This window comes from Gilliamella apis, assembly GCF_002142155.1.
Lineage (GTDB): Bacteria > Pseudomonadota > Gammaproteobacteria > Enterobacterales > Orbaceae > Gilliamella > Gilliamella apis.
The window spans coordinates 1-57,671 of record NZ_NASD01000017.1 but is presented as its reverse complement, the minus strand read 5'-3'; the positions used below and the strand labels follow the sequence as shown (position 1 = coordinate 57,671).

The window sequence follows — 57,671 nt, the reverse complement described above, 5'->3', positions numbered from 1 at the left end:
TTTAGCTGTTGAATCAATAAAGTCTAATATTTTAAAAATATAGTTATTTGCCTCAACTTTATTTTGTTCGGGATTATCTGAACACGTCAATGCCATTGCATTTATTGAGATAAATGATAAACATGAAGCGGTTAAAAAACGGAATATATTTTTTTGCATAATGAACCTGTTAACTCGTTTACTAAACTAAATATTTAATAGTGGCTTATAGCTAAGCCACAAAGTTGTACATTTATTTTTTTCGCATTAATAATGCGTCTTCCCAATTAACCTTTTGTTCTTGTTTATGCTCTTGCTGAGCTTGTTGTTTTTCATCAGACTGTTCATCTTTTTCTACATTTTCAGATGATTCTGCTTTTTGAGTTTTTTCGATAATATCCGCATGAATTAACGTTTTAGTCGCTTTTCTCGGTGGTTTATCTAAAAATGATAGTAAAACTTTGGTGTACTCAGATTCCGGCGTATAAAACACTTTTTCTCGTGAACCTTGTTCAACAATTTTACCGTCTTTCATAACTACAATCTGATGACATATTGAATAGACTAAGGCAAGATCATGGCTAATAAACAGATAGCTAAGATGATGTTTCTCTTGCAATGATTTAAGTAAATTAATTATCTGCTTTTGAATTGTATGATCTAAAGATGACGTTGGCTCATCTAAAATTAATAGTTCCGGTTGCAATATTAAAGCTCTAGCAATCGCTATTCTTTGCCGTTGTCCACCAGAAAACTCATTTGGATAACGAAAACGCATTTCAGGGTCCAAACCAACCTCTAGCATAATATCAATTACCGCTTGTTCTCGCTCAGCTTTAGTCAATTTTTTATGTGTCATTAGACCTTCACTGATAATTTGCTCAACATTAAAGCGCGGATTAAGTGATGAAAAGGGATCTTGAAATACAACCTGAATTCGGCTACGGAATGGTAATAACTTCTTACCAGATAAATTCTGGATAGGATGGCTATCAAATAGGATATCACCTTTTGATTTGATTAAACGTAAAATAGCCAGTGCGGTGGTACTTTTACCTGAGCCTGACTCCCCAACAATACCAACTGTCTCACCTTGGTGTACCGCAAAACCTATATTATCAACAATTTTTTTCTTTTTGCTGCTAAATAATCGTTTTTGAGTGACGACCTCAACATTAAGATGATTCACATTCAGCAATATACCGGGAGTATCAGGTAAAGGAACCGGTTCACCACTAGGCTGAGAATTTAATAATGTTTGAGTATATTCATGCTGTGGACGCAAAAAGATACGTTGTTTATTATTGAATTCAACAATTTGGCCATCCTGCATTACCGCTACTTTATCTGCCAATTTTTTTACTATGCCCAAATTATGTGAAATAAATAACATGCTCATATTAAGCTCTTTTTTGAGCTCTTTGAGTAGTTCAATAATTTGTCCTTGAACAGAAACATCTAAAGCAGTAGTTGGTTCATCAGCAATTAATAATTTTGGATGAGTTAAAATAGCCATGGCAATCATTACACGTTGCCTTTCACCACCAGATAACTGATGAGGATAAGAAGCCAGTTTGCTTTTAGGATCTTTAATGCCAACCCGATCGAGATATTGTAAGATTTCACTTCGAGCCTCATTACGTCGCATACCTCTATGTAAAGATAAGACTTCATAAAGTTGTTTTTCAACGGTATGCAATGGATTAAGTGATACCATTGGCTCTTGAAATATCATACTAATTTCATTACCGCGAATTTTACGCAATTCTTTTTCAGAGGCATGTAATAATGATTTATCTTCGAAAATAATATCTCCTGAAGGATAAATCACTCGCTCTTTTGATAACAGCCTTAATATTGACAGTGCTGTTACACTTTTACCAGAGCCTGACTCACCGACTAATGCCACTGTTTCTTGTTCATTAATATCAAAACTAATAGCGTCAACAACTTGATTTTGTGAATGCTGGCCAGTTTTAAAGGCAATACTTAAATCAATGATAGATAATAAAGGAGAACTCATTTATATACTCCTTTGTTTGGATCGAATGCATCTCTAATTGCTTCACCAATAAATATTAACAGTGACAATAAGATGGAAATAACTAAAAAAGAACTAATTCCTAACCAAGGCGCTTGCAAATTATTTTTGCCTTGGAGTAATAATCGCCCTAAAGATGGTGAATCAATTGGTAAACCAAAGCCAAGAAAATCAAGTGCCGTTAGTGTTGAAATTGAACCACAAAGAATAAATGGTAAAAATGTTAATGTTGCCACCATCGCATTTGGTAGCATATGACGTAACATAATTTTACTATCGCTTACTCCCATAGCTTTAGCAGCTCGAATATAATCGAAGTTACGGGTTCGGAAGAATTCTGCTCGAACAACACCGACCAATGCCATCCAGCCAAATAACACCGTAATACCTAATAACCACCAAAAATTAAGCGGTAAGATACTGGCAAGCAGAATTATCACAAATAGTTCAGGTAAACCACTCCAAATCTCAATAAATCGTTGTCCTAATAGATCAACTTTTCCGCCATAATAACCTTGAATTGCGCCAATTAGCACGCCGATAATGGAGGTGAAAAAGGTAAGAAACAAGGCAAAAAACATTGAAACTCTAAAACCATAGGCAATGTTTGCTAAAACATCAAATCCAGCGTCGGTGGTGCCAAGCAGATGGTTTTTTGATGGTGGTGTAGGAAACGTGCTGGTTGTGTCATGAATCACAGTATTATGAGTATAACGAAATGGAGGCCAAAGTATCCAACCATCAGACTCGATCTTATTTTGTACCGCTGGATCTAAATAATTAGTTTGTGTTTTAAATTGCCCACCAAATTCGGTTTCCGGATAAAAATGGAATATGGGCGAATAATAGTTATTTTGATACTTGATAAATATCGGTCGATCATTAAATATAAAATCAGAAAATAGGCTGATTATAAATAATATTGAAAATAACCATAATGAATAATACCCACGTCGATTGCGTTTAAATCGTTGCCAACGTAGCTGATTAATTGAATAGTGCGTAGTCATCAGTTGCGAGCCTCAAAGTCAATACGTGGATCGATTATCATATAAGATAAATCTGATAAGAGTTTGGTAATAAGCCCAATCAATGTAAATATATACAATGAACCAAAAATAACCGGGTAATCGCGCTGAATAATTGCTTCATAACCGAGAAGACCCAATCCATTAAGCGAAAAAATAGCTTCAATCAATACGGAACCGGTAAATAAAATGCCAACAAATGCCGCAGGAAAACCCGATACAATAAGCAAGGTTGCATTACGAAAAACATGCTTATACAGAATTTGCCTTTCACTTAACCCTTTCGCTCTGGCAGTAACAACATATTGTTTACGAATCTCATCTAAGAATGAGTTTTTGGTTAACATGGTTAGTGTGGCAAAACCACTTACTACCATAGCAATAGTCGGTAAGCAAATATGCCACGCATAATCTTTTACTTTGCCCCAAAAATCTAATTGTTCAAAATTATTAGAAATCAATCCGCGTAGCGGGAAAATATCCCAATAACTGCCACCTGCGAACAAAACAATTAATAATACGGCTAATAAAAAAGCGGGTATTGCATAACCAATGATAATTAACGTACTTGACCAAAAATCAAATCTTGAACCATCTTTAACCGCTTTACGAATTCCTAATGGGATTGAGATTAAATAAATGATTAATGTACTCCATAATCCCAATGAAATAGAAACAGGTAAACTTTTGGCAATTAAACTTAATACTGATTCACTTTTAAAAAAACTGTTACCAAAATCAAATTGAATATATTGTCGCAACGTATTGATATAGCGTTCCCAAATCGGTTTATCAAAACCATACTGTTTTTCAATCATTGCCACAATTTCTGGATCTAAACCACGAGCACCACGATAATTTGATTTATTTTTTGGTTCGGTCAACTTAGCAGGGCTATTTTCACTGCCAGGCAGCAATACTTGCCCTGCTTGAGGGCCATTCTCTATCATAGCTAAAGCTTGATCGACGGGGCCACCCGGTGCAATTTGCACAATAAAAAAGTTGATAGTCAAAATGATTAATAAGGTTGGTATAATTAGCAATAATCGACGGATAAAATAATTCAACATATTAGTGTACTCTATTCTTTGTCAAACTAGCTGCTTTGTCTGCATCATACCACCAGCTACCAATACCTATTCCATAAGCTGGCTGTATGGCTGGTTGCCCAAACTTGTTCCAATATGCATAATAAGTTTTGCTGTTATACCACATTGGAATCATCGGATATTCTTGAGTTAAAATACGATCAAGCGCTCGCCCCAGTGAAATTAACTCACTTTGATTACCTACATTTTTAATTATTTCAGCAATAATCGAATCAATTGCCTGATTATGTAAGCCGGAACCATTATATGTAGAGTTTAAATATTCACTTCCCCAAAAAAGTACTAAACCTGAAGATGGATAGTCTATTGCACTATAATTACGTGGCATCATGTCATAATCACGTTCACGCATTCTGCGCGTCAATTGGGCATAATCTAATGAAGTTATTTTCATTGTAATCCCTAAACGGACTAAATTTTGCTGAAATGGAATTGCATATTTGACGTCCGCACCCGTATAAGTTAATAGCTCGAATTCAAAAGGTTGCTCAGTTTTAGCATTAATTAACTTACCATCTTTAATAATCCAACCCGCGTCTTCTAACAATTTAGCGGCGGTTAATAAGTTATTGCGGTTAAAACCGTGTCCATCACTTTTCGCAATAGTATAGGCATCATCAAAGGCTTGCTCGGGAATAATATCCTTATATGGTGTTAACCATTTAAGTTCTTGTTCACTAGGTTTACCTTTTGCAGCATAAATGGTATTTTCAAAAAAGCTAAACGGTCTTTTATAACTATCATAATAAAAGGCGTGATTAAGCCATTCAAAATCAAAAGCTAAAGTTATTGCTTGGCGAACTTTAACATCTTTAAAAAGATCTTTCTGCAAATTAAACGCTAACCATCTAGTATCTACTGCAGTTTCGACGTTTTTTTCTTGCTTTATGATATCTTTTGAATCAAAGTATTTTCCTTGATATTGAGTAAACCAGTTTTTGGGTTGCCCTTCACCTCGAAAATCGTATTCCCCAGCTTTAAATGCCTCTAGAGCAATACTATCATCTATATAATAATCAATACGCTTTTCATCAAAATTATCTAAACCTTTATTAACAGGTAAATCTTTTGCCCAATAGTCAGGATTACGCTTATAAACCACGTACTGTCCCATTTTATAATCACTAATATAATAAGGACCGCTGCCAACAGGAGGGGTGCTTAACGGTTCAGAAAAATTACGATCTTGCCAAAAATGTTTAGGTAAAACATGCATACTACCAACAAAAGAAAGTAATTTTTCACGATCGCTTTCTGGTAATTCAACACGGACTCGATAATCATCTATAACTTTAACATTTACCCCTTTGTTATAAACTCGATATTGTGAAACACCTTCGGTCATAAATTTATGAAAAGTAAATTCCACGTCATATGCGGTTATTGGCTTACCATCCTGAAAACGTGCATTAGGATTAATCGAGACTTCTGCCCAACGATAACTATCAGAATAAGTAATTGAAGTTGCTATCAGTGGATAAAAGCTGGAAATATCATCGGCTGTTGAGGTAAACAGAGAATCGTATAACTCACCAGAATAATGTTCAGGTGCGCCACGACTAGCATAACGGTTAAAATTATCAAAGTTACCTATTTCATGTAGTTTGATAATCCCACCTTTAGGGGCATTGGGATTCACATATTCTAGATGGTCAAAATTTTCAGGATATTTAGGATCACCCAATAACGAAAAAATGGTTTTATGGTAAATATGCTCGGTTGGTTGATTCGGTTCAATGCTGTCAATCGGCTGGGATTCAATGGTCTCAGTTGATGGGTTAGCTTCTACCGGTGTATCTGACAGCAAAGTGACATTTGGTTCTTCTTCGGCATAGACAGTCATTGAACAAAATAATAATCCACTCAAACAACTTGAGATGAATAACTTTTTGATATTTTTTTTTCTTTGACTAATCATCCTAATTTAGTTCCTGTTTTATCAACAATTTATCAAAATAAGATTTTACCCTATTGAGTATTAAAAATTTCAAACGATTTAGAATACGCTAAATAACATAGTAAGTTAACTATTTTGCCAAACTTCCAGCGAATGAGCAAAACCTTATTAATAAACTTAATAATGAACAGCGATTATAACATTAATTGTTATCAATATTTGTTTAAGATTTATTCTTTTATAGAAAACAAATTTTAACTAGATAAGAATAAATCGTCATGATTCATAATAAAAAAATTTTGAGGAACGGGGTTTTTTAGTATAAAAATTTAGCAATTTAATCGATATTCTTTTATTATTTTAGAATCATTAAAGATATTTAGCTAAATATTCCAACCAGTTAATCATCTAAAATAAGGATATCCGTTTTAATGCTTGAATCATTCTATCAATATTGGGGAAAATGCCAACAAGGCGATCAATCAGATAATTATCACCTTTTAGCCTACCACAATTTAGATGTTGCGGCTTGTGGATATCATATAGTAAAAAACGATTATTTTAATTCTGCAGAGCTATTTGAACAGATTGGTTTTTCATCAGATGAGACTGAAACAGCAGCCCTTTGGTTCGCCTATTTTCTAGCTTGGCATGATATTGGCAAATTCGCTAATGGATTTCAGCAATTATTCAAACACAATAATCCCAATCTCGTCGCCCCAGATCCTGCCAAAAGTTATTTAACTCGACATGATTCTCTTGGACACTGGTTATGGAAGAATTATTTAATGCAAGAATCAGAAATCCAATTAGAACATTACAATTATAATATTGACCAAATATATAATATCTGGTTATTAATCATGACCGGCCACCATGGCAAGCCGCCAATCTTAGATGCCAAAGGCAACTTAGCATTTAATTCACAAGATAAACATGCATCTTTAGATTATATTAAAGCAATTAATAAGTTGTTTATTGTAGATAATCGGTTAGCTGGCTACCACACTAGTTTTTTTGATAAAAAATTTCGCAAAATTCTCAGCAAACTGAGCTGGTTAATCGCAGCCATAACAGTTATTAGCGATTGGTTAGGTTCCAATGAGCAATTTTTCCCTTTTTGTTCAAAATCAATGGAGTTATCAGAGTATTGGGCAAACTATGCACTCGCCAATGCTGAAAAAGCCGTAGCAACTTTACCTAAAAGGTCCTCGATTACTCCTTTTAATGGTATTAAAAACCTGTTTCCATTTATAGCAAAGCCGACACCACTACAGCAACAAGCACTATCCTGCCAATTAACCAATATTGGACCTGAATTATTTATTATGGAGGATGTCACCGGTGCCGGTAAAACCGAAGCATCCATGATTTTGGCACATCGATTAATGGCTGCCGGGAAAGCACAAGGTATTTATATCGGCTTACCCACTCAAGCAACGGCTAATGCTATCTACCAACGAACATCAATGGTATATGGCCAATTATATAAATCGGATAGTCATCCATCACTTGTTCTAGCTCATGGCGCTAGTTATATGAATCCAAATTTTACTCAAACAATAATTAATTTAGATAATATTAGTCAGCAAAAATATCTTAACAATGATAATTCAGCCAGTAGCGAGTGCAATGAGTGGTTTGTCGATACTCGTAAAAAGTCATTACTGGCGGAAGTTGGGGTTGGTACGTTGGATCAAGCTTTGATGGCTGTAATGCCGTTTAAACATCAATCGTTGCGATTATTAGGGTTGCGTCATAAATTACTTATTTTAGACGAAGTTCATGCTTATGATAGTTATATGGTAAAACTATTAGAATCATTATTGCATTATCATGCATCGCAAGGTGGCAGTGCAATTATTCTTACTGCGACTTTACCATTTTTTCTGCGCGAAAAATTGCTTAACGCCTTCTATAGTGGATTAACATCAACACCATCATCTTTAACACTTAATACAGATTTACCTTTTCCTTTATTTACTCAACTAAATCAAAAAAACTTAGTCGAACAAGCAATAGAAACAAGAGATGAAGTAAAGCGACAAGTTAAGATCGACTGGATTGATAATATCAATTCCGGTATCGAAAAAATAAAGAGTGCAATTGAGCAAGGAAAAATTATTTGTTGGATAAAAAATAGTGTAGCTGATGCTATTAGTTTATATCAACAAATAAAACAAAATTTGCATCTTGATAGTAAGCAAATTTTGCTATTTCATAGTCGTTTTGCTTATTGTGATCGTTTGGCTATCGAGCAAAAAACTATCGAATGGGCGGGAAAAACTTCAAATAACACCATTCGCTCGGCAAAAATCATAATTGCGACTCAAGTCATTGAGCAATCATTAGATCTTGATTTTGACGAAATGATTAGTGACATTGCACCTATTGATCTATTGATTCAACGTGCAGGGCGTTTACAACGACATGTGCGAGATAAACACGGAAATATCAAATCAGCCACTCACCAGAATCAACCACGTGATGAGCGAAATCCACCTATATTGACCGTATTTGCGCCAACATGGCAGGATGATCCAAGCGAAGATTGGCTAGATAATCCAGAATTTCGCAATACTAAATATGTTTACGCTAATCATGCCTATTTATGGTTTACCCAACGAATCTTACGTGAAAGAGGTGTAATAACAATGCCTGAAGAGGCGAGACTACTTATAGAAGCTGTTTATCGCCATGATCTTGAACCACCAAAAGGTTTACAAGAGGCTTTTTATAAAGCATTAGGAGAACAATTAGGACAAAGTTCACAAGCTAAAAGTATTATATTGAATTTTAATAAATGCTATAGCCGTGAACAGTTCAATGGTGAATGGGATAAGGAAATTGAAGTTTCAACCCGTTTATCAAAAGATAATATTGATCTTTATTTAGCATATCAACAAGATGGAAAAGTTATTCCTTACTGTAGTAGTAACGAATACGCATGGGAACAAAGCCATGTTACAATTAGTGCATCTAAATGGGCTAGAGTTAAAAAAGCCGTCCCACAACTTGACGAACAGCCTCTAGAAAAATTGAGACAACAAATACATAGACCAAATGCCATTATTGTGTTAATTGAGCCAGAAAAAGAGCCTTCTTTTTATTCTAAGGAATTAGGCTTTTATCTAAATTAATTTAAAGTTAAATATTAATAATTTTAACTTGCAATAAGTTGAGTGAATTTCATACAGAAAAAATCGGTAAAAAATTACTCCCTTATATTTCAATTATAAAACAAATGGTTATAATTAGGGTGTTCCCTATACACATAGGGATAAACCGCTTCTTTTTCTAATTTTAATCCATCAATTCAAGTGTTCCCTATACACATAGGGATAAACCGGGTGAATTCGTTTTTACAAAAGAAGCAACCAAGTGTTCCCTATACACATAGGGATAAACCGCCATTTGATTGGGTGCTAGGTATTAGCTGGAAGTGTTCCCTATACACATAGGGATAAACCGCGCATACAAGATGCCCCGTTTTGTCTAATTCGGTGTTCCCTATACACATAGGGATAAACCGGAAAACGGTAAACGTTTCTAATAATACTATGAGTGTTCCCTATACACATAGGGATAAACCGTTAGCCGAGGGGTATAACCATTTGGCTAAAAAGTGTTCCCTATACACATAGGGATAAACCGCCGGTTATCGAACTGCACGAAAATATATGGGGGTGTTCCCTATACACATAGGGATAAACCTTATTACTGGCTAATTCGTTAAAACTGCCTGGCTAGATTTGGGTGAGGATGGAATACTTTGATCATCTGCAAAAATCAGTAGTTCGCCGTCGCTATATCTAACGTTTTATGATTGATGGTGAGGTTAAGCCAATGTTAGCTGTATTAGAGTATTTAAATGAACATAAAATAAAACCCAACCGCCGACACGTTGGGTAGGCTGCGCGTGGGATTGGAGGTCCTGTCGGAGACTGCCCGCGAATACCTTTTAAATAGTATAGGTAAAAAAATGACTGGCGTAAATATTGAATTCAATGTACAAGACGCACTAATCAACATAGAATTTGCTTTGCTCGATACACATGGTTTATTTAATCATATAAGTAAAACATTACTTGATATTCATGAAGCACGCTTTAATACACAGGAATCACCTGATGGTATACACCATGGCAAGCATTATCACCATGGTATCAAGAAAGTAAGCCAAAACAAAAAGATAAAGCTTAAGGCTCGATGGCACACTGCGCAGATTGTTCCTTATATACATAGGGATAAGCATAGATTTAGTAATTAGCTAGAATAAAATATTAATTAGCTTTGATTAACCCAAGCCAAAATATTTTGGATGGCTGTTTTAGCTTGATGGCTATTTTTCCAACATGATGATCCAGTTAGTAAAGCACCTTTATTTAATATTTCATCTAAATTGCTATTACGTAGTTTTTCGAAGGAATCTAATTCCATCTGTTGTAATCTTTCAATAATTTTATCGCCAACATATTTAAGTTGTAGCAATTGTTCTTTTTCTAATTCTGAAAAGGCCATTTTTTCTATCCATTTAAAAAATTGTTATGATGTTACTAATGTGAATTTAGTTTTTTCCATTTCCTGATTTTAGTTCTAAAAGATTTAAATGGCGCAACTGAATTAATATGAATAAATCGTGCCACAGGCCATGCTGAAGGATAAGGTTTTGTCCAATTGCGAGCATCTTTAGTAAAAAGCGTATTATCATCTAATGACTCAATCCAACTATTCCAAGTAGTCAGTTTCTGCTTAAATAATTGAATCAGCTCTTGTAATGAATAATCTTGATATATTTTATAAAAATGTTGGTATAATTCACCTAACTGATTCCATTTATATCCTTCCGCTGGCAATACAGGGGTTTGCTCAGCAAGTTCAGCATCATCCCAAGATTTAACAAGATCTAACCATCCAAGTTGATAAGCAATCATTTGTGCTGGCGTTCGATCAACACCTTCAATTAATTTATCTTTTTCGGCTTCGCTTAATTCACTGAATTCATCAATAAATAGCTTAGCTGTTTTGTTAATTTCATCTAATAGTTGTTGTTTATTGGCGTAATTCATTTTATTTACCATTATTATTAAAATACTTTAATTCTTCATCAATAAAATATCTAACTAAGTTAGCATACAATTCTTTAATTACATCGCCATTGAGACCTAACTCATCAGCCCAAAGTTTACGTTGCTCAAGCATGCTATTAAAACGTTCTTTAGCTTGCACATCGGTAGTATTTTTTTTGAATTGGCTTGCTGTTTTAACATAGTCAAAACGAGTTGCGAGTAATTGAATTACCAGATGATCTATATTATCAATTTCCGCTCGAATATCATTCATATCACGACATTCATTTGCTAAGATTTTTGGATTGTATTGAATCATATTTAATGACTAATAATTGCTAGTTTTGCTATCTTAGCACTGTATAAATATTTCTAAAAGGATTTGAATTGCAGAATTTAGAATTGGTGGAGCCAAGGGGGATCGAACCCCTGACCTCAACGCTGCCAGCGTTGCGCTCTCCCAGCTGAGCTATGGCCCCTAAAGGGATGAAAAACTGTGGCTAATAATATGCAACTAGTTAAAGGGTGTCAAATAAATTAATATTATTTGCTCAAAAAAAAGCTAACAAAGCTCTGTCAGGCTATGACAGAGCTTGAATGATTAACGTAAAATTGCGTTTTGATCCGCGCCTTCTGCTTCAACTTTTGGTGGCATAAAGTGTTCACGTTTCACACCTAATTTAAGCGACATATATGCTGCTACATAAATTGATGAAATTGTACCTAACACAATACCAACCCCTAATGTTTCAGAGAAACCTTTTAACATTGAACCACCGAAAATATATAAGATAATAACAACGGCTAACGTTGTGCCAGATGTCATTAAGGTTCGATGTAATGTTTGAGTTAATGAGATGTTGATAACATCATATGGCGACGCACGTCGTATTTTTCTAAAATTCTCACGAATTCGATCGAATACAACGATAGTATCATTAAGTGAATAACCAATTATAGATAACATTGCTGCAATAATGGTTAAATCTAATTCACGATCAAAGAGTGATAAATAGCCCGCGGTAATGACGACGTCATGCGCTAATGCTACAACAGCACCAGTACCAAATCGCCATTCAAATCGAAATGCAATATAAATTAAGATACATATTAATGCGGCGCAGATCGCCAAAATACCATCTTGAGCTAATTCAGAACCAACCGTAGGACCAACGAATTCAACTCGCTTAATTTCAGCATTACTATCAATATCTTTATGTACTAAATTAGAGATTTTAGTACCTAATGCATTATCAATTGCAGATGATGCACTACCCTCATTTTGATTGGCGGTGGCTAAACGGATAATAATATCTTTACTGCTGCCATAATACTGAACGACTGGTTCATGATAACCTGCATCACGTAAACTATTACGTAAATCATCAAGATTTACGGCTTTAGTTACTGTCAGTTCAACTGTGGTGCCACCGGTAAAATCCTGTCCAAGATTAAAGCCTTTAACAAGAACAACCACAAATGAAGCAACAACCAATAACATTGAGATAACAAAAGCGATGAAGCCAAATTTTAAAAAGTCGAGTACTCTTCGTCCATGATTTAATTCTCTAACATCATGATTTTCTTTTTTATTAATAGTCACAATAAACCTCTAAATTGATAACTTATTGACGCGACGACCACCATAAATAAGATTGGCCAGAGCTCGAGTCCCTACGATCGAGGTAAACATCGATGTTACAATACCGATACCTAATGTAATGGCAAAGCCTTTGATAGAACCTGTACCTACTGCATAAAGAATAATCGCAGTTATTAATGTGGTAATATTGGCATCAAAAATACTACTCCAAGCGCCAGCATAACCTTCGTTAATTGCATGTTGGACACCTCGACCATTACTGAGCTCTTCTTTTATACGCTCATTAATTAAAACATTCGCATCAACTGCCATACCTACAGTTAGTACAATACCGGCAATACCTGGCATACTTAATGTTGCCCCAGGTAATAAAGACATTGCACCAACAATAAGAATTAAGTTTGCAACTAATGCAAGGCTAGCGAATACACCAAATAAACGATATACCACTAACATAAAGATTACCGAAATTAATAATCCCCATACACAAGATTCTAAACCTTGAGTAATATTTTCTTGCCCCATTGACGGACCAACGGTACGTTCTTCAATTATTTGGATCGGCGCAATCAATGCACCTGCTCTTAATAGTAGTGATAAGTTTCTAGCTTCATCAACACTACTAATCCCAGTTACTTGGAATCGGTCACTAAAAATACCTTGGATCGTTGCTACATTGATAACTCTCTCTTGTTTTTCAAGAATTGGTTTATCATTTTCATCACGTTTTCCAGTATCTTTATATTCAACAAATAATGTTGCCATTGCTTTTTTCAGATGTTTCTGCGTGAAATCAAGCATAGTTTTGCCACCAGCACTATCTAAGTTAATAGAAACTTCAGGCTGGCTATATTCATTTACTCTAAATGAAGAATCGGTAATATGATCACCTGTTAATACTACACGTTTATAAAGTAAGACCGGACGACCATTTTCCATATATTTTATTTCAGAACCATATGGAACACGCATTTCACCTTTTAAAATAGCTTCTAAGTCAGTTGAACCATCTTCATTTACTTGTCTAAACTCGAGGGTTGCAGTTGCACCTAAAATTCGTTTAGCTAATGCAGTATCTTGAATACCAGGTAACTCAACAACAATACGATCAGAACCTTGACGTTGAACAATTGGTTCAGCAACACCTAATTGATTAACACGATTACGCAAAATGGTGGTATTTTGTTGTACAGCATCACTTTTAGCTTGTTGTAGCCGCTGTTGGCTGACACTAATAACGATGCTATTTTCACTTTGCGAAGTTAATTCATAATCTTGCAATCCATTAATTTTAGTAATAGCTTTGTTTCGATCTTCTGTATTATCGAATTGCATTAAGATTTGTTGATTACTACTTTTATTTAATGCTTTGTAATTTAGATTATTTTTATTGAACTCTGCTTTTAAATTTTCAATCGATTGTTCTGTCAATTTACTTAACGCAGTAGTCATATCTACTTCCATTAAGAAATGCACACCACCACGCAAATCAAGCCCTAATTTCATGGGTTCGGCACCAATCATTGTTAACCATGATGGTGTTGCAGGCGCTAGATTTAGTGCAACAGTATAATCATCACCTAATTCTTGTGATATTAATTCCTTAGCTTTCAGCTGAGTATCATTATCACTTAAACGAATTAAAATAGATTTATTTTCATAAACTAGTGATTTAGGTTCAATTTGATTTTTCACCAAAAGTTGTTTGACTTTATCTTGCGTAGCAACATTAATTTCGGCACTATTTGAACCTGAAATTTGTATAGCGGGATCTTCACCATAAATATTTGGAAGAGCATAAAGTAGGCCGACGCAAATCACGACGACCAACATAATGTACTTCCACAAAGGATAGCGATTTAGCACGACATATTCTCTTGTGGGATTAGATAATTAATACAATGAATTATAATAGCAAAATCTATTATAATGATTTCATTGTTCCTTTTGGTAATACCGATGTGATGAAGTCACGTTTGATAACAACTTCAGTTGTATCATTTAACTCTAACACAATATAACCATTTTCATTAACTTTTGATACTCGACCAATAAGTCCACCATTAGTTAATACTTCATCACCTTTTGAAATAGAAGCCATTAACTCACGATGTGCTTTAGCACGTTTTTGTTGTGGACGCATAATCATAAAATAGAAAAATAGCCCAAACACCACCAACATAATTGGCATTATGTAATCGCCACCAGGCTGAGCACCATCAGCTGCGTATGCATTAGAAATAAAAAAGTCCATATTGGTCCTCTTAATGAATATAAAAATATTAAAGTGCAGAATTATAACACAATAAATAAATCGATTATTAACTATTTCTTGCCAATATCTTTTAAGTTAACAACAAATATCGCTATTATTAACAATTTTATTCAATTAACTAAATAAATACAGTACCCGCCAACAATGAACCAGCAAAAAAATTAAGTCGTTAAATATTGTGCCATACTAACCAAGTTAAATAACCATTTAGGATAAACACCACATACCATGGTTAATAATGCTGCGATAACAATAAATAATTCACTCACTTTTATATCTTGCCATTTCAATTTAATAATAGAATTATTACCTGAGAAATCATCATGGCTGGTAGGAGGCCTAATATAAAGATTAAGAATAAGTCGTGAGTAGAAATATAAACCTATAGTACTACCAATCACTACTGCAGCAATTAACCACCATAACTCAGCCGTCACACCTAATAGTACTAAAAGAAAACGTCCTACAAAACCTGCTGTAAGTGGTGCACCTGCTAGAGATAATAAACCAACTCCCATTGCCAAGGCTAAAATAGGGCGACGCCAAAATAATCCTGAAAGATCAATTTCTTTTTCATGATCTTGTAACTCATTGGAATGGGATTCTAAGCTGATCACGCCTAAAACACAGATGTTGGCAAAAATGTAGCCAATTAAATAAACACCTATTGTTTCTAAAGCGAGCACCTGATACTGCACGGCAATTAAAGCCAGTAAAAGATAGCCAAAATGGGCAACTGAGGAATAAGCCAATAACCTTTTTAAGCTACTTTGCATTAATGCCAATAAATTTCCCCATAAAATTGAACAAAAGGCCATAATAACCAAAATAATACGGATTGTTTCATTATTTACTATTGGTGCTAATAAAAATAGTCTGGCAATAGCACAAAACACGGCGACTTTACCTACCGTTGATAGTAGTAATGAAACAACTGTCGGAGCCCCTTGGTAAACGTCAGGTAACCAAAGTTGAAAAGGTACCAGCGAAAGTTTAAAACCAATACCAACTAACATTAAACAAATACCAATTAATAATAATGTACTTGGATAGGTCATGGTTGATAATTGATAACTTAAACCACTAAATGTCAGCTCGCCAGTCGTAGCATAATAAAAAGCAATACCCATTAACAAAAATGAACTAGCAATGGCAGACAAAATCATATATTTAATCGCAGCTTCTAGCGCATGGGTTTGGATGTATTGATAGCCGATTAAGCCAATAAATGGAATCGAAAGTAATTCAATTCCAAGAAAGAATGACATTAAATGACTAGCATAAACTAAAGTGATTCCGCCTAATGTCATAAATAGTAAAATTATATAGAATAATCCATGGTTGATTTCTTCTTGTACAAACCATCGATAAGCTAATGATGCGACCACAATTGAAATGATTAAAATTAAGCTGGTATAAAGTAACCCATAACCATCACAAGTAAATAACGCAGTAACATGATGAGCTCCCCATTCGTTATTAGCATCATTCTGCTGAGTATCATCTACATTAGGTGACGATCCAACCATATCATTATTTTCTGTAACAGACTCTGTAATTTCCGAATTTTCCGAAGTAGTGATTTCTTGTTCTGTAGGTACGGCATCAATAGCTACCGTTTGTTCAGTTGCAGGCGTTTTATCACTAGTATCTAGTGGCGAAGAAACAGATATTTGCATATTGTCACTACTAATATCTGATATTGCTTGGGTATTAAATGAAATTTTATACCCCAAAATTGCTGAGAAAACTAATGCAAAAATTAATCCCGATATGGTTAAAGTAGCACATTTTTTAGTATCTATTTTGAAAATAAATAATGCGATGAGCAAAACTATTATGGCAAAGCTCAATATAAATATTGGCAATAAAGCTATCATAAGTTATTACTCTCCCACTCTTTCAGTAATTATATATTGCAGTGTTTGGTTGACAATAGAATAAGACATATCTAAAACCATTTTTGGATATAATCCAATAAAAATTAATACAATAAGCACACTAGACAATAGAAAAATATCTTTTTTACTCAGCAAGTGTTTTGTAACCGTAATTTTATCAACTACGCCATAAAAAATAGGTTGCATGCGAATAATTAACGATATCGACAATAACAATAATCCAATTGCCAGTAAGATAGTGTAATAAGGATATGAGTTATAACTACCTAATAACATCATATAATTACCAACAAAGTTAGCCGTTCCTGGAATACCTAACACAGCTAACATAAAAAATAGAGTAAAAGAAGACAAATACTTTACTTGCTCTTTTAATCCAACGAATTGATTAATGTTTCGGGTTAAATAACATTCTGCTAACAAACCACTTATTATAAACATACCAACAATAGCTAAATTAACAGCTATCATTTGAATAACAACACCTTGGAAAGCAATAACTGAGCCGCTATAAATAATAGCCGTGACAAATCCCATTAAAGCAATATGGATATAAGCAATCAGCTTCTTAATATCTGTCTGATTAAAAGCAAGTAAAGCGGTATAAAACAACGTACATATAGCCAACACTAAAATAAACGGCATAATTGTTAGCGAAGCATTAGGAAAAAGTGGGATCACAAAACGTAATAAACCAAATGCTGCTGTATTAACTAACAAACCACTTATCATCATCGAACCACTTGTTGACGATTCAATATGTGCTTCAATAAACCAATTATGAAAAGGGATTAAAGGAATACGTATAATAAAAGCAGCTAAAAAGCCTAGCATTAATAAAAATTCGGTATTACTTGAAATCGGCGTATTAGTTAAAATTTGATAATCAAAAGTCCATTTCGCCGTTATGTTCCAGTTGATTAAGGCCAATGATACAATCGATATTAGCATTAGTAGGCTACTTATCTGAGTGTAAATTAAAAATTTGCTAGCACCATTAAAACGTAATTGTGAATTTAAATCTCGTCTGCCCCACAACGAAATTAAAAAATAGATTGGAATAGCTACCGCTTCCCAAAAGAAAAACATTAAAAACAGATCAGTGATTACAAATAACATCATAATGGCTGATGCCATAAATAATACACATAAATAAAATAATCCGACATTATTAAGATTTTCTTTACTAGAATAAACAATAACTAACAATACAACAAAGAGTGTTGAACTAATAACAATCAAAGATAAACCATCTAATACCAAATGAAAATGAATACCAAGTAAAGGGATCCAATCAATATTAACTTCTTTAATCCAGTTTGGACTTTGTTCTAAAGAACTGCTTGCATCTGCCCATAAAACAATTACCAAAATAAACGTGATTAATATGGTTGTAAGAGCAATCATCATTGGTAAACGTTGCCAACGCAACTGTATATCGGTTGAAGTCATGATTCTCTGTAAAAATACATGACAAAGCCAACCAATAAATCCGCCAATTACAGGTAAGAAAACAAGCCATAACAACATTAAGTTCACACCTTTATCAAATAAAAATCAATAACATTAATATAATAATGCTACCTATTACCATTGAAACCATATACCATCTTATTTGTCCGTTTTCTAAACTGACAATATAAGCATTTATTTTCTTTATCCCCCACATAATCCAATCATCCCATAAGGCTAATGGATCCTTTTTCAGTAAGTTTGCTAAATAAATATATGGTTTTACAAAAACATTATTTAACAAATAGTCAAATCGCCAATCACTTTTACATAATTTTCCTAACGATTTGATCATCGGAGTATTGAGAATTTCATGAACTTCAGCGTTCGGATGAGCATAAAGAATATAGGCAATGACTAAACTTAATAAGGTTACTGCACACAGCAATATTCTAAATGGGATCTGACCTTGCGTATCTAAATTGGCTATTGGGATTATCCCTTTTATCGGCAATGGCAAGTAAATAAACAGTGCCGTAGTAAATATCAATAAGATAAAAAGCGGATAATAATTTATTTTTCTGATTCTTATTATCTTTTCAATTTTAATTGAATGATGGAAAACCAAAAATATCAATCGCCAAATACATAAACTAGACAATAAAATACCTAATAAGCCGATAGTACCGGCCATTAAGCTATCTTGAGCCATTAATCCCCAAATAATATCACCTTTAATATAAAATGATGCTGACACCCACGGTAAGGCACTAAGTGATAACATGATTACTAAGAAGATTGCATATAAAACTCGATTAGACTTTAACAAGCCACCAAGTTTATTGATGTCTCGTTCACCTTGGCACTGTTTGATTAAAATTGCAGAAGCAAGAATGAGTAATGTGCTAGTTACAGCATAATTAATCAAACAACTTAATGACAAATTCCAGCTCTGGGTCGAAAATGCATAAAATAGATAACTTATTTGCGCTAAATTGATATAAGTTATAATCTGTTTTATATCATTTTGAACCAAAGCAATACTACTGGCAAAAATAACAGTCAAAGAAGCAAATAAAAGCATTATATTAAGCGTATCACTTGACATCATAAACAGATTGCTTAGTCTTAAGACCAGATAAACACCAGCAAATATAACAGTAGAAGATTGCAATAACGCAACCGCTGGCATCGGTGCTAGTGTTGTTTCTTTGAACCATGAATGCATTGGGAAAAGCGCAGATTTACTCATAGCGCCAAGAAATAACATTAACGTAATCCAAAAAATAATATCTGAATCAACAGCTAAATCATTATGCGCTTTTATTAAAATATCGCTAATTTTTAATGTTTCTAAAGTCTGATAAAGTAAGAATATACCTATGATTAGAAAAATATCAGTTAAATGCATCATAACAAATGCTTTAACGGCAGCATAACTATTGCGAGCTTGTTTGTAGTAGATACCAATAAGTAAGTAAGTACTTATACTCACCCCTTCCCAACCAAGTAACATCACAAACAAATTATCAACAAGAACAACCGTTAACACACTTGCTATAAGTAAATTGCTATATGCATAAAAAGTATAAATATCTTTTCTCGATTTTAAATAACAGGCGGCAAAAAAATAAATCAATAAACCAAAGAATGATATTAATACTAAGAATGTTAGTGATAAGCCATCTAGTGTTAAAGATATAGGAACTTCAAAATCACCGACTGAAAACCAAGTCCATAAATTTCTTGTATAAACCAATGTCATATCTGGAACAGTATTGGTAGTAAAATCAATACAAGAAAATATTGTTATTAATCCAACAAGAAACATCGTACAAATCCCGATTAACATCACATTAATGGATTGTATTTGTCGCCCAAAACAGACTAATATCAAGAAAGATAATAATGGAACAATGATAGTTAAATAAAGTAAATTCATCCTTTCATTTCACTCAATGAGTCAATATTAAAGTTTTTACGTCGATAAATTAATTTTACCAGTAAAGCAAGCCCGACAGATATTTGAGCTAATACCGCCGTTACCGCTAATATAGCAAGCACCTCTCCATCAGATTGCTGCCAATAACTACTTGCAACAAAAAGTGCTGCAATGGCTCCATTATTCATGATGACAAGACTTAACAATAAGAAGTAGAGATTACGTCTAATCATTACCCCTAAAAGCCCTATTACAAATAAGATAGAGGCAAAAATCAAACCATACATAAGTGGTATCACATTATTTCTCCGACAGCATTCGATGCATAAAATGATAAGATATAACTGCAGCACCTAATAATAAAAATGTAGCTAACTCAGCCATTAATACATAAGCATAGATTGACATTTGGTGCATCAATTCATGAGATTCCGTGAACTGTGTATAGTCAGTGCTTACTACGCCATAAATAAGAACAACTAATAAAATAAATGCTAAAACTAATGGTCCTAGCCAAATTTTGGGGCTGATACCATGTTTACCATTTTCAACATTGTCACGACGCATTTCGAGCATTAAAGAAACAGCCCTAAACAGAATGACAGCTCCACCAATAAAAAAAAGAATATATAAAACAGCCGAAATATATGTTTCAAGGAGAATAAATATTAATGCTGATGCAAAAAGTGATATAGCCAGATATAAAATTGCTTTTTCTACTCGCCGACAAAAAATCACTTTTATACTTGCAAAAACAGCAATTATCGATGCGATATAAAAAACAACGATCATTAATTCATCCAATACTTATTCATAATGACATTAGTATATACTTAATTGACAACAATATACAGTTTACTAACGCAGTGTTAATACAAAAAAGTCTTTCTAAATAAAATTTTAACTTTTCATAATAGTAAGAATATTTATTTAGCAAATATAATAAAAACAATAGAAATAATAAAATCCATAAAATTTTATTATTTAAATTCAATACAACATTGTTATAAAGTATGTATCCTGAGCAATTAATCTATATTTATACCTTTTTCTTTAAATTGTCATTTTAATCATACAGTTTAAACGCACTTAGGCAAAAATATAAACAAGTAGAGAATAGAATGAATAATCAATACTCATCAATGCGAAGTAACGTCAATATGTTAGGCACCCTATTAGGCGATGCAATTAAACGCGCAACAGGTAATGAAACTTTCGATTTAGTCGAAAAAATCCGTCAGTTATCCAAATCGGCGCAACAAGGAAATAAACAAGCGCATAATGAATTACTTAAGTTAATTGAGAATCTTAATGATCAAGATCTACTTCATGTTGCACGTGCATTTAACCAGTTTTTAAATTTAGTTAACACTGCAGCAGAGTATTATGGTATTTCGCCTCATGGCGAAGCATCAAGTAGTCCTAAAAAGATGACTGAATTATTCAAATCACTTAAAAACTTAAATTTTGCTCCTCAGACTATTTCACAAGCGATTGATAATTTATCTATTGAGTTAGTACTTACTGCTCATCCAACCGAAATCAATCGCCGCACAATGATTAATACTTATACCGCAATTAATAGTTGCTTATCACAACTTGACCATAATGATTTAGCCGATTATGAAAAAGAACGGATTATGCGTCGTTTAAAACAGCTCGTTTGCCAAGCATGGTATACCGACGAAATTCGTAAAAAACGCCCTACACCTCTTGATGAAGCTAAATGGGGATTTTCGGTTATTGAAGATAGTTTATGGGAAGGTGTTCCTCTATTTTTACGTGAGTTCAATGATCAACTAGTTGATTCATTTAATGAAGAGCTATCCGTTGAACATGTACCAGTTAAATTTACCTCATGGATGGGCGGAGATCGAGATGGCAATCCAAATGTCACAGCTAAGGTGACAGAAAAGGTCATGTTACAAGCCAGATTAAAAGCAATTGAATTATTTTTAGCGGATATTCAGATTCTAGTTCGTGAATTATCCATGACAGAATGTAGTCAATCGGTTATTGATTTATTAAACGAACAAAATAAAACTGCATCAGAGCCTTACCGAGCCGTAATGAAACAACTACGATCTCGTTTAGTTAAAACCCACGGTTATATCATTTCACTATTAAACAATGAGCAAGTTTTAGCGCCAGCCGATCTTTTGACTAAAAATGAACAATTATGGACACCACTTTATATCTGTTATGAATCTTTAATAGAGAATGGCATGTCAACTATTGCTCATGGGCCATTATTAGATACATTAAGACGTATTAAAAGCTTTGGATTGCAATTAGTTCGATTAGATATTCGCCAAGATAGTTCTGTACATACAGAAGCATTAGACGCCTTAACTAAAGAACTTAATTTAGGTAGTTATGCCTCATGGACAGAAGAAGAAAAACAGGAATTTTTATTAGCTGAATTGCAATCTAATCGACCATTACTTCCTTATAATTGGCAACCAGATGAAATGGTAAAAGAAGTATTAGATACCTGCCGAGTGATTAAAAAAGCGGGTGAGGAATCAATTGCTTCTTATGTAATTTCAATGGCCAAAGCACCTTCTGATATTTTGGCAGTTTATTTACTTCTAAAAAGTGTTGATTGCCAAAAAAATATTCCTGTTGCACCTTTATTTGAAACCTTAGACGATTTAAATAATGCTAAATCTGTTATGCAAAAACTTTTAGATATTCCTTGGTATCGTGAAAAGATCAATGGCAAACAGATGGTAATGATTGGCTATTCAGATTCAGCGAAAGATGCAGGATCACTTGCTGCGTCATGGGCACAATATCGGTCACAAGAAGAACTAGTCAATTTATTTGAAAAATATAATATTAACTTAGTATTATTCCATGGTCGTGGTGGTTCAATTGGACGTGGTGGTGCACCAGCTCATGCGGCTTTACTTTCACAACCACCAGGATCACTTAAAGGTGGTTTACGTGTTACAGAACAAGGCGAGATGATTAGATTTAAGCTTGGTTTACCTGAGGTTGCACTTAGTAGCTTAATGCTTTATGCATCAGCGATTTTACAAGCAAATTTACTTCCACCTCCAGAGCCTAAGCAAGTCTGGCGAGATATTATGGATGAAATGTCAGATTATTCTTGCCAATGCTATCGAAGCTATGTTCGAGAAAAAGCTGAATTTGTTGATTATTTTAGAGCAGTTACACCAGAAGCAGAACTAGGTAGATTACCATTAGGTTCCCGTCCACAAAAACGTCGAACAGGTGGTGGAATTGAGAGCCTACGTGCAATACCATGGATTTTTGCTTGGACTCAAAACCGTTTAATGGTGCCTTCATGGCTTGGTGCAGGTAGTGCACTTAGAGTTGTTATCCTTGAAGGTAAAAAAGAGCAATTGCAAGATATGTATCATAATTGGCCATTTTTTAATGCTCGTTTAGGAATGCTAGAAATGGTTTATGCCAAAGCAGCACCAAATATTCATGAATATTATGAACAACGTCTAGTTTCCTCTACATTATGGCCATTAGGTGATGAATTAAGAAATTTATTAACTGAGGATATCAATACTGTACTAACCATCACGGATGATATTAGCTTAATGGCTGACTTACCATGGATTGCCGAGTCAGTCGCATTGCGTAATACTTATATTGAACCACTTAACTTATTGCAAGCCGAATTATTGAGTCGTTCTCGTAAAAATAATGATGAAAATAGTATTGTTGAACAAGGATTAATGATAACAATTTCAGGTATTGCAGCAGGAATGCGAAATTCAGGATAATAAAAAAGGGCTATTCGCCCTTTTTATTTTGAGAAAGTTGTTCCAGATATGCTTTAGCATCTTCATCACCTTGCTCACTGGCTTTAGTGAACCAATAGATAGCTAAATTAATATTCTGTTTAATATCCTGACCTTCAAGATATTTAATAGCTAAATTATATTGAGCATCAACACTTCCTTGATTGGCAGCTTTATTATACCAATCTATAGCTTTCTTTTCGTCTTTCGGGACACCACCACCCACATCATACATAACAGCAATATTATATTGGGCATCAGCATTACCGCCTTCGGCAGCTTTAGTAAACCAATGAGCTGCTTGAGTATTATCAGGTCTTGTTCCTGAGCCTGTTGCATACATAATACCTAAATTATACATGGCCAATATATGTCCACGTTCTGCAGCTTGCGTATAAAAATAAAGTGCAGCAACATAATCCTGAGTTAAACCATCACCATTTTGAGACATTAATCCTAAATAATATTGTGCTTCAGCATTATTATCTTTCGCTGCTTGACTAAACCAATCAGCAGCAAGCATTCGATCTTTTTCTACATCATCACCAAAAAAGTACATAATACCCAAATTTAAGTAAGCATCATAAATACCCTGATCACCTGCTTGACGAAAATAATTAATCGCAGCAGAAATATCTTTAGCAACTCCTTCACCATTTTTATACATTAACGCCAAATTATATTTAGCTAAAGGATAATTCTGATCAGCTGCCAATTTAAAAAATTTGAATGCTTCAGATAAATTCGCTTTGGTTCCTAATCCATTTTGATACATATAAGCTAAATTATTTTGTGCTTTAGCTAATCCTTGTTCCGCAGCTTTATTGAACCAAAAAAATGCTTTTAAATCATTAACTTCAACACCTAACCCTTGTTTATAAATGGTACCGAGATTATATTGTGATTGCATATCACCCTTTTCAGCAGCAAGCAATAAAGAAGGTATTAGTGAACCTGGGTCGCTCACTTTTAATTCCGTATCAGGCTGTGTTTTAGCTTCACTTGCCATTACTCCACAAGAGATAAATAACATCAAAGCCAATATAATTTGAAGTTTTTTCATAATTGTCTAAATGCCATAATATTGGCAATAATTATACATAATTGCTCCAAAAGGGAATAGTTTTGTTTTGCAATTAACTTTATCCATTATTTTCCCATTAATTAGTTAAATATATTACAAACCAAGTTCCTGCCAAATTTTATCAATATGGGCAACCACTTTTTCATCTTTAGTAATAATGCTTCCCCATTCTCGATTTGTTTCACCCTGCCACTTATTTGTAGCATCCAATCCCATTTTAGACCCTAAACCAGATACAGGTGAAGCGAAGTCTAGATAATCAATTGGAGTATTATCAACAAATGTAGTATCTCGGTGTGGATCCATTCTTGTTGATATAGCCCACATAACATCTTTCCAATCCCTTGCATTAATATCATCATCACAAACAATAATAAATTTAGTATACATAAATTGTCTTAAATAGGACCAAATACCCATCATGACTCTTTTGGCATGCCCTGGATATTGTTTTTTGATTGTGACAATAGCAATTCGGTAAGAACATCCCTCTGGTGGAAGATAAAAATCAACAATTTCAGGAAATTGTTTTTGTAATATTGGAATAAACACTTCATTTAATGCTAATCCCATTACTGCCGGTTCATCTGGTGGCCTACCGGTATAAGTGGAATGATAAATGGCATCTTTGCGTCTAGTTAAATGAGTTACCGTGAACACGGCAAATTTTTCAACTTCATTATAATAACCAGTATGATCACCATAAGGGCCTTCAGCAGCAAGTTCGTTGGGATCGATATAACCTTCGAGAATAATTTCAGCTGTTGCTGGCACTTCTAATTCATTTGATAATGACTTAACAACTTCAGTTCGACTATTTCGTAACAATCCTGCAAAAGCGTATTCTGATAATGTATCTGGTACCGGTGTAACGGCACTCAATATAGTTGCCGGATCTGCGCCTATTGCGATACTAACCGGAAAATTTTCATTTGGATGAGATTTTTGCCATTCAGCAAAATCAAGCGCGCCACCTCGATGTGATAACCAACGCATGATTAATTTATTTTTACCTAATAATTGTAAGCGATAAACGCCAATATTTTGACGCTCTTTATGAGGACCTTTGGTTATTGTTAACCCCCAAGTTACGAGTGGGGCTACATCTCCTGGCCAGCAATGCATAATAGGTAATTGAGTTAAATCGACTTCATCATCTTTAAAAATTAATTCCTGACAAGGTGCTGAAGAACGACGCTTTACCGGCATATTGAGAACTTGTTTATATTTAGGCAAAACATCAAAAAATTGTCGAATACCTTTCGGTGGTTCAGGCTCTCGTAAAAAAGCGAGCAATTCGCCAATTGCTCGCAATTCTGTAGTTTCTTCTCGCCCCATCGCCATAGCAACTCGTTTAGCCGTACCAAAAAGATTACACAACACTGGGATTTTATAACCAATTGGATTTTCGAACAATAATGCCGGACCTTGTGAACGTAATACACGATCAGCGATTTCTGTCATTTCAAGATGAGGATTAACCGGATAACTAATTCGTTTCAGTTCGCCTTGCTGTTCAAGGTAATCTAAAAAATCCCGAAAATTAGATAATGCCATTATTGCTCCTTTCAACTCTAAATTACATTAATCAAATACAAGCTGATAAATATTAATTAATCTGCATCGAAATTTTCACTATATATAGGAACTTCTTTGATCTGATTACACCCAACAATTTTAGGTAATAAAATTTGAAACTGTTGCTGATCAATTTCAGTAAATTTATTTTGATCTACTTGATAAAATAAATAATCTTCAGTTTTATTATCAGTTTGAATCGAAGCTAACCAATAATTACGATCATCACTATTTTCATTGGCGAAAATTTTAATAATACTATTTTCTCGTTTCTCGGGTTGATTATGTAATTTATAATCGATGATTTTTTCGGCGATTTGAGAATCATACTCATCAAAAATGATGTAGTCACCTTGATTAACTTTGCACCTTTTTATATTTATCTCAGCATAACTGTTTGATATTAAAAAGGATAAACTAAACAACAAAAAGATATATTGATTAAATTTCATTTTTGATCTCTTAAATTAATTTTCTCAATTGAACCAATTTTACCAATAGCCTCACTATTATTTGGTGATACAGTAAGATTGGCTGCACTATTTATAGTTAACCATTGATAAGATAAATGTTCAGTAAGTACTGGCGTTACCTCATCACAAAGAGGTAAATAAAACCAATGCTCTTTATTTATCTTTACTTCTGGTGCATACCGATATCTAAACTGAGGGAAAATTTCAAATTCAACCACATGTTTTGCATCAATTAATTTAAGATTTTTTCCATTAATATCTATACCGGTCTCTTCAAAAACCTCACGAATTGCCGTATCCCTAGGCAATTCATTTTTTTCCAAACTACCTGTAACTGATTGCCAAAAATTAGGATCATCTTTACGTTGCAACATAAGAACTCGCTGAGTGCTTTTACAATAAATAACAACTAAAACTGACTCAGGGTTCTTATACTTTTGCATATAAATACCGTTACTTTTGGCTCACTTCAATACCAAGTTCCTTTAACGCTGCTGGATTAGCTGGACTAGGTGCATCAGTTAACAAACATGTTGCTGCAGTTGTTTTTGGAAAAGCAATAACATCACGGATATTATCAGTTCCAGTTAACAGCATAGTTAATCTATCTAAGCCAAAGGCTAAACCTGCATGCGGTGGTGTACCATATTTTAGTGCATCAAGTAAGAAACCAAATTTTTCACGCTGATCACCTTCATTAATACCCAAAATTGAGAATACAGCTTGTTGCATTTCGCTTCGATGAATACGTACAGAACCACCACCTACTTCATAACCATTAATAACCATATCGTATGCATTAGCTACCGCATTTTCAGGATTATTAATTAATTGCTCTGGCGTGAAATCCTTCGGTGATGTGAATGGATGATGCATAGCACTTAAGCCTTCCTCTGTTTCTTCAAACATTGGGAAATCAACAACCCAAAGTACTGCCCATTTATTCTCATCAGTTATACTTAAATCTTTACCGACTTTCAAACGTAAGGCCCCTAATGCATCACTAACAACTTTATAACTATCTGCACCAAATAGTAAAATATCACCATCTTTAGCATCAGCACGATTCAATAAAGCTTCCATTTGAGATTCATTAAAGAATTTAGCTACTGGGCTTTGGACACCAGCTAAACCTTTGTTACGTTCATTAACTTTTATCCACGCCATACCTTTAGCGCCATATACCGAGATAAATTGCGTATAATCATCTAATTGTTTGCGCGTTAATTGTGCACCATTTGGTACGCAAAGCAGTGCAACGCGGCCTTTTGGATCATTCGCTGGTGTTGAAAATACTTTAAAATCAATATCTTTTACTAAATCAGCCACATCAATAATTTCCAGTGGATTACGTAAATCTGGTTTATCACTACCAAATCGTCGCATTGCTTCAGCAAAAGTTAATATTGGAAAACGACCTAAATCGATATTTTTTACATGTAACCAAAGTTCGCGAATCATTTTCTCCATAATTTCACGCACTTGTTCGGCACTCATAAAAGAGGTCTCAACATCAATTTGAGTAAATTCTGGCTGACGATCAGCACGAAGATCTTCGTCACGAAAACATTTAACAATTTGATAATAACGATCAAAACCAGACATCATCAGTAACTGTTTAAACAGTTGTGGTGATTGTGGAAGTGCATAAAACTCACCATTATGAACACGACTTGGTACAAGATAATCACGAGCACCTTCCGGCGTCGCTTTGGTTAACATTGGTGTTTCAATATCTAAAAAGCCATGTTCATTCATGAAAGAACGAACAAATGCGGTAATTTGGGCTCTAGTTTTGAAAATGGTAGACATTTCTGGTCGACGCAAATCAATATAGCGATATTTTAAACGTTGTTCTTCACTATTGTTTTGATTAAAATCAAGAGGTAAGACATCACTACGATTGAAAATAGTCAGCTCAGTAGCCAAAATTTCAACTTCGCCAGTTGCCATATCTTTATTAACTTGACCTTCAGGTCTTGCCCTTACTTTTCCTTTAATTTGAATACAAAATTCATTACGTAATTCGCCAGCTAATTCGTGTGCTTGTGGGTAATCAGGATCAAAAAAAACTTGCACAATTCCTTCACGATCACGCATATCAATAAAAATCATTCCACCTAAATCTCGGCGTTTATTGACCCATCCACATAGCGTGACTTCTTGATTAATATAACTTGCGTTTAATTGTCCGCAATAAATTGTTCTCATTAAATATATCCTGTGTACAATTATCAAAAATGATAATTATTATAGAGCAATTTATCGGGGGATAAAGACTATCTATAAAAATAATCCTTATTTAATTTATTTATACTCAGTTTATGATAATAATTTTAATTTATATAATCATTTGTAAATTTATTTAAATTCAATAAGATAATTAACCAAAATACATCTTTTATAAATAAATTTGAAAAATGATTAATTTAATAACTTGTCATATCTGATATTTATTAATAAGCTTTAGGATTATTTAAATGTTGTTTATTGGATATGAAAGCTTTAATTTCAATTGATTATACTAATGATTTCATTGCTGATAATGGAGCTTTAACAACCGGTTCCGTAGGTCAACAAATTGAATCAGAAATGATAAACATAACTCAATCATTTATTAACAATAATGAATTTATCGTTTTTGCTATTGATGCTCATGAACCTTTAGATAAATACCATCCGGAAAATTCGCTATTTCCCCCTCACAATCTTGTTGGGACTGTTGGCCAACAATTATTTGGTAAATTACAGCAACTTTACCAACAACATCAATATTCAGACAATATCTACTGGATCAATAAACGTCACTACTCAGCATTTTGTGGTACGGATCTTGACCTCCGTTTACGCGAAAGACATATCACTGAAATCCATCTGATTGGCGTTTGTACTGATATTTGTATTTTACATACGGCTGTAGATGCCTATAACTTAGGTTATAAATTAGTTATTCATCAAAATGCTGTTGCAAGCTTTGATCCCATTGGCCATCAATGGGCTTTAAAGCATTTTCAAAATACCTTAGGAGCAACCGTAGTATAAGAAGTGCAGTGTAAAAATAGATAAAAAAATGAAGAAGGAGCAAGAATGGAAGTTTTACGAGACTATAAATTGCATTTAATTGCCTTTTTAGTAGTAATTATTTGTGAGCTTATCGGTAGACAAACTATATGGATTATTGCCGTTTATCCAATGCTATATGCAATGATTTTTGGTGGCATCATTAGCTTCCCAAAACTAAAAATATTAACCAACAAAAATATGCAAAATGCAAGTCTTGTGATGATGGTTACATTAATTCTACTTGTGGCAAAACTTGGTGTAGCTGTAGGCCCGAAAATTGATATGATTTTAGAAGATGCCAAGCTAGCCCTAATTTTTCAAGAATTAGGTCATTTTGCCGGAACCATTTTACTTGGCCTACCATTAGCAATGATATTAGGTATGAAACGAGAAGCCGTTGGGGCTACTTATTCGGTAGCTCGCGAACCTAATATCGCCATAGTTGCAGATAAATATGGTTTAGATTCACCCGAAGGTCGAGGTGTCATGGCTATGTATGTCTGCGGTACGCTTTATGGTGCGATTTGGATGAGTATTCTTGCCAGCTTAATAGCACAATTGAACATTTTACACCCATATGCGCTAGCAATGGGAGCTGGCGTAGGTAGTGGAAGTATGATGGCAGCCTCACTTGCACCAATAAGTGATTTATACCCTGACTTATCAGAAAACATTAATGCTTATGCTACCACAGCGAATTTAATGTCGGGAATGGTGGGCATGTATATTTACACACTATTTTCTTTGCCTTTCGCTTCTTTTATGTATAACACTTTAGACCGTTTCCGACGCAAGAAATAAGGATGTCATAATGAAGATTTTTGAGACGATTTTTGTATTTATTCTAGTCGCCATTATTATGGCAGCTGGTAACACCGTGGGATATAAAATTGATTTGATTTCATCGCTTGAAGCAGTAGCGATGCTAGTTATTATCTCTATTGTAGGACTGTTAATCAGTAAGTTACCCGGATTTAATAAATTACCGGTAATTTTATGGGTATCTGTGGTTGCAGCTATCATGTCAGCACCAATATTCCCATACCATCAAGAAATTGTTGCAATTACTGATCAAGTGTCATTACTTGCTGTTTGTACTCCTATACTTGCTTATGCAGGATTGGCTATCGGTAAAGATCTTGCACTATTTAAAAATATATCTTGGCGCATTATTCCTGTATCTTTAGCCGTTTTTTCTGGTACATTTATTTTTGCTGCTATAATTGCTCAAGTCACACTACACTGGGAAGGCGTTATCTAAATTTAGATAAGGATTTTATTTATGACAAAAGAAGAACTAAAGAAAAAAGTTTGCGATGCAATTGCAAATCGAAAAGCAGATATCAAGTCAATTGCCGAAGCAATTTGGTCAGAACCAGAGCTTGGTTACAAAGAACATAAAACCGCTAAAAAAGTAGAAGATGCTTTTGAAAAATTAGGTGTTCCTTTTAAAAATAAATTAGCCTTAACCGGAGTAAAAGGTCGTCTTAAAGGCGGTAAAGGTAGCAAATATAGTATAGCGGTTATTGGTGAGCTAGATGCTATCATCTGTGCCGACCACCCAGCTGCTGATGAAACATCAGGTGCAGCTCACTGCTGTGGACATAATGCCCAAATAGCCAACATGATGGCGGTTACCATGGGATTAATTGACTCAGGTGCCATGCAATTTTTAGCTGGTGATGTAGTACCATTTGCTGTCCCAGCCGAAGAATATGTTGAAATAACCTATCGCAATCGATTAATTGAAGAAGGTAAAATCAAATACATTGGTGGCAAACCAGAATTGATTGCTCGCGGTGATTTTGATGATGTTGATATGGCATTACAAATACATTTAACCAGTGTACCTGCTGAACGCCAAGATGGTTTTATTGAGATCTCAACTACAAGCAATGGCTTTATTGGTAAACTAATTAAATATAAAGGTGAAGCATCCCATGCTGCCGCAGCTCCTCATGCTGGTGTAAATGCATTAAATGCAGCTATGATGGGAATGATGGGTGTACATGCTATCCGTGAAACATTTCAAGAAAAAGATTATATTCGTTTTCATCCAATTATTACCCAAGGTGGTGATTTAGTAAATGTTGTACCAAGCGATGTAAGAATGGAAAGTTATGTGCGAGCAGGTAATGTACCAGCCATGATTGATGCTAATGAAAGAATTAATCAAGCACTAAAGGCAGGAGCAATGGCTGTTGGTGCTACTTGTGAAATTAAAGATCTTCCAGGTTATCTGCCGTTAAATAATAATCCAACACTCAATGATTTTCTAAAACAAAATGCTGAAAATTTAATTGGTGAAGAAAATGTTTCAATTGCACCTCATATGACAGGAAGTACCGACACAGGTGATCTATCGCATATTATGCCAGTAAGTCACCCTTGGATTGGTTCGGTTAGAGGCGTGTTACATGGTAAAGATTACACCGTATTTGATGAAGATATGGCTTATATCCGCCCTGCACAAATGATGGCCTGTACCATTATTGATTTACTTTATGATGATGCTGAATCAGCTCAAACACTAATGGCAAACTACAAGCCACTTATGACAAAAGAAGAATATTTAACATTCTTATCTGGTTTTGATAAATAAAATTAAAAACTTGGCACAATCATGTGCCAAGTTTTTGTTATACTATACAAATCATTATCAACAATAACTATCACTTCATATGTTAACGCTTTCTGATCAAGAATTGCTACGCTACGACCGACAAATCACTTTGCATGGATTCGATATCGATAAGCAGCAAATTTTAAAAAATAGTACAGCATTAATTATAGGATTAGGCGGGTTAGGTTGTGCTGCTGCCGTCTATTTAGCAGCATCAGGCATCGGTAAACTAACATTGATTGATTTTGATACAATATCAGCGTCGAATTTAAATAGACAAATTTTATATACTCAACAATCAATAAATCAGTATAAGGTTGAAGTCGCAAAACAAGCATTATGTAATATTAATGCCGATATGATTATTGAAACAATTAATCAGAAACTGAGTGATAATGAGCTAATTTCGCTAATCAAACAACATAATATCGTTATTGATTGCACCGATAATTTAACCAGCCGTGAACAAATTAATCGCTGTTGTTTTCTCGAAAAGAAACCATTAATTTCTGGTGCGGCAATCCGCATGGAAGGTTTACTCACTGTATTCAATTATCAAGATAATCAACCATGCTATCAATGCTTAAGTCAATTATTTGGGCAAAACCAGCTGACTTGTATTGAAGCCGGGGTAATGGCACCATTAGTTGGCATGTTCGGTTCAATGCAAGCTCTAGAGGCAATCAAAGTACTTACCAATTATGGAAAACCTTTAATTGGTCGAGTTCTAATGATTGATACTATGACGATGGAATTTAACCAAGTCATATTTACTAAACAAACTAATTGTATTGTGTGTGGAAACCAACATGCTAAACAGGAGCTAAAATGCAAATAAATCGCATCATTTTAGCACCAATGGAAGGGGTTCTTGATTATCATGTGCGGCAAATATTAACTGAAATCAATCAATTTGATTATTGTGTCACTGAGTTTGTAAGAGTAACTCAGCATAAATTATCAAACCGAACTTTTTATCGACTATGTCCAGAACTTTATAATGAAGGAAAAACCTTATCAGGAACACCAGTCCGAGTTCAATTATTAGGACAATCTCCTGAATGGATGGCTGAAAATGCCATTAAAGCGCTTGAACTAGGTTCTTATGGCATAGATATCAATTTTGGTTGTCCAGCTAAAACCGTTGTTGGCAGCCATGGTGGTGCTTATTTATTACAATATCCTGAGCAAATATTTAATATTGTAACTCAAGTTAGGACAGCAATTGGCTCTGCCTCAACTTTATCTGTTAAAATTCGATTAGGTTGGGATGATAAATCTCACTGTTACGAAATAGCTGAAGCAATTGAACAAGCTGGTGCTAATGAAATTGTTATTCATGGACGAACCAAAATAGATGGATATAAAGCCGAGAAAATTGATTGGCCAACCATTGGTAAAATTAAACAAAAATTAACCATTCCGGTTATTGCTAATGGCGAAATATTTTCTGCTGAAGATGCTAAAAATTGCATAACACAAAGTCATACAAATGACATTATGCTAGGACGAGGAATACTTAATATTCCTAATTTAGCCAATACAATTCGTTTTAATCATTCACCATTAAATTGGCATAAAGTTATACAATTACTGCTTCGTTATGCAATGACATCCATCGAAGATGCTAAACCACTTTACCATTCGGCTAGGATAAAGCAGTGGTTAGCTTATTTAAGACAATATTACCCACAAGCATCAATAGTATTACCGGAAATCAGGCAACTAAAATCACAAAATGAAATCTGTAATTTTTTGAAAACCAAATTAGATAATGAATCTAACTAATTTTGACTCTTTCTAAATACTGCCTTACCAAAATAATATTTAGTTGTTTTATTAATAGTTAGACAAATCAATGAAATAAGCAATATCACTAAAAGTAATTTATTAATATTGTTAAAAACAGATATAAATGAATCAATATAGTATTTTGATGGATTATTATCAATGATAGTAAAGGCAATAAAAATAAAGAAGAAAATTAAACCACTTGATATTGATACACTTTTAAAAAGTTTTTCATATTGAATTTTATCAAAGAAAACATGAAAAGATTGTTTGCTTAATACCAAACCACATAATATCGCAACCAAATAAATAGCCGTTAAATAATTATAAATAGAACCATTAAATACATTTAAAAAGGCTCGATTTAGAAAGATAAAAGATTTAATCAATATAAAGCAACTAAAAATAGAAAAAAGAACGAAGTGAATATTTGGGGAGTCTTTTTTCGTTAAAATAAACTCATTTTGGCTTTTAATAAAATAACCTTTACAAAAAACAATCAAATAATATAAAAGTAAAGCATCAAGTACATAACGGATAATAGCAAATGCTATATTAAAAAATATTAGAAACAAAGGCGATTCTATTTTTAAATAAACGTTCGTATTAATTGTTATGAAATAGGCAACAATACAATAAATCAACATTATAATAATCAACAAAATAATATTAACTTTATTAACAACATAAACATGGACAGAATGAAAGAATAGAGTTAAAAGGCCAAAAACTAATAAGGAATCTATAAAATAGTGTTGAAAAAAAAACTGTAATAAAGATGAAAAAGGTACATTAAAAAATACATACCAAGTAAAATTACCTAAGAAAAGTTCATCTGCGTGCAAATATAAAGAAAATATATTCAATAATATGTTTAACAAAAAATAGATTAAACAACCTATCAACGGTAGTTTAAAAAAACTCTTTTCCATATGTATATTACACTCCATTCCATTGATTATTTTTTATTATCAAATTTTAAAAAATAATATTTAGTCACTTTATTGAAAATTAGATAAGTTAATAAAAGAAAAAATACAACTAAAAAAAACAGTTTAATATAATCTAAGATTAACGAGGAATAATCAAAATAAAAACTTCTAGACTTTCCTCTAAGAAGTAAAAAAATTAAAACATTAAGTAACAACAAGACACTGGATATGAATACACTTTTAAATAACCTTGCATATTGAATTTCATCAAAAGAAATCATGAAATTTTTTTTACTAACACGCATACAAAATAGTATAAAAAGAACAAAAGTAAATTTTAAATTAGGATTAACAGATAGATCGTAAAAAACTTCAATTATTTCAAATCCACTAAAAAAAATTGGACAAATAAATGCTAAAAAAAGTATCGCATGAATTAAACTACTATTTTGGGGCGTTAAACGAAAAGCTTGCCGATGTTTTAAAAAAAATTTTTTTGATAGTTCAATCAAATAATACAGAAGTAAAGAATAAAAAATATAATGAAGAAAAATGAATGCAGAATAACATAATATACGCTGTGATAAAGAAGATAGCTCATCAATATAAGTGTCAATAAAACACCATATACAAAAAGTGATGCCTGAATACATTAATATTAATAGCATTAATAAAAGGACATTATGTAAGTTAACAAGATAAATATTATTAAAATGAAGAAATAATGTTAATACTCCAAAAAGCCATAACACTTCAAAAAATTGATATAAAAAAAACGAATCTAATAAGCTAACGGAGTTAAGATAATCCCAAAATGATTCTTGTGAAAAACCTGTATCTGGTAGACAAGAGCAATAAAAGATAATCAATAAAAAACTCAGAAACAAATAAATTGTACTACCTATCATCGACAATTTAAAAAAAGATGCTTTCTCCATCTTACTTCCTTGTTATCTATATTTATTCAATCCGTTTAATAAAATGCTTTATTTTAAAACCCAATAAAGCCAGTGTTCCAAAATAGATAAAAATACCGATAATAACCAACAGTAATAACCGTCCTACTCTGGCTAACATTGAGCCAGTTGACCAATCGGGTAATAACTGTGCACCAAACCACAAAGTAAAAGACATCAATATAACAGCAATAATTACCTTGATTAAAAATCGGTACCAGCCCGGTTGAGGTTGATAGAGTTTCTTTTTACGAAGTTGCCAAAATAACAGCCCAGCATTAAAACATGCTGCCAGCCCAATTGATAATGAAAGTCCTGCATGTTGTAATGGCCCAATAAATGCCAAATTCATTAACTGAGTTAATATCAAAGTGACAATAGCTATTTTAACGGGTGTTTTAATATCTTGTCTGGAATAAAACGCAGGAGCCAATACTTTAATTAAAATCAGCCCGAGTAAACCAATTGAATACGCAATTAATGCACGTTGAGTCATTAACGTATCATTCAAAGTAAATTGCCCATACTCGAAAAGAGTTGATATTAATGGTTTTGAAATAACACCTAATGCTACGGTACTTGGCAAAGCTAATAAAAAGCAGAGACGAAGCCCCCAATCTAATAGCTCTGAATATTGTTTTTGGTCACCTTTGGCAAAACTTTTAGCTAAAGATGGCAATAAAATAGTACCTAGAGCCACACCGAGCACACCGGCTGGAAACTCCATAAGTCGGTCAGCATAATACATCCAAGAAACAGAACCTGAAATTAGGAATGAGGCAAAAATCGTATTTATAATCAGTGATATTTGTCCAACTGATACACCTAAAATAGCTGGCCCCATCTGTTTTAACACTCGCCAAACACCACTATCTTTAAAACTAATTCGAGGCAAAACTAACATGCCAATCTTTTTCAAATAAGGTAATTGGTAAAGTAGCTGTATAACACCACCCACAACAACTGAAACTGCTAAAGCAAGTACAGGCGGATTAAAATAAGGGGTTAAAAATAAAGTAAAAGCAATCATGCTAATATTTAGGAATGTTGGCACAAATGCTGGTACTGAAAAACGATTCCAGGTATTAAGTATGGCCCCCACTAATGATGCGAGTGAAATAAAAAAGATATAGGGAAATGTTATTCTCAACATCACAGTAGCAAGCTCAAACTTTTCAGTTGAATCTTGCATAAATCCGGGGGCAGTTAACATTATAATAAAAGGTGCAGTTATAACACCAATCAAGGTAACAATAGCCAATACTAGCGTTAGTAGCCCAGCGACATAAGCTACAAAAGTACGTGAAGCCTCAATGCCTTGTTGATTTTTATATTCAGCTAAAATCGGTACAAACGCCTGTGAAAACGCACCTTCGGCAAAAATACGACGAAGCAAATTTGGTAATTTGAAAGCAACAAAAAAGGCATCAGTTGCCATCCCCGCACCAAAAAAGCGGGCAATAATCGCATCACGAACAAAGCCTAAAACTCGTGAAACCATTGTCATTGAGCTAACTGTAGCTAAAGATTTTAAAAGATTCATATATAATTTATGTACAAAGTACATAGCCAAAAACGATTAATTAGGCATAGTCTACAAACTATTGTTCTAAATCACCACGATTTTTTAATAAGCAATATTTTTAGCAGCTACCGTCAGGAAATACTGACGGTAAATAAACTAACGATCTTTTAAAGGAGTAAATGACATAAGTTGGCCAATATTTTTATAGGCCGGACGGATAATTCGACGATCATCAAAATTGAGTTCTTCAATGCGATGAGCACACCAACCAACAATTCGCGACATAGCAAATAGAGGAGTATAAACTTCTTTAGGTAAACCAATCATGTCGTAAACAAACCCAGAGTAAAAATCAACATTGGCACAAACTTGTTTTTTGGTTCGGGCATTTTTACGATTCACCACCGCATGAATAGCTCGTTCTTCTAATAAATTTAAGAAGTTATACTCTTTTTCACGGCCTTTTTCTTGAGCGAGTTTATATGCCATCTCTTTTAGTAACATTGCCCGTGGATCTGATACCGTATAAACAGCATGACCAATACCATAAATTAGCCCTTTTTGATCAAAGACCTCTTTATTTAAAATACGTTGTAAATAAGCATCAATTTCATTCACGTCAGTCCAATTTTTAATCTCTTCAGCAAGATGTTTAAGCATTTTTCCGACTTGTAAATTTGCTCCGCCATGTAATGGGCCTTTCAATGAACCAATCCCAGCGGCAATCGATGAGTAAGTATCAGTACCCGTTGAGCTCGTTACTCGAACAGTAAAAGTTGAGTTATTCCCACCACCATGCTCGGCATGAATTATCATGGCTAAATCAAGCACTCTTACATCTAACTCTGTATATCCTCCTGACCCTTTCATCATATAAAGAAAATTTTCCGCAATTGAAAAATCCTCATGAGGATGGCGAATATGTAAGGATTTACCTTTAGCGCTATGACTTAACATATTATAAGCATACGCAATAATAGCTGGAAATTTAGCAATCAGATCTATGGATTGACGCATTAAATTATCACGTGAGGTATCGTCAGGCTCAGGATCATAAGTGTACATTTCAAGAACAGTTCTAGCCAAAATGTTCATTACATCGTGCCCTTCAAGCTCCATAATTGCAATCTTGGTTTGCTTTTCTAATGCCATTGATTCACAAAGTAAACGTGAGAAATCACGTAATTCTTCTTTATCGGGCAAAGAACCAGATAAGAGTAAATAAATAGTCTCTTCGAAACCTGTACGTTGTTCTTTTTGTGCATTATGTACTAATTCTTCAATATCGATACCACGATACAATAATTTACCCGCAATGGGTTTCAATGAACCATCATCTAAGCGTTCATAACCTAATACATCACCAATTTTGGTTAACCCAACTAATACACCGGTATGGTCAGCATTACGTAATCCACGTTTTACATTAAATTGTTCGAATAGCTGAGATTCAATTTTACTGGTATTTTTAATGGTTTCCGATAATTTATAAACTAAGAACTTTTCTTTCATTAACCATCCCCTTTGAATTATAAATTATCGATAACGGCTTGAGTAAATTGGGTTGTTGATAATGGTTGCCCATTTTGCATAAAGCGCGCTAAATCTGCAGTTGCTTTGCCTGATTGAAATAAGCTTTCCATTGCATTAGTAATTAGTTGCCCAACTTCATGCCATCCTAAATATTCAAACATCATCACGCCAGATAATAAAAGTGATGATGGATTGGCCTGATTTTGGCCAGCAATATCAGGAGCGGTACCATGAGTCGCTTCGAATATAGCATGTCCGGTTAAATAATTAATATTGGCGCCCGGTGCAATTCCAATACCCCCAACCATTGCAGCCAGCTGATCAGAAACATAATCACCATTAAGGTTTAATGTCGCAACAACCGAATAATCCTCGGGTTTTAACAAGGTATTTTGTAAAAATGCATCACAAATCACATCTTTTATAATTAATTTACCGGCTGATTTCGCAGCTTGTAATGCTTGTTCAGCTGCTGCCTTACCTTCGGCTTTTTGAATTTTGGCATATTGATTCATGGTGAACACTACGTCAGTAAATTCTCTTTCCGCAAGTTCATAACCCCATTGCTTAAATCCACCTTCTGTGAATTTCATAATATTACCTTTATGAACTAATGTAACCGATGGTAATTTATGTTGTAATGCATAGTTAATTGCTGCTCGGATTAAACGTTCAGATCCCTCAATAGAGACAGGTTTAACCCCGAAAGCCGAAGTATTAGGAAAACGGACTTTGGTCACTTTCATCTGGTCAGCTAAAAAATGATAAAACTTTTCAGCTTCAGCTGTACCTTGTTGCCATTCAATCCCGGCATAAATGTCTTCAGTATTTTCACGAAAAATAGTCATACTGACTTTTTCTGGGTGCTTTAACGGTGATTCAACACCTTTAAACCAACGCACTGGACGCAAACAGACATAAAGATCTAACTCTTGACGCAAAGCAACATTGAGTGAGCGGATCCCACCGCCAACAGGTGTCATTAATGGTCCTTTAATACCGATAAGATAATGTTTGAAGGCATCCATAGTCTCTTGCGGTAACCATGATCCATTTGCATTAAACGACTTTTTACCAGCAAGTACCTCTTTCCATTGAACACTACGTTTGCCTTGATAAGCCTTTTCAACTGCTTTATCAAAAATGGTTTGAGCAGCATGCCAAATCTCTTTGCCAACACCATCGCCTTCAATAAAAGGAATCGTTGGATGATTTGGAACGACTAATTGTCCATTTTCAATTGAAACTTGCTGATTCATATTGTCTCTTCCTCTTATTTCTTATTTAAATTCTTCTTTTAACTTATTCAATGCGCTACCCGCTTTGAACCACTCAATTTGTGCTTGATTATAAGTATGCGCTACTGCAAAAAAATCTTGACTACCATCACGATGATGAAGAGTTAATGTCAAATTTTTACCCGGTGCAAAATCGCAAAGTCCAGTAATGCTAATTTGATCATCTTCCCGAATCTTGTCATAGTCATCTTTGTTAACAAAGGTTAATGCAAGCATGCCTTGTTTTTTCAGATTAGTTTCATGAATACGCGCAAACGATTTAACCACAATTGCTTTAACATTTAAAAAGCGCGGCTCCATTGCGGCATGCTCCCTTGACGAACCTTCACCGTAATTCTCTTCAGCAACGACTATTGAGCCGACTCCTTGTGCTTTTAATTTACGAGCCAACGCAGGGACTTCAACATAATCGCCAGTTTGTGCATCCAACACACTGTTGGTTTTCTGGTTAAAAGCATTAACCGCACCAATTAACATATTATTGGAAATATTATCTAAATGACCACGAAATTTTAACCAGTTACCGGCCATTGAAATATGGTCAGTGGTACATTTACCGGTTGCTTTAATCAATAATGGTTGCGAAAGAATATCTTTACCATCCCAAGGTGAGAAAGGTAACAGCTGTTGCAACCGTTCTGAATTAGGTGCAATACGAACTTCAACTAAACTACCATCAGCCATCGGCTCAATATAACCGGCATCATCGACAGCAAATCCTTGTCTTGGTAACTCATCGCCGATGGGTTCAGGGAGTTTCACTTTTTCACCTTTATCATTGATGAGATTGTCGGTTAATGGATTAAAACTTAATTTACCAGCAATTGATAGCGCTACTACAATTTCTGGTGAACAAACAAATGCATAAGTGTTTGGGCTACCATCATTACGTTTAGCGAAATTACGATTGAACGAAGTAACAATCGAATTTTTGTGTTCATCGGCAACATCATCACGACGCCATTGCCCAATACAAGGCCCACATGCATTAGCCATAATAGCTGCACCAGCTTGTTCAAAACGACTTAAAATACCATCTCGTTTTGAAGTATATTTAACTTGCTCTGAACCAGGATTGATAATTAATTTGGCATTTACTTTCAAACCTAACTTATTGGCGTTATCAATCACTGAAGCTGCGCGCATCATATCTTCGTAAGAAGAGTTAGTGCATGATCCAATAAGTCCAACTTCCATATTATCAGGATAATCATGTTCCTTAACAGCAGAGGCAAGCTGGGAAATTGGATAAGCTAAGTCAGGTGTAAATGGACCATTTACATAAGGTTCTAACGTCGATAAGTTAATCTCGATAACTTGGTCGTAATAATTTTCAGGTTGTTCTAATACCGCTTTATCAGGATTGAAACAATCAGTTAACGTATTGGCTAAATCAACCACTTCTTGACGACCTGTCATACTCAAATAATCAGCAGATTTTTTACTATAAGGGAAGATTGAAGTCGTTGCTCCCACTTCTGCCCCCATATTACAAATTGTTGCTTTACCGGTGGCAGATAATGACTCAGTACCTTCACCAAAATATTCAATAATAGAATTAGTACCACCTTTAACTGTTAAGATACCGGCTAGTTTTAAAATGACATCTTTTGGTGATGCCCAACCCGATAATTTGCCAATCAATTTTACGCCAATAATTTTTGGCATTTTCAGTTCCCATGGCATACCAGCCATTACATCAACAGCATCAGCACCACCAACACCAATTGCAATCATGGATAAACCACCTGCATTAGGGGTATGTGAATCGGTACCAATCATCATGCCACCAGGAAAGGCATAATTCTCCAGTACCACTTGGTGAATGATACCTGCATCAGGTTTCCAAAATCCGATGCCATATTTATTCGAAACATCGCGTAAGAATTGATAAACTTCGTGGTTGTTACTTTCAGCTACAATCAGATCGTCATGGGCATTTTTATAAGCTTGGATAAGGTGATCACAGTGGACTGTTGATGGAACTGCAACTCGTTTACGGCCTGAATTCATTAACTGCAATAGTGCCATCTGCGCGGTTGCATCTTGCATCGCGACACGATCGGGGGAGAAATTTACATAATCTTCCCCTCGTTTATAAGCTTTAAGTTCCTCTCCTTCAGCCAGATGAGCATAGAGAATTTTTTCCGTCAATGTTAATGGTTTTCCAATTTTCTGGCGGATAACATCAATTTTTTGTGGATAACTTTGATAAATATCTTTTATTAAATCAATATCGAAAACCATAATGAAGCTCCCATTGCTGATATTATAATATCCTTTAAAGCTCTATTCACAAGCACAATAATTGAATATTTATTCTATTTTTTTGATTAATTATTCATATAATATAGCATTGTTTTTATTTTATGCAATCCTAACGTAATTGCTGATATCAATATTATTAGTAGTAATTAGTTTAGACTTGTTAACTAGTACAAATTCTATACTAGCGGAATATTAAATATTATGCACATTAAAGAAAATTCAAAATTAGCAAATTGTATAAGTAAAAATAATGTAAAAATTTTGAGGAGAGGGATTTTTAAGCCATAAAATAGCAAAATAAAGATGTTTTTTGATATTAATAAATGATTTTTTGCTACATCTAAATTTTATTTTGAGTTTGTTAACATTAACCTCATTATTCAAATTAGTTGCTCAGAATTATTTAATCAGTCGTTAAAAGATAAGAATAATTAAAAAAGGGAATACTATTCCCTCTTTAATGTATCAAAACCTAATTTAGCTCTGACAAATTCTTATTAACAATTATAATTTATAACTAGCAGTTAGTAAGAAAGCTCTAGGTGTTCCCGGCATACTACTTGATCGCCAATACTCTTTACCCAATAAATTAGTTACTGCTAAAGTTACATCAACAGATCGTGTTTGATAACCTACAGCCGCATTCCATGTTCCATAACCTGAACGCTTAACCAGATTTTTATCATCGTTATACATCGAGCCTTTATAATTAAATTCGACTTCGGTAAACCAATTTTCGTAAGGTAAATAACGAACACCAATATGACCACTATGTTTGGCTGTGTTAGATAAATACTTACCTTTATTATCAGGTGTTTTTTTATCTTTATGAACTTTAGCCTGTTGATAACCAACACCACTATTGATATACCAATTTTTACTCAATTGTCCTATTGCACTTAATTCTATACCTTGGCTTCGATCACTACCTCTAACCTGCCAATTATAAGGGTCATTGACGGCATCTGGTTGATAACGAACATTATACAGTTCAAGGTCATAGAGGGCGATTTGAGAAGATAGCTTATCATTAAACCAATCACTCTTAATCCCTACTTCATACTGGCGTGAATATTGAGGTTTGTCATCATAGACCGTCTTAGAATCAGTAGCAATAGTTATCATGCCTCGACCACCATAGGGTGCAAAATTTTTACTATAAGAAGCATAAAAACTTTGTGACTCTATCGGCTGCCAAATTAATCCTATCCGTGGACTTAAAGAGTGACCATCATAAGAACGACTTTGTTGATTTAATTTATTATCCGAAGCAAACTCATACTTATCATAACGTAATCCTGCTAGTAATTTCCATTGTTCAGTGAAACTGATGAGATCTTGCCAATATAATCCTTTAAACGCTAGCGTTCTCATCGCTTTATCTATTAATTTTATTTGAGTTGTTTTTTATATTGATGAAAAAGTGGTGGTGGGTCGTGAGCGATTCGAACGCTCGACAAACGGATTAAAAGTCCGCTGCTCTACCGACTGAGCTAACAACCCATTTTGATAAGATAATTCTTGTTAAATTACTTTGTGTTTCAAGCAATTTCGGGTTGCTATAATACTTAGAATTGTAAAAAGGCGCAACCCTTTTATTGCTATTTTTATTCGATAGCTGGTTATTTATACACTTTGTTACAGCGATGATAGCTTTTTATTTGCTTGCTCAACTGCATTTTTATCTTTAGCGTATTTATTTACCACTTGTTGAAAAACAGCTTTAGCATTCTTTTTATCACCTTTATCAAGTAAGATAACACCTACTTTATAAAGACTATCTGCAGCTTTTGGTGAAGAAGGAAAATCTTTTACTACTGTTGCATAATAGAATGAAGCATCATCTTTTTTACCTTTTTTATAGCAAAGTTGACCAAGCCAATAGTTAACATTTGCACGATAGTTGGTCTTTGGATAAGCTTTTAAGAAATTTTGGAAGGCAACAATAGCATTGTCACTTTGTTTGTCATCATTGATAAATTGCATGACAAAATTATAATCAGCTTTATCATCTCCCGATGTCGACCATCCAGATAGTTCTGAAGATGATTGTTCAGGACTCGCAACCGAATCAGAACTGTTTTCTTGTGATCCTGTATTGGAATTACTTGCGGAGAAACCTGTACCATTAGCCATTTCCTGCAAAATCATTTTTTGACGTTCAATAGTTTGATTAAGTTGGTGCCTTGTTTCTTCTAATTGGCCACGAAGTGTATCTAAATCAGATTGTAGATCACTAATTTTTTGTTGATTCTGAATGATTAACTGCCCTTGAGCTTGTATTGTTCTATCAACATCAGAACTACCAGCAGCACAACCATAACCAGCAAACAAAAGAAATAAGGACAATGTGATTATTTTTTTATACATATTATATAAACTCAACGTGAACATTGGAAATAAAAAACGGCTGATGATTCAGCCGTCATTAGATGGGATTAGTATCCAGCGTAAGTAACTACTGCACGACGGTTTTTAGCATAAGCTGCTTCGTTGTGACCTAATACTGCTGGTTTTTCTTTACCATAAGAAACGATTGATAATTGTTCACCAGAAACACCATTACCTTGTAGGTAAGATTTAACTGCTGATGCACGACGTTCACCTAAAGCGATATTATATTCTGGAGTACCACGCTCATCGGCATGACCTTCAATAACAACATTTAAGTTAGTTGAACGAATAAATACAGCATGTGCATTTAACAATGTTTCATATTCTGATTTAACATTGTATTTATCATAATCAAAATAAACAGTGTTAATTTGTTGTAGTTTTTGAAGTTGCTCTAAAGCTTCTTTTGATAAAGCACCGTTACCGCCTGCTTTACTGCTACTGTTTGATGAACATGCAGTTACAGCGATTAATGGTAAAGCAACCGCGGCTACTTTAAGAAATTTAGAAAATTGCATTGTATTAACTCCTTTGTTTTTAAATAAATTTTACTTATTTTTTTATACATCTAACCAACTTCAAAGTAACGCACGGTTACTAACTAGAAAGATTAGAAGTATATATTATAACGACCTTAACATTTACACAATTTTAATAATGTCATTATTGCCTAAAATTTAGCCGTTCTTATAAATAAGGTGACCAAGAAGGGAATTTCACTTGCCCATCCGTTGCTGGTAACCTTGCTTTAAAATTACCATCAGTAGAAACAAGATTTAAAATTGTACCCAAACCTTGTGAAGAACTGTAGATAATCATAGTGCCATTTGGAGCAATACTCGGTGTTTCATCTAAAAAAGTATCGGTTAATCTTTGATATGTATTAGTTTCTACATCATATCGAGTAATATGTTGCTCACCATTATTAGTAGAAATTACAGCAATAAACTTGCCGTCTGGAGATACACGAGCATTTTGATTTTGGGTATTATCCCAAGTTACCCTTTGCGATGCTCCACTACCAATATTAATTGAATAAAGTTGCGGACGTCCAGCCTGGTCAGAGGTATAAACTATGGTCTGATTATCTGGCATCCAAGAAGGTTCTGTATCATTGCTACGTCCTGATGTAACTTGGGTAATTTTTTTAGAACTCAAATTCATCATATATAAATTTAAACTGCCCCCTTTTGACAAAGCAAAAGCTAATTTACTACCATCAGGCGAAAATGCTGGTGCACCATTATGTTGAGGGAATGAAGCAATAGTTTCAATTGCACCACTATCTAAAGTCTTTAATACTAGAGCAGAACGGCCGCTTTCAAAAGTTACGTAAGCTAATTTTTTACCATCAGGAGACCATGTTGGCGACATTAATGGCTCTTTAGAACGATGTACTGTAATTTGATCATAACCATCATAATCTGATACACGCAATTCATGGGTATAAGGTCCTTTATTATTTTTTACCACATAAGCAATACGTGTTCTAAATGCACCTCTAATACCGGTTAATGCTTCAAAGATTTCATCACTTGCAGTATGAGAGGCATAACGTAACCAACGTTGCTCTATAGAGAATTGGTTTTCTGCTAATACTGAACCTGGTCGATCAACTGTATCAATTAGTTGATAAGTTATAAGATATTTCCCCGACACATCTGGTTGAATTGATCCTACTACAACAGCAGAAATACCCATATTACTCCAAACGCCAGGATTAACTTCTGATGCTGTAGTTGGTTTTTGTGGCATTGCTGCGACGTCAATAGGATTAAATTTACCACTATTACGTAAGTCAGATGCGACAATATTATCTACAAGTTGGGGAGGCTCTCCGCTACCAGTCCATTTAAATGGTACGACAGCAATTGGCTTGGCCGAACTGACGCCATCAGTAATTACAATCTTAACTTCAGCTGTAGCCATCATTGTTGATAATAAAACAAAACAAGCTATCAAAAAGCGAGAAGCAAATTTGATCATCTTAAATTCCTTAATCAAAGCGAAATACACTAGGTTAAAATAAACTTAACCCCATATAAAGAAAAGTATTTTAAAATTAAAACATTATAATTAATTTATAATAGATACTATGCTTTACAAAATATAGTTAATTTTACAGCGAGAAAGATAGCCGATATTGTGTAACAAGTCCATAGCCTTTTGAGTAAAAAAGATTTTTTAATTGATACTATTATATTCTTTTTGATTCCATAAATAAATTGTTTATTATCTATACTATTCCGAAATAAACTAAGTGAAAAGAGATTAATAAGTATTTTTATATGATTGATAACTAAAAAGAGTTGAATTTATATTACTATCAATAATTAAAACAATTGTTAGAAAAGAAAAATATAATTAAATTTATCTATTATTTTTGGCAGGTTTCACAATAAAATGTATTACGTTGTCCTATTCTATTAGACTTGATATTGGATTGACAAATTAAGCATTTCTCACCTTCTCGGCCATATACTTGAAGGTTCTGGACAAAATACCCCGGTTTACCATCAGATTGAACAAAATCTTTAAGTGTCGTTCCTCCTTGCTCTATAGATTTTGTAAGTACCAGCTTAATTGCTGTAACTAATCGTTCACATTCAACTAATGTTAAGCTACTAACTTTTCGATTTGGATTAATTTTTGCCAAAAACAATGATTCTGAAGCATAAATATTACCAACACCAACGACAATATGATTATCCATAATCCAACTTTTAATTGGTATTTTTCGATTGTTAGCTTTTTCAAATAAATAATTAGCTGAAAAGTTATCACTAAGTGGCTCTGGCCCCAAGTGCTTCAATTGAGTTAATTCTTCAATAGTGTGAGTCCATAGCCATGATCCAAAACGTCTTGGATCGGTATATCTTAATATCACTCCATTCGCTAATACTAAATCGACATGATCATGTTTAGCTGGTTCTTGGTATGATTCTAATATGCGTAAACTACCTGACATTCCCAAATGTATGACAATCCAATCATGTGTCAGTTGTAACAGTAGATATTTGGCACGCCTTTTAATATCTACTATAACTTGACCTTTAGCACCAGAAATAGCCGTATCAATAGGCCAACGAAGTTTTGAGTTTCGGACAATAATCTGCGCGATAGTTTGGCCTTTTAAATAAGGTAAAATACCTCGTCGACTCGTCTCAACTTCAGGTAATTCAGGCATATGATAACCTCATTTAATTATTTAACATGTCAGTCACCCAACTTGGTGCTTGTTGATTAGATACAGCCTGAGGACTAGCCGAACATAAACTTTGAGGATTGATTGTCCATGCAGGTAAACTACGTACACCACCACCATTACACTGCCATTGACCATTACTATCAATAGGTACCATAAATATATTTTGCGGTACGGGAAGTTGTAACCTTTTTGGTGGATTATTTTGTAAGTATTCACTATATATTTTTAAGGCACCCGTTGCACCCGTTAATTTCATCGGAGAATGATCATCAAGACCTATCCAAACTACCGCAACATTTTTACCATCAATTCCGGTAAACCAGCTATCACGAGAATCATTACTAGTCCCCGTTTTCGCGGCTAAATTAAATGATCCATATTTAGCTTTTAACGAGCGCGATGTTCCTGATTCAACTACTTGTTGCATAGCATAAGTCGTCAAATAAGCAGATTGTTGAGAAACCGCTTGAATTTGCTGTGGGTAATTTTGATAAACAAGTTCGCCCTTATCGGACAATACATATCTTAAAATTGTTAGTGGTGAGCGTTGACCATTATTGGAAATAGTTTGGAACATCTGTGCTGTTTCTAAAGGTGTTAACTCTAGTGCACCTAATAATCGTGATGGTAAATTCGGAATACGATCTTCTGGCACACCCAGTGCTTGTAAAGTATTTTTGGTTGCATCTAAACCTAATCCCATCCCTAAATTAACGGTAGGGACATTAAGCGAAAGGGCTAACGCATCAATTAACATCACTTTATCGCGAAACTTGCGGTCAAAATTCTTTGGTTGCCAATAAGTACCATTATCCAACTTTATTGATAATGGACTATCATCAAGCCAACTATTAAGCTGATAACGCCCCGGTTGGCCTAATGCTGTTAAGTAAGTTGATGGTTTTGCAAGTGAACCAATTGCTCGTCTTGTCAACCACGCGCGGTTATAACCAGGATAACGAGGTTCAGCACTACCAATAATTGCACGAATTTCACCAGTTTCACGACTGACAATGACCATTGCCGTTTGTAAATCTTTATTCGTCGATTTGCGTAAATTTTCGATTTCATTGGTTACGGATTGTTCAGCTGCAGCTTGAGCAACCGGATCAAAGGTGGTAAAAATTTTCATACCAGAAAGATGATCTGCTTTATCGCCTAACTGTTTTCTCAGCTCACTACGCACAACTTGCATAAATGCTGGTTGTGGAGATATTACTCCCCCTTTTGGTAAAACGGAAAGTGGACGCTGACTAAGTAAGTTGAATAACTCCTCATCAATAATCCCTTGCTGTTCAGCAAGCTTTAAGACAACATTACGACGTTCAATCACTTGTTGTGGTTGAGTCCAAGGATTATAGTATGAAGCACCTTTTACCATCCCCACTAATACAGCTTGTTGATCTAATGTCAATTCATTAACTGGGCGGCCAAAGTAATAAAGACTCGCTAATGGGAAACCATGTATCTCTTCACTACCAGCTTGCCCTAGATAAACCTCATTTAGATAAAGTTCTAAAATACGTTCTTTACTATAACGAGCATCTAAAATTATAGCCATATATGCTTCACGTATTTTACGGCTTAAGCTTCTTTCATTGGTCAAAAATAAGTTTTTAACCGTTTGTTGTGTTAATGTGCTACCACCTTCTGTTCGGCCAGTGGTCAAATTGACAAAAATAGCCCGTCCAATTGAGTATAAACTTACACCATGATGGTCATAAAAACGTTTATCTTCAGTTGCAATTAAGGTTTTTATTAACGAATCAGAAAACTCTTTTAACGGAACAAAAAGTCGTTGTTCACCGTTAGGTGAATGCATCATAGTTATTAATTTAGGATCAATTTTAAGTAAGCCAAAGTCACGGCCAGTATCTAAATTAGATATACGATCAATTCTATTATCATAAAAAGTTATTCTAACTCGAAAAGCTTGTTCTTCACCATCAGGAAAAGTAAATGGTCGTCGATAGATTTCAACAGCATCGTTTTGGACAATAAATTCACCAGGACGTGTTGCTTTACTATCTTGCTGACGATATTGTGCACCTTTTAACAAAGTAACAACATCACTAAGGCTATAATCACTATCAGGTTCAAGATCAACAATTTGACCATATACAGCAGCCGGTAATTCCCAGACATTACCATCGATCCGTTCTTTAATTTGTTGATCTAAATAAATCCCATAAACAACAGTTACTGCAACAAATATAAGAAATAACTTAAATAGCAACCACCAGATACGGCGCCACCATGATTTGTTATTTTTCTTCGAAGCTTTTTTAGTAGATGTTTTTTTCGTTGGTTTGTTCAAACTACACCCGATATTTATTTTAAATAAAATTACCTTATGATAGCACAACTTTTTACTGACGCATTGGCCTTCTTTCGAATAAGAATTTTTAGTTTAAATAATGGATTTGAAGACAAAATCAGTTAAAAGTTAAGTTTAGGTTTAATATTTTTAACTTTTTCAATAAATGCTTTTTTAGATTTACCAGTCAAACCTTCATTAATTGGCAAACTAGCAGTTAATGGATTAACCGGTTTGTTATTGATATGCAATTCAAAATGCAAATGAGGTCCTGTTGAACGTCCAGTATTACCGGACAACCCAATTTTATCGCCTTGCTTAACTTGTTGCCCTGGTTTTACTAAAATTTTATCCAGATGCATATAAGCTGTCATATATTGCCTACCGTGTCGAATAGCCACATAGTTACCAGCAGAACCACTATATTTAGCAATAACGACCTCACCATTACCAACTGATAAAACAGGTGTTCCCCGAGACACAGCAAAATCAACACCATTATGCGGAGTAACGATGCCTGTAACAGGATTTAAACGGCGAGGATTAAATCCTGATGATACGCGAGCTTGCTTCGCCAAAGGATAACGGAAAAAACTTTGCGACAAACTACTCGCATTAATATCATAGTATTTACCATCATCAGCCAAAATAGCGTAATAATCTTTAGTTCCATTTTTAATTCGAACACCAAGAAGTTTGCTTTTAGATAATCTTTTACCATGCATTTCACGTGACAAATATACGGCAAATTTATCTCCGACTTTTAAACGGCGAAAATCCAAGCGCCATTGCAAGGCTCGGGTAATAATACCGATTTCATTGCCAGTTAGACCGGCTTTACGTGCATCAGCAACAAAACTCGTTTTAAGATCTCCAGTAATGACAACATTTTCAGATGTACCTTCTATAGTTTCAGAACTCTCTATAAATTTATTGCCTGACTTTTCAAAAATTCGAACGTTATTACTTGATATTGTCCAATTGAAAGTTAATAAATTATGGTTGTCATCAGTTGTCCAACTCACTTGTTGCCCAATTCTTAAATTGGCGAGCTGTTTAAATTTACTGGTTAGTTGTGAAATATCATTTCGATTAACATTATAACGAACTAAAATATCGTGTAATGTATCTCCACGTGAAATGGTATATTGTACAGTGTTATCTTTTTCTTCAGCAATATCGTCTAATTCATCTTTAGCTATAGCATCTTCTGGAACATCGGACGATTCAGTGACGTTTTCTGATTTTGATTTATCACCAACCATATCTACTCGGCCATCACCAATAACAACTGATGATGTTGATGTATCTGTCACTGTGGTTTGCGCTTGTGAATTTAAAGGAACATACTCTGTACGATCTAAATTTAAAGGACGCCACAATATAGTTACTAAAATCACAGCAACAAGGACTCCCAATATTGAAAAATAAGGAATTTTCAAATTATTTTTTTCAATATCAGAGGATTTAATCTGCCGTACCAAAATTAACCTTAACTATCTATTATCTAAATTATTTTTCATCTAAACAATCCAACAGTTCTTGTGTCAATGCAAATAAAAAGTGTGAATATGAATCTTTTGTTATAGGGATACCTGTCCCTAATGGATTTAACTCACCAATTCGAACATCCGTACCATTCACTATCTTTTTAATTATTGCAGGGCTAAACTGTGGCTCTCTAAAAACACAGACCGCTTGGTGTTCAGCTAACTCTTTTTGAATTGCATAAACTTTTTGAACACCAGGTTGTACTGCTGGATTTATGGTAAAACTTCCTAGATTTTTTAATCCGAAATATGATTCAAAATAGCCATAAGCATCATGAAACACAAAATAGCCCCTATTTTGGACGTTAATTAGTTTTTTTGCAATGTTTTGTTCCGTTTCTGATAAATTTGTAATGAATTTGTCTAGATTTAAGTCAAGTATTGCCGCTTTATTGGGGTATAAATCAAGCAGCTTATCATGAATTGATTTAGCAATGATTTTAGCAATAGTAGGAGAAAGCCAAATATGTTCATCATATTCACCATGATGCTCATCATCTGCGTGCATATTATGATGCGTATCATCTTCATGGTTTATGCGAAGTAAGTTTTTAATTTCACCAACATCCATTAATTCTATTTGTTTCTGGTGATCAATATTTTTTAATACAGTTGGCATAAAAGTTTCCATCTCCTCACCAACCCAAATTATTAAGTCTGCATTTTTGATTTTAATTAAATCGGAAGGTTTCAATGAATAAGTGTGTGGTGAAGCACCATCCGGTAATAATATATCAGTATCTATTACACCTGATGCGATTGCTTCGGTAATAAATCCAATAGGTCTTACTGAAGAAATTATTGTCGCATTGGCATTAGCTATTAGCCCGAAAATAAATAAAAAAGCTAATAAAAAAAAACGGATAAACTTTATAGTACTATTAATAGAATTTTTCACTTTATCATCCAATATTTATAAAATATGATGGAATAAACCAGAATATTGTTATAATATAACATAACATATTGACCAGCAAGGACTAATAATATCATGACGCAATTAATGTCACTTGATAATGTTTCCATTGAAATAAATAACCAGAAAATATTATATGATATTTCATTAACGGTTAATTTAAATCAAATTATTACAATATTAGGACCAAATGGCGCTGGTAAATCAACACTTGTCAAAATTATCTTAGGTTTAATTCAACCAACCACTGGTACCATTAAACGTGCATCTGATTTAACTATTGGCTATGTTCCTCAATCCATAAACTTAAATCCGACTTTACCGATTACTGTAAAACGTTTTATGCAGTTAAATAAACAGTTAAGTCAAATAGATATTCATAAAACATTATCATTAGTTAAGGCTGAATATTTGATAAATCGATCCATGCATCAACTATCAGGTGGTGAACTTCAGCGAGTTCTTTTAGCACAAGCATTAGCCAAACGCCCAAAGTTACTCATTCTTGATGAACCGACCCAAGGCGTTGATGTTAATGGACAGGTACTGTTATATGATCTAATTATTAATGCAAAAAATGAGTTTAACTGTGGTGTATTAATGGTTTCACATGATCTACATCTAGTCATGGCAAAAACTGATGAGGTAATTTGTTTAAACCACCATATTTGTTGTTCAGGAACACCAGCAAGTGTTTCAAATGATCCTGAGTTTATTTCGCTTTTTGGACAACATGGTGCATCACAAATTGCTTTATATAAACATCATCACAATCATGATCATGATTTTTGCCAACATCAGCATCAACATAATCAAAAAATTATATTACCTGACCAACGAGGAAAAAAATAATGATAGAGTTACTGTTACCCTCTTTACTGGCAGGATTAAGCTTAACCTGTTTGACAGGACCTTTAGGCACATTTGTTGTTTGGCGAAGAATGTCCTATTTTGGTGATACTTTATCTCACGCTGCATTATTAGGGGTAGCTTTTGGTTTTCTTTTAAATATCAATCTATTTTATGCCATTATTTTAGTAACATTGATATTAGCTATTGGATTATTATGGTTAGAATCTCAAAAGCAACTTCCTGTTGATACCTTACTGGGTATTTTAGCGCATAGCGCTCTTTCATTGGGTTTAGTTGTAATAAGTTTAATGAATAATATACGTATTGATTTAATGGGCTATCTATTTGGTGATCTTTTATCTATAACAATGTTTGATGTTTACCAAATAGTCATTTGTGTAGTAACAATTGGATTATTGTTAATATGGCGGTGGAATCATTTTTTATTTATTACGGTTAGTGAAGAATTAGCATTTAGTCATGGAATTAATGTACCAATAACAAAATTTATTCTAACCATACTATTAGCATTAACGATAGGTATTGCTATGAAATTTGTTGGCGCTTTGATAATTACAGCACTGTTAATCATCCCAGCAGCTACTGCAAAATACTATGCTAAAAATCCTGAATCAATGGCAATCATTGCAATATTAATCGGTATGATCTCAATCATTGGTGGCATACTATTTTCATTATTTTATGACACCCCAACAGGTCCTTCTGTTGTATTAAGCAACACTTGTTTATTTTTTATATCACTATTTATTTCTAAATTCTTTATAAGAACAAAAAATTGAAGTAGTAACAAAATTAGGAAATTTTTTGCGAACGAACACGCATTTTTAGTCATAAATTTATGCACATTCTAGAATTATTAATAAAGTGCTAAAAATCTCAAATTAATGACGATAAATTATGTCACTCGCAATCATTTATACAAGAGCCTCTATTGGTATACAAGCACCTCAAATTAACGTCGAAGTACATATTAGTAATGGTTTACCTGGTTTTGTGCTTGTTGGCCTACCAGAAGCAACAGTAAAAGAATCCAAAGACCGTGTTAGAAGTGCTATTATTAATAGTGGTTTTACATTTCCAGCAAAGAAAATAACCGTTAATTTATCTCCTGCCGATCTTCCTAAAGAAGGAAGTCGGTTTGATTTACCTATAGCTATTGCTATTCTTGCAGCAACAGAACAGATACCAATGGATCACCTTGCTAAATATGAGTTTTTAGGTGAATTAGCTCTTTCGGGCGAAATTAAGGCAGTAAAAGGGGCGATTCCCGCTGCTTTGTCTTCTAAAAAAAATAATCGAACTCTAATTATTTCAGCAGAGAATCAATCTGAAATATCGTTAATTCATCAAAATCATACATTAATTACGCATAATTTACTGGAATTATGTCAATATTTATATAATGAAATTAACTTATCATCAGTCGAATATAGACAATATCAAGAAGAAAATAATCAACTCGCTAATCTACAAGATGTAATTGGACAAGAACATGCTAAAAGAGCATTAGAAATCGCTGCAGCTGGTGGACATAATCTATTATTGATAGGACCACCAGGAACAGGAAAAACAATGTTAGCAACACGATTAACGTCATTATTACCACCATTATCAGATGATGAAGCACTAGAAAGTGCAGCAATTGCAAGCCTAGTTAACTCAAATGGTTCAATAAAGAATTGGCGAACAAGGCCATTTAGATCACCACATCACAGTGCATCAGCTGCTGCACTAGTAGGAGGTGGATCAATTCCAAGACCAGGCGAAATCTCATTAGCACATAATGGGGTTTTATTTTTAGATGAATTACCAGAGTTTAACCGTAAAGTTTTAGATGCATTAAGAGAACCCATTGAGTCAGGTGAAATAGTTATTTCAAGGGCTAATGCAAAAATAAAATTTCCAGCAAAGTTTCAACTCATAGCAGCAATGAATCCAAGTCCCACAGGTCATTATCAAGGCACTCATAACAGAACAACACCACAACAAATAATACGTTACTTAAATAGGCTATCTGGGCCATTTTTAGATCGGTTTGATATTTCTATTGAAGTACCATTACTACCAAGAGGCACATTAAGTCAAAAGGCTACAGCAACAGAGCCAACTGAAATAGTAAAAAAAAGAGTTATTGATACAAGAAAGATTCAAATGACAAGAAATAACAAATTAAACAGTCAATTATCACCAAAAGAAATTCAAATACATTGCTTACTAAGTGATGAAGACAATAATTATTTGGAGCAGGCTTTAATCAAGTTAGGTCTCTCTGCTAGAGCGTGGCATCGGATATTAAAAGTATCACGAACTATTGCTGACTTAGACTGTTCAAAAAACATAGAACGAAAACATATTTCAGAAGCACTGAGTTATCGTTCTATGGATCGTTTATTAATTCAACTGCACAAAAATATTGGCTAAAGCATTAATCATCACTATCAACAAAATCATCACTTACATCAACTTGAGGTTTTCCTCCTGATAATGTGTGAAAACGTTTTGGCTTATTAATTTTAGAAAGGTACTTTATCCACGCTTTTTCATAATCAGTAGATGGCTCTTTTTTCCCTTTACAAACCGCAACAAAAGATTTTTCTTCTGGAGTAGCTGGCTTTTTAGCTTCTGTATCAAGATCTCTAAAAGCACAACCATATTTTTCTAAGATCTGAGCTTCTTTGATAGTAAAATCACCATGTCGAGAAAGTCCTCTTGGATAATTCTTGTTATCAAAAAAACGTTGTTGACTTACAAAACTCTCAGCCATGTTATATCCTCTAGATTATAAATATTGTTGGGCGGGAATTATAATTGACAAAGTAAATCTGTAAACAAAATTTTTTTATTTATGTAAAGAAATTTGAATAAGTGATTAAATTTAGAGCAAAATATCATTTTTTATGGCAGGGGCGGAGAGTCTCGAACTCCCAACACCCGGTTTTGGAGACCGGTGCTCTACCAATTGAACTACGCCCCTAGAAAAGGTGGCGGAACGGACGGGGCTCGAACCCGCGACCCCCTGCGTGACAGGCAGGTATTCTAACCAACTGAACTACCGCTCCACCGTATTTGGTATGTATATATAAAATTTAAAAGTCTGGCGGCACCCTACTCTCACATGGGTAATACCCACACTACCATCGGCACTACGGCGTTTCACTTCTGAGTTCGGCATGGGGTCAGGTGGGACCACCGCGCTATTACCGCCAGACAT

General features: G+C 34.2%; 47 protein-coding genes, 4 tRNA genes, 1 rRNA gene, 1 pseudogene and 1 CRISPR repeat array (1 of these 54 running past the window's edge). Of the genes and pseudogenes, 13 read left to right on the top strand and 40 right to left on the bottom strand.

Annotated elements, in window-relative coordinates; translation table 11 throughout:
- The 5 genes from B6C84_RS08615 to B6C84_RS08595 all read right to left on the bottom strand — a co-directional run.
- Positions 1-159: the 5' end (the start) of a hypothetical protein gene (locus B6C84_RS08615; protein ID WP_065577740.1), read on the bottom strand. 702 nt of this gene lie to the left of the window's left edge; 159 of the gene's 861 nt are visible here — the first part of the coding sequence; its start codon is at positions 157-159; the stop codon falls past the left edge of the window.
- Between the two features lie 73 nt (positions 160-232).
- Positions 233-2,002 (bottom strand): microcin C ABC transporter ATP-binding protein YejF, encoded by a 1,770-nt coding sequence (gene yejF, locus B6C84_RS08610; RefSeq protein ID WP_086354328.1) that lies wholly within the window; start codon positions 2,000-2,002, stop codon positions 233-235.
- A complete protein-coding gene (locus B6C84_RS08605) occupies positions 1,999-3,030 on the bottom strand; it encodes an ABC transporter permease (RefSeq protein ID WP_065614357.1) in 1,032 nt (343 codons plus the stop codon). Before B6C84_RS08605 ends, yejF begins: the two co-directional genes overlap by 4 nt.
- Entirely contained in the window at positions 3,030-4,118 is a 1,089-nt protein-coding gene (locus B6C84_RS08600) for a microcin C ABC transporter permease YejB (RefSeq protein WP_086354327.1), read from the bottom strand. Before B6C84_RS08600 ends, B6C84_RS08605 begins: the two co-directional genes overlap by 1 nt.
- Position 4,119: 1 nt before the next feature.
- Positions 4,120-6,075 (bottom strand): extracellular solute-binding protein, encoded by a 1,956-nt coding sequence (locus tag B6C84_RS08595; RefSeq protein ID WP_217332238.1) that lies wholly within the window; start codon positions 6,073-6,075, stop codon positions 4,120-4,122.
- A 410-nt stretch (positions 6,076-6,485) separates the two neighbouring features.
- On the opposite strand from B6C84_RS08595, the gene B6C84_RS08590 reads away from it, so the two are divergent.
- Together B6C84_RS08590 and B6C84_RS08585 are read left to right on the top strand one after the other, a co-directional pair.
- A complete protein-coding gene (locus B6C84_RS08590) occupies positions 6,486-9,194 on the top strand; it encodes a CRISPR-associated helicase/endonuclease Cas3 (RefSeq protein ID WP_086354326.1) in 2,709 nt (902 codons plus the stop codon).
- 119 nt (positions 9,195-9,313) lie between these two features.
- Positions 9,314-9,769: a CRISPR direct-repeat array (repeat unit 29 nt; unit sequence GTGTTCCCTATACACATAGGGATAAACCG).
- A gap of 204 nt (positions 9,770-9,973) precedes the next feature.
- Positions 9,974-10,324 (top strand): phage virion morphogenesis protein, encoded by a 351-nt coding sequence (locus tag B6C84_RS08585; RefSeq protein WP_086361339.1) that lies wholly within the window; start codon positions 9,974-9,976, stop codon positions 10,322-10,324.
- A gap of 17 nt (positions 10,325-10,341) precedes the next feature.
- Here the strand turns inward: B6C84_RS08585 and B6C84_RS08580 are convergent, their stop codons facing one another.
- The 12 genes from B6C84_RS08580 to B6C84_RS08525 form a co-directional block, all read right to left on the bottom strand.
- A complete protein-coding gene (locus tag B6C84_RS08580; protein WP_065577746.1) occupies positions 10,342-10,575 on the bottom strand; it encodes a hypothetical protein in 234 nt (77 codons plus the stop codon).
- Between the two features lie 35 nt (positions 10,576-10,610).
- Positions 10,611-11,123 carry a ClbS/DfsB family four-helix bundle protein gene (locus B6C84_RS08575; protein WP_217332137.1) on the bottom strand — a complete coding sequence of 171 codons (513 nt, stop codon included), beginning with the start codon at positions 11,121-11,123 and terminating at the stop codon, positions 10,611-10,613.
- A 1-nt stretch (position 11,124) separates the two neighbouring features.
- Positions 11,125-11,442 (bottom strand): chorismate mutase, encoded by a 318-nt coding sequence (locus tag B6C84_RS08570; RefSeq protein WP_086354323.1) that lies wholly within the window; start codon positions 11,440-11,442, stop codon positions 11,125-11,127.
- A gap of 84 nt (positions 11,443-11,526) precedes the next feature.
- Positions 11,527-11,602, bottom strand: a tRNA-Ala gene (locus tag B6C84_RS08565).
- A 122-nt stretch (positions 11,603-11,724) separates the two neighbouring features.
- A complete protein-coding gene (secF, locus tag B6C84_RS08560) occupies positions 11,725-12,720 on the bottom strand; it encodes a protein translocase subunit SecF (RefSeq protein ID WP_065650862.1) in 996 nt (331 codons plus the stop codon).
- Between the two features lie 15 nt (positions 12,721-12,735).
- A complete protein-coding gene (secD, locus tag B6C84_RS08555) occupies positions 12,736-14,592 on the bottom strand; it encodes a protein translocase subunit SecD (RefSeq protein ID WP_081298790.1) in 1,857 nt (618 codons plus the stop codon).
- Positions 14,593-14,650: 58 nt separating this feature from the next.
- Positions 14,651-14,980 (bottom strand): preprotein translocase subunit YajC, encoded by a 330-nt coding sequence (gene yajC / locus B6C84_RS08550; RefSeq protein WP_065577759.1) that lies wholly within the window; start codon positions 14,978-14,980, stop codon positions 14,651-14,653.
- 182 nt (positions 14,981-15,162) lie between these two features.
- Positions 15,163-16,881: an NADH-quinone oxidoreductase subunit N gene (locus B6C84_RS08545; protein ID WP_086354322.1), complete on the bottom strand. Its 1,719-nt coding sequence runs from the start codon at positions 16,879-16,881 to the stop codon at positions 15,163-15,165.
- A 6-nt stretch (positions 16,882-16,887) separates the two neighbouring features.
- The gene (locus tag B6C84_RS08540) at positions 16,888-18,432 is read right to left on the bottom strand and encodes a complex I subunit 4 family protein (protein ID WP_065577761.1); all 1,545 of its coding nucleotides are present in this window, start codon (positions 18,430-18,432) and stop codon (positions 16,888-16,890) included.
- Between the two features lie 16 nt (positions 18,433-18,448).
- A complete protein-coding gene (locus B6C84_RS08535) occupies positions 18,449-20,296 on the bottom strand; it encodes an NADH-quinone oxidoreductase subunit 5 family protein (protein WP_065577762.1) in 1,848 nt (615 codons plus the stop codon).
- Positions 20,293-20,595, bottom strand: coding sequence for an NADH-quinone oxidoreductase subunit NuoK (gene nuoK, locus B6C84_RS08530; RefSeq protein WP_065577763.1), 303 nt, complete (start codon positions 20,593-20,595; stop codon positions 20,293-20,295). The genes B6C84_RS08535 and nuoK overlap by 4 nt, the downstream gene beginning before the upstream one ends.
- 1 nt (position 20,596) lies before the next feature.
- The gene (locus B6C84_RS08525; protein ID WP_065577764.1) at positions 20,597-21,088 is read right to left on the bottom strand and encodes an NADH-quinone oxidoreductase subunit J family protein; all 492 of its coding nucleotides are present in this window, start codon (positions 21,086-21,088) and stop codon (positions 20,597-20,599) included.
- Positions 21,089-21,417: 329 nt separating this feature from the next.
- Here B6C84_RS08525 and ppc point away from each other — a divergent pair, with 329 nt between their 5' ends.
- Positions 21,418-24,060 (top strand): phosphoenolpyruvate carboxylase, encoded by a 2,643-nt coding sequence (ppc, locus tag B6C84_RS08520; RefSeq protein WP_086354321.1) that lies wholly within the window; start codon positions 21,418-21,420, stop codon positions 24,058-24,060.
- Positions 24,061-24,070: 10 nt separating this feature from the next.
- Here the strand turns inward: ppc and B6C84_RS08515 are convergent, their stop codons facing one another.
- The 5 genes from B6C84_RS08515 to aspS all read right to left on the bottom strand — a co-directional run bounded on the left by B6C84_RS08515 (position 24,071) and on the right by aspS (position 29,424).
- The gene (locus tag B6C84_RS08515) at positions 24,071-25,141 is read right to left on the bottom strand and encodes an SEL1-like repeat protein (protein WP_065577766.1); all 1,071 of its coding nucleotides are present in this window, start codon (positions 25,139-25,141) and stop codon (positions 24,071-24,073) included.
- 114 nt (positions 25,142-25,255) lie between these two features.
- Positions 25,256-26,719: a 4-hydroxy-3-polyprenylbenzoate decarboxylase gene (ubiD, locus tag B6C84_RS08510; RefSeq protein ID WP_086354320.1), complete on the bottom strand. Its 1,464-nt coding sequence runs from the start codon at positions 26,717-26,719 to the stop codon at positions 25,256-25,258.
- A 56-nt stretch (positions 26,720-26,775) separates the two neighbouring features.
- Positions 26,776-27,192: a hypothetical protein gene (locus B6C84_RS08505; RefSeq protein WP_065650835.1), complete on the bottom strand. Its 417-nt coding sequence runs from the start codon at positions 27,190-27,192 to the stop codon at positions 26,776-26,778.
- Positions 27,189-27,656, bottom strand: coding sequence for a dihydroneopterin triphosphate diphosphatase (gene nudB, locus B6C84_RS08500; RefSeq protein ID WP_086354319.1), 468 nt, complete (start codon positions 27,654-27,656; stop codon positions 27,189-27,191). Before nudB ends, B6C84_RS08505 begins: the two co-directional genes overlap by 4 nt.
- 10 nt (positions 27,657-27,666) lie before the next feature.
- Entirely contained in the window at positions 27,667-29,424 is a 1,758-nt protein-coding gene (gene aspS / locus B6C84_RS08495; RefSeq protein ID WP_086354318.1) for an aspartate--tRNA ligase, read from the bottom strand.
- A gap of 285 nt (positions 29,425-29,709) precedes the next feature.
- Here aspS and B6C84_RS08490 point away from each other — a divergent pair, with 285 nt between their 5' ends.
- From B6C84_RS08490 to dusC, 6 genes are all read left to right on the top strand, one after another.
- Entirely contained in the window at positions 29,710-30,255 is a 546-nt protein-coding gene (locus B6C84_RS08490) for a cysteine hydrolase family protein (protein ID WP_086354317.1), read from the top strand.
- A 45-nt stretch (positions 30,256-30,300) separates the two neighbouring features.
- On the top strand, positions 30,301-31,077 hold the full coding sequence (locus B6C84_RS08485; RefSeq protein WP_086354316.1) for a DUF3100 domain-containing protein: 777 nt from the start codon (positions 30,301-30,303) through the stop codon (positions 31,075-31,077).
- Between the two features lie 10 nt (positions 31,078-31,087).
- Positions 31,088-31,537 (top strand): hypothetical protein, encoded by a 450-nt coding sequence (locus tag B6C84_RS08480; protein WP_065577773.1) that lies wholly within the window; start codon positions 31,088-31,090, stop codon positions 31,535-31,537.
- 21 nt (positions 31,538-31,558) lie between these two features.
- On the top strand, positions 31,559-32,878 hold the full coding sequence (locus tag B6C84_RS08475; RefSeq protein ID WP_086354315.1) for an amidohydrolase: 1,320 nt from the start codon (positions 31,559-31,561) through the stop codon (positions 32,876-32,878).
- A 79-nt stretch (positions 32,879-32,957) separates the two neighbouring features.
- Complete coding sequence (locus B6C84_RS08470) at positions 32,958-33,737, top strand: molybdopterin-synthase adenylyltransferase MoeB (protein WP_086354314.1); 780 nt, start codon at positions 32,958-32,960, stop codon at positions 33,735-33,737.
- A complete protein-coding gene (gene dusC, locus B6C84_RS08465) occupies positions 33,728-34,687 on the top strand; it encodes a tRNA dihydrouridine(16) synthase DusC (protein WP_086354313.1) in 960 nt (319 codons plus the stop codon). Before B6C84_RS08470 ends, dusC begins: the two co-directional genes overlap by 10 nt.
- On the opposite strand, the gene B6C84_RS08460 is transcribed toward dusC, so the two are convergent.
- Complete coding sequence (locus B6C84_RS08460; RefSeq protein WP_086356627.1) at positions 34,684-35,622, bottom strand: hypothetical protein; 939 nt, start codon at positions 35,620-35,622, stop codon at positions 34,684-34,686. The two genes, dusC and B6C84_RS08460, sit on opposite strands and share 4 nt — an antisense overlap.
- Before the next feature lie 412 nt (positions 35,623-36,034).
- Between B6C84_RS08460 and B6C84_RS11580 the strand changes: the two genes are divergently transcribed.
- The gene (locus tag B6C84_RS11580) at positions 36,035-36,178 is read left to right on the top strand and encodes a hypothetical protein (RefSeq protein WP_165601659.1); all 144 of its coding nucleotides are present in this window, start codon (positions 36,035-36,037) and stop codon (positions 36,176-36,178) included.
- 404 nt (positions 36,179-36,582) lie between these two features.
- Here the strand turns inward: B6C84_RS11580 and murJ are convergent, their stop codons facing one another.
- From murJ to znuA, 13 genes and pseudogenes are all read right to left on the bottom strand, one after another.
- Positions 36,583-38,121, bottom strand: coding sequence for a murein biosynthesis integral membrane protein MurJ (gene murJ, locus B6C84_RS08450; protein WP_086354391.1), 1,539 nt, complete (start codon positions 38,119-38,121; stop codon positions 36,583-36,585).
- Positions 38,122-38,259: 138 nt separating this feature from the next.
- A complete protein-coding gene (locus B6C84_RS08445; RefSeq protein WP_086320039.1) occupies positions 38,260-39,615 on the bottom strand; it encodes a citrate/2-methylcitrate synthase in 1,356 nt (451 codons plus the stop codon).
- A 17-nt stretch (positions 39,616-39,632) separates the two neighbouring features.
- Positions 39,633-40,895, bottom strand: a complete 1,263-nt coding sequence (icd, locus tag B6C84_RS08440) for an NADP-dependent isocitrate dehydrogenase (RefSeq protein WP_086320038.1) — start codon at positions 40,893-40,895, stop codon at positions 39,633-39,635.
- A gap of 21 nt (positions 40,896-40,916) precedes the next feature.
- A complete protein-coding gene (locus B6C84_RS08435; protein WP_086320037.1) occupies positions 40,917-43,181 on the bottom strand; it encodes an aconitate hydratase in 2,265 nt (754 codons plus the stop codon).
- Positions 43,182-43,706: 525 nt separating this feature from the next.
- Complete coding sequence (locus B6C84_RS08430) at positions 43,707-44,576, bottom strand: TonB-dependent receptor (protein WP_086320036.1); 870 nt, start codon at positions 44,574-44,576, stop codon at positions 43,707-43,709.
- A 53-nt stretch (positions 44,577-44,629) separates the two neighbouring features.
- Positions 44,630-44,705: transfer RNA gene (locus B6C84_RS08425), tRNA-Lys, on the bottom strand.
- Positions 44,706-44,840: 135 nt separating this feature from the next.
- Positions 44,841-45,572: a tol-pal system protein YbgF gene (gene ybgF, locus B6C84_RS08420; protein ID WP_165754873.1), complete on the bottom strand. Its 732-nt coding sequence runs from the start codon at positions 45,570-45,572 to the stop codon at positions 44,841-44,843.
- Between the two features lie 68 nt (positions 45,573-45,640).
- Positions 45,641-46,114 carry a peptidoglycan-associated lipoprotein Pal gene (pal, locus tag B6C84_RS08415; protein ID WP_065614331.1) on the bottom strand — a complete coding sequence of 158 codons (474 nt, stop codon included), beginning with the start codon at positions 46,112-46,114 and terminating at the stop codon, positions 45,641-45,643.
- Between the two features lie 169 nt (positions 46,115-46,283).
- Positions 46,284-47,579, bottom strand: coding sequence for a Tol-Pal system beta propeller repeat protein TolB (tolB, locus tag B6C84_RS08410; protein ID WP_165754875.1), 1,296 nt, complete (start codon positions 47,577-47,579; stop codon positions 46,284-46,286).
- Positions 47,580-47,973: 394 nt separating this feature from the next.
- Positions 47,974-48,783 carry a bifunctional DNA-formamidopyrimidine glycosylase/DNA-(apurinic or apyrimidinic site) lyase gene (gene mutM / locus B6C84_RS08405; RefSeq protein WP_086320033.1) on the bottom strand — a complete coding sequence of 270 codons (810 nt, stop codon included), beginning with the start codon at positions 48,781-48,783 and terminating at the stop codon, positions 47,974-47,976.
- A 13-nt stretch (positions 48,784-48,796) separates the two neighbouring features.
- Positions 48,797-51,091, bottom strand: a pseudogene (gene mrcB, locus B6C84_RS08400) (bifunctional glycosyl transferase/transpeptidase); the annotation flags it as partial.
- A 152-nt stretch (positions 51,092-51,243) separates the two neighbouring features.
- On the bottom strand, positions 51,244-52,578 hold the full coding sequence (mepM, locus tag B6C84_RS08395; RefSeq protein ID WP_370527994.1) for a murein DD-endopeptidase MepM: 1,335 nt from the start codon (positions 52,576-52,578) through the stop codon (positions 51,244-51,246).
- Between the two features lie 55 nt (positions 52,579-52,633).
- Entirely contained in the window at positions 52,634-53,545 is a 912-nt protein-coding gene (znuA, locus tag B6C84_RS08390; RefSeq protein WP_086320042.1) for a zinc ABC transporter substrate-binding protein ZnuA, read from the bottom strand.
- 117 nt (positions 53,546-53,662) lie between these two features.
- On the opposite strand from znuA, the gene znuC reads away from it, so the two are divergent.
- The 3 genes from znuC (at position 53,663) to B6C84_RS08375 (ending at position 56,881) form a co-directional block, all read left to right on the top strand.
- The gene (znuC, locus tag B6C84_RS08385; protein ID WP_086320030.1) at positions 53,663-54,439 is read left to right on the top strand and encodes a zinc ABC transporter ATP-binding protein ZnuC; all 777 of its coding nucleotides are present in this window, start codon (positions 53,663-53,665) and stop codon (positions 54,437-54,439) included.
- Entirely contained in the window at positions 54,439-55,239 is an 801-nt protein-coding gene (gene znuB / locus B6C84_RS08380; RefSeq protein WP_065614326.1) for a zinc ABC transporter permease subunit ZnuB, read from the top strand. Before znuC ends, znuB begins: the two co-directional genes overlap by 1 nt.
- A gap of 118 nt (positions 55,240-55,357) precedes the next feature.
- Positions 55,358-56,881, top strand: a complete 1,524-nt coding sequence (locus B6C84_RS08375) for a YifB family Mg chelatase-like AAA ATPase (protein ID WP_065614325.1) — start codon at positions 55,358-55,360, stop codon at positions 56,879-56,881.
- A gap of 4 nt (positions 56,882-56,885) precedes the next feature.
- Here the strand turns inward: B6C84_RS08375 and B6C84_RS08370 are convergent, their stop codons facing one another.
- The 4 genes from B6C84_RS08370 to rrf all read right to left on the bottom strand — a co-directional run bounded on the left by B6C84_RS08370 (position 56,886) and on the right by rrf (position 57,668).
- Positions 56,886-57,224: a MaoP family protein gene (locus B6C84_RS08370; protein ID WP_086320029.1), complete on the bottom strand. Its 339-nt coding sequence runs from the start codon at positions 57,222-57,224 to the stop codon at positions 56,886-56,888.
- Positions 57,225-57,358: 134 nt separating this feature from the next.
- Positions 57,359-57,434, bottom strand: a tRNA-Trp gene (locus tag B6C84_RS08365).
- 8 nt (positions 57,435-57,442) lie between these two features.
- Positions 57,443-57,519, bottom strand: a tRNA-Asp gene (locus tag B6C84_RS08360).
- 33 nt (positions 57,520-57,552) lie between these two features.
- Positions 57,553-57,668, bottom strand: a 5S ribosomal RNA gene (rrf, locus tag B6C84_RS08355).
- Positions 57,669-57,671: the final 3 nt, after the last annotated feature.

What these genes read in the sequence shown, in the direction of transcription:
- yejF (WP_086354328.1), bottom strand. Translation starts at nt 2,002, where the DNA reads ATGAGTTCTCCTTTATTATCTATCATTGATTTAAGTATTGCCTTTAAA.
- B6C84_RS08605 (WP_065614357.1), bottom strand. Translation starts at nt 3,030, where the DNA reads ATGACTACGCACTATTCAATTAATCAGCTACGTTGGCAACGATTTAAA.
- B6C84_RS08600 (WP_086354327.1), bottom strand. Translation starts at nt 4,118, where the DNA reads ATGTTGAATTATTTTATCCGTCGATTATTGCTAATTATACCAACCTTA.
- B6C84_RS08595 (WP_217332238.1), bottom strand. Translation starts at nt 6,075, where the DNA reads ATGATTAGTCAAAGAAAAAAAAATATCAAAAAGTTATTCATCTCAAGT.
- B6C84_RS08590 (WP_086354326.1), top strand. Translation starts at nt 6,486, where the DNA reads ATGCTTGAATCATTCTATCAATATTGGGGAAAATGCCAACAAGGCGAT.
- B6C84_RS08580 (WP_065577746.1), bottom strand. Translation starts at nt 10,575, where the DNA reads ATGGCCTTTTCAGAATTAGAAAAAGAACAATTGCTACAACTTAAATAT.
- B6C84_RS08575 (WP_217332137.1), bottom strand. Translation starts at nt 11,123, where the DNA reads ATGAATTACGCCAATAAACAACAACTATTAGATGAAATTAACAAAACA.
- B6C84_RS08570 (WP_086354323.1), bottom strand. Translation starts at nt 11,442, where the DNA reads ATGATTCAATACAATCCAAAAATCTTAGCAAATGAATGTCGTGATATG.
- yajC (WP_065577759.1), bottom strand. Translation starts at nt 14,980, where the DNA reads ATGGACTTTTTTATTTCTAATGCATACGCAGCTGATGGTGCTCAGCCT.
- B6C84_RS08545 (WP_086354322.1), bottom strand. Translation starts at nt 16,881, where the DNA reads ATGATAGCTTTATTGCCAATATTTATATTGAGCTTTGCCATAATAGTT.
- B6C84_RS08540 (WP_065577761.1), bottom strand. Translation starts at nt 18,432, where the DNA reads ATGTTGTTATGGCTTGTTTTCTTACCTGTAATTGGCGGATTTATTGGT.
- B6C84_RS08535 (WP_065577762.1), bottom strand. Translation starts at nt 20,296, where the DNA reads ATGAATTTACTTTATTTAACTATCATTGTTCCATTATTATCTTTCTTG.
- B6C84_RS08525 (WP_065577764.1), bottom strand. Translation starts at nt 21,088, where the DNA reads ATGATCGTTGTTTTTTATATCGCATCGATAATTGCTGTTTTTGCAAGT.
- ppc (WP_086354321.1), top strand. Translation starts at nt 21,418, where the DNA reads ATGAATAATCAATACTCATCAATGCGAAGTAACGTCAATATGTTAGGC.
- B6C84_RS08515 (WP_065577766.1), bottom strand. Translation starts at nt 25,141, where the DNA reads ATGAAAAAACTTCAAATTATATTGGCTTTGATGTTATTTATCTCTTGT.
- ubiD (WP_086354320.1), bottom strand. Translation starts at nt 26,719, where the DNA reads ATGGCATTATCTAATTTTCGGGATTTTTTAGATTACCTTGAACAGCAA.
- B6C84_RS08505 (WP_065650835.1), bottom strand. Translation starts at nt 27,192, where the DNA reads ATGAAATTTAATCAATATATCTTTTTGTTGTTTAGTTTATCCTTTTTA.
- nudB (WP_086354319.1), bottom strand. Translation starts at nt 27,656, where the DNA reads ATGCAAAAGTATAAGAACCCTGAGTCAGTTTTAGTTGTTATTTATTGT.
- aspS (WP_086354318.1), bottom strand. Translation starts at nt 29,424, where the DNA reads ATGAGAACAATTTATTGCGGACAATTAAACGCAAGTTATATTAATCAA.
- B6C84_RS08490 (WP_086354317.1), top strand. Translation starts at nt 29,710, where the DNA reads ATGAAAGCTTTAATTTCAATTGATTATACTAATGATTTCATTGCTGAT.
- B6C84_RS08485 (WP_086354316.1), top strand. Translation starts at nt 30,301, where the DNA reads ATGGAAGTTTTACGAGACTATAAATTGCATTTAATTGCCTTTTTAGTA.
- B6C84_RS08480 (WP_065577773.1), top strand. Translation starts at nt 31,088, where the DNA reads ATGAAGATTTTTGAGACGATTTTTGTATTTATTCTAGTCGCCATTATT.
- B6C84_RS08475 (WP_086354315.1), top strand. Translation starts at nt 31,559, where the DNA reads ATGACAAAAGAAGAACTAAAGAAAAAAGTTTGCGATGCAATTGCAAAT.
- B6C84_RS08470 (WP_086354314.1), top strand. Translation starts at nt 32,958, where the DNA reads ATGTTAACGCTTTCTGATCAAGAATTGCTACGCTACGACCGACAAATC.
- dusC (WP_086354313.1), top strand. Translation starts at nt 33,728, where the DNA reads ATGCAAATAAATCGCATCATTTTAGCACCAATGGAAGGGGTTCTTGAT.
- B6C84_RS08460 (WP_086356627.1), bottom strand. Translation starts at nt 35,622, where the DNA reads ATGGAAAAGAGTTTTTTTAAACTACCGTTGATAGGTTGTTTAATCTAT.
- B6C84_RS11580 (WP_165601659.1), top strand. Translation starts at nt 36,035, where the DNA reads ATGCTAAAAAAAGTATCGCATGAATTAAACTACTATTTTGGGGCGTTA.
- murJ (WP_086354391.1), bottom strand. Translation starts at nt 38,121, where the DNA reads ATGAATCTTTTAAAATCTTTAGCTACAGTTAGCTCAATGACAATGGTT.
- B6C84_RS08445 (WP_086320039.1), bottom strand. Translation starts at nt 39,615, where the DNA reads ATGAAAGAAAAGTTCTTAGTTTATAAATTATCGGAAACCATTAAAAAT.
- icd (WP_086320038.1), bottom strand. Translation starts at nt 40,895, where the DNA reads ATGAATCAGCAAGTTTCAATTGAAAATGGACAATTAGTCGTTCCAAAT.
- B6C84_RS08435 (WP_086320037.1), bottom strand. Translation starts at nt 43,181, where the DNA reads ATGGTTTTCGATATTGATTTAATAAAAGATATTTATCAAAGTTATCCA.
- B6C84_RS08430 (WP_086320036.1), bottom strand. Translation starts at nt 44,576, where the DNA reads ATGAGAACGCTAGCGTTTAAAGGATTATATTGGCAAGATCTCATCAGT.
- ybgF (WP_165754873.1), bottom strand. Translation starts at nt 45,572, where the DNA reads ATGTATAAAAAAATAATCACATTGTCCTTATTTCTTTTGTTTGCTGGT.
- pal (WP_065614331.1), bottom strand. Translation starts at nt 46,114, where the DNA reads ATGCAATTTTCTAAATTTCTTAAAGTAGCCGCGGTTGCTTTACCATTA.
- mutM (WP_086320033.1), bottom strand. Translation starts at nt 48,783, where the DNA reads ATGCCTGAATTACCTGAAGTTGAGACGAGTCGACGAGGTATTTTACCT.
- znuC (WP_086320030.1), top strand. Translation starts at nt 53,663, where the DNA reads ATGACGCAATTAATGTCACTTGATAATGTTTCCATTGAAATAAATAAC.
- znuB (WP_065614326.1), top strand. Translation starts at nt 54,439, where the DNA reads ATGATAGAGTTACTGTTACCCTCTTTACTGGCAGGATTAAGCTTAACC.
- B6C84_RS08375 (WP_065614325.1), top strand. Translation starts at nt 55,358, where the DNA reads ATGTCACTCGCAATCATTTATACAAGAGCCTCTATTGGTATACAAGCA.
- B6C84_RS08370 (WP_086320029.1), bottom strand. Translation starts at nt 57,224, where the DNA reads ATGGCTGAGAGTTTTGTAAGTCAACAACGTTTTTTTGATAACAAGAAT.